This window comes from Micromonospora sp. NPDC050397 (assembly GCF_044901685.1).
Classification (GTDB): Bacteria; Actinomycetota; Actinomycetes; order Mycobacteriales; family Micromonosporaceae; genus Micromonospora_G.
In genome coordinates, this window is sequence record NZ_JBJDPS010000001.1 from 1 (window position 1) to 57671 (window position 57671).

Genomic DNA, 57671 nt, shown 5'->3' on the forward strand with positions numbered 1-57671 from the left:
CGGCGACGATCGGTGGCCAGTAGAAGTCGAGCGAGGGCACGACCATGCCGATGGTGAAGCGGACGGGGACCCGTCGGGGCTGGTGGAGGGTGTTGCTGTGGGTGTTGTTGTGCGACGGCAGTGTCGCGCCGCCGTGGACCCTGGACACGAGGCCACGCTCGGCCAGGGCGACGATGTCACGGCGGATCGTCAACTCACTGACCCCGAGGTCACGGGCGAGGTCACGGACCCGTACCGCGCCGTGTCCGCGAAGTTCCGCGAGCAGCCGCTCCTGCCGCTGCGCGCTGAACAACCGATCTGTCCGCACGGAACGCACACTCCTAACGAGCGAGCCAGCCCCCGTCCACGGCCAGGACCGCACCGTGCACGTACCGGGCGGCGTCAGAACCGAGAAAGACCACCACACCCATCAGGTCCCCGGGCGTGCCCCAACGACCGGCCGGAATCCGCTCCCGGATCACCTGTTCCCGCTCTGGATCAGCACGCAGCGCCGCGGTGTTGTCGGTAGCGATGTACCCAGGAGCGATCGCGTTGACGTTGACCCCCTCACCCGCCCACTCGTTGGCCAGGGCACGGGTAAGGCCGACGACGGCGTGTTTGGCGGCGGTGTACGACGGCACGCGGATACCGCCCTGGTAGGAGAGCATCGAAGCGACGTTGATGATCTTCCCGTGACCCTGCCCGAGCATGATCCGCCCAGCCGCCTGGCACAGGTGGAACACCGCGTCGAGGTCCACCCGCAACACCGCGTCCCAGTCTTCGGCCGAGTGTGCGACGGCGGCGGCGCGGCGGATGATGCCGGCGTTGTTCACCAGGATGTCGAGGCGGCCGAGTCCGGCGACGGCCGCCTCGACGGCGTCAGCCAGTTCGTCCGGGCCGGCGGTGGACAGATCGACCGGTATGGCCAGCGCCCGCCGGCCCAGCTTCTCGACCACGGCGATCGTTTCGGCGGGGTCGGTGCGGCTTAGCAGGGCGACGTCCGCGCCGGCCTGGGCCAGGGCGGTCGCGATCGCTTGGCCGATGCCGCGGTTACCGCCGGTGACGAGAGCGACCCGGCCGTCGAGGCGGAAGGTGTCCAGGACCATCGCTAGAGGCCGACGCTGCGCAGGGTCGGGACGGTCTGGCCGACCCAGGCGAGGTCGGCGTCCTCGCGGGCGCCCTGAGTGCGTTGGGTGCCGGCGAGGAACCACAGGAAGTAGGTGGTGTAGCCGGGCGCGCTGACCACGGTGTGGTAGCCCTCGGGCATCATCTGCATCACGTGGTCGCGGATGGTGACGTTTTCTTCGTACCCCTCGTCGGTGTAGACCCGGCTGATGCCGAACCCGTTCGACGGGTTGACGCGGTAGTAGTACATCTCTTCGTGTGCGGCTTCGGCGGGCAGGTTGTCGACCTTGTGCCGGTGGGGTGGGTAGGTGCTCCAGTTACCGGAGGGGGTGTAGGTCTCGCCCACGATCAGCCGGTGGGCGGGCAGGTCCGGTTGGGAGATCTCGGTGAGGATCTGGTGGTACTCGCGGCCGAAGTTGGCCGCTCCCCAGCGGCCGCTGGCCACCCGTGCCGGGGGGATGACGTACGGATCGGTGGCCAGGTCGCTGGGAGCGCTGGGCAGCGCGATCGACACGGCGGTGAGCGCCTCGATGCTGACGGTGGCACCGGCCGGGATGTACACCGAGTGCGGCTTGCCGGAGAACACGTCCGCGCGTCCACCGACCTCGGCGAAGCGGTGCCCCGCGACGGTGAAGCTCGCCGTACCGCCCAGGACGACCGCGAGGATCTCCCGGTCACCGGACTCCCCGGTCCAGGTCTGGCCCGCCGGAAGGTTCAGAAGTGTGAAGTCCAGCAGGTGGCACGGGTTGAAGGGCAGCTTGTTCTGGCCGTCGCCGGCCGGGATGCGGCAGTGGTACCGGTAGTCCATGATCGCCTCTCGCGTGGTGGTGTGGAACGGGCTTGGTCGGGCTTACCAGGGGTTGGTCCAGCCGGGAGTGGTGGCGCGGGTGAGGGCTTCCAGGTAGAAGTAGTCGCCCCACAGGTTGCCCTCGTCGACGCCGACGCCCTTGGGCTTGTCGTAGACGCCGTGCAGGATCAGAGAGTTCGAGACCAGGTGGCCGGCCGTGGAGTAGTTGTCGATGAGCGAGCGCAGGATCAGGGTGGCGGCCTCGCGGTAGCGGTCGGCACGCGCCGGGTCGGTGAGGTTGTCGGCCAGCTCGACCAGGCCGCAGGCGGCGATGGCCGCGGCCGAGCTGTCCCGCTCCTGATCTTTGCGGTCGGCGAATGCCAGGTCCCAGTACGCGACGTGGTCGTCGGGCAGGTGGGCCAGGAAGTAGTCGGCGCAGGTCTGCGCCGCCACGAGCAGAGACGCGTCGCCGGTGTACCGGTAGTTGATGCCGAACCCGTAGATGCCCCAGGCCTGCCCGCGGGCCCAGCAGGAGTCGTCCGCGTGGCCCTGTTCGGTCTCGCCGCGAAGCGGGGCACCGGTGGCCGGGTCCCAGTAGAAGGTGTGGAAGGTGGTGCCGTCCGGGCGCAGGATGTGCTGGCGCAGTTGGGCGGTGTGCCGGCGGGCCGCGGCGGCGTAGCGGTCGTCGCCGGTGGTCGCGCTGGCCCAGAAGAGCAACGGGGTGTTCATGAGACTGTCGATGATGGTGCGGCCACGTTGGCGGGGATCGTTGAGGTCGCCCCAGGCCTGGATGATGCCGGCCGGTTCGAGCACACGGGTCATCAGGTGGTCCGCGGCGGCCAGGGCCGCCTCCTCTGCCCGCCGGTCGCCGAAGCGGCGCGCCGGGGTGACGCAGGACAGGGTGTAGAGGAAGCCGAGGTCGTGGGTGTCCAGGTCGATGCCGTACGCCACCCGGTCGGCGAAGCTGTTGACATGCGACAGCGCCGCCCGCAGGTGGCGTTCGCCGCCGGTGAGGTCGTGGGCGAGCCAGAGCATCCCGGGCCAGAAGCTGGTGGTCCAGCCGACATTGGCACCCTCTGGCTGACCGGCGGCCGGTGGTCGCAGCGGGTAGTGGTTGGCGGCGGTGGTATCCGCGGGGTACCGGTCGCCGAAGGTGTCGATGTTCGCATCGACGGTACGTAACGCGGCGGCCACCGCGGCCGCCATCGCTTCGGCGTCAGGGCTGGGACGGACGTCGGTCGCCGTCATGGATGCTGTTCTCCCTCGTGTGTCCCGGGGTTCGCCCGGCGATCTGTCATCGGCGTCCCGGCTCAGCCGCCGGGACGTCGTGGTGGATCCGTTCAGGTGGTTTGCGGCGCGGTCGTCGGCGGGTCGAGCGCGGCGCGCAGGCTGAACCGGCTGTTGGCCCAGACCACGTACAGCAGTGGCGCGGCCGCCAAGCCGAGCGCGATCGCGGGGCGGGCCAGGAACAGTTGAGCGAGCAGCGCGAGCACCAGCAGCGACGCGGCGGTGAGGTACCAGCGGCGCACCGCCAGGTACGCGCAGGCGCGGGCCACGTCGCGTAGCGGCGCGGTGGGTCGCTCGGCGATGGTCACCAGTCCGAGCAGGGCGGTGGCGACGGTGAGGAGGGTCAGCGTGGCCAGCACCGGCAGGGTGAGCGCTCCGGCCCGGTGGCCCCAGGCGGCGCGGGCGTCGACGGCGAGCACGACCAGGGCGGCCATGGCTGCCGCCGTCCAGAGCATCGCGGGCCGGGCGCTGGCCCGCCAGGCGTGGCCGAATGTGCGCAGTATGCCGCCGGGGTCGCCGGCGGAGTAGGCGGACATGACCGCGAAGACTCCGCAGAGCGCGGGCGCGCAGAGCGGCGCGGCCAGCGCGTACAGCGGCCAGGACCGCGTGGCGTCGGTGGTGAACGCGAGCAGCATCAGCGGCAGGCAGCCGACGACCAGCAGGATGTTGCTGATGAGCGCGAGGTATACCCCGTCGAACATGGTGTTGATGGTGGTGTGGCGCAGGCGCGCGGTGTTCATCGTCAACCCTTCAGTCCGGAGGTGGCGATGCCTTCGACGAAGTGGCGTTGGCCGAGCAGGAAGATGACCGCGACCGGGAGCACGGAGAGCACGGAGCCGGTCATGATCAGCGCGTACTCGGCGTTGTACTCGGAGATGAAGGTGTTCAGCCCCAGCTGGATCGTGCGTAGTTCGGGGCTTCGTAGGTAGATCAGCGGGCCGAGGTAGTCGTTCCAGGTGGTGACGAAGGTGAGCAGGGTCAGGCTGGCCAGCGCGGGACGGGACAGAGGCAGCATGATCCGGCGGTAGATGCCGAACTCCGTCAACCCGTCGACCCGCGCCGACTCGCTCAGCTCCTCCGGGATGGTCTCGTAGAACTGCTTCATCAGGAACACACCGAAAGCGCCGAATGCCTGAAGTGCGACGATCGACCACAGCGTGTTCGAGAGCTGGAGCTTCGACATGAGGATGAACTGCGGGATCATGTACGACTGCCAGGGCACCGCGATCGTCGCGACGTAGGCCAGGAAGAGCGCGTTGCGGCCGGGAAAGCGGACCCGGGCGAAACCGTAGGCGGCGAAGCTGCCGGTGAACACCTGCAGGAAGGTGACGGCCACCGACAGCAGCAGCGTGTTCCACAGCCACGTCGCCATCTCGGAGCGCTGCCAGATGTCGAGGTAGTTGCGCCACACCACCGGGTCGGGGAGCCACGTGATCGGGATGGTGAAGACGTCGTTGTTGGTCTTCAACGACGCCACGACCATCCAGTAGAACGGCAGCAGCAGCCCGGCCGCCGCGAGTACGAGGGCGACGTACCCGACGATCCGCCAACCCCGGGACGCGACACGTCGGGCGGACGGCCCGCTCTTGCCGGGCACGGTGATGGCCGGGGCGGGCGCGGAGAGGTCGGTCGCGGTCATCAGCTGTTCCTCCGCTTGTTGACCATGAACTGGATGACCGTGATGCCGAAGCAGATGGCGAACAGGACGATGGAGACCGCCGAGGCGTAGCCGAACTGGTTCTCCTCGAAGCCCTTCTGGTAGATGTACTGCGAGAGCACCAGTGTGGACTGACCGGGGCCGCCGTCGGTCATCACGAGAATGAGGTCGAAGACCTTGAAGCTTTCGATGGTGAGCATCACCGTGACGAAGAAGGTGGTGTGCCGCAGTCCGGGAAGGGTCACGTTCACGAACCGCTGCCAGGGTGTGGCGCCGTCGATCTGGGCGGCCTCGTGGAGCTGGGCGGGAATGGTCTGCAGGCCGGCCAGGAAAAGCAGCATGTAGTAGCCCATGTACCGCCAGGTGCCGACGATGATGACCGCCGGCATGGACCAGTTCGCCGATGTTGTCCAACCCGGCGGGTCGTCCACCCCCACGGCGCTCAGGAACGCGTTGACCGGCCCGTACTCCGGGCTGAACAATTGGTTCCAGACCACGGCGATCGCCACGATCGAGGTGATGTAGGGGAAGAAGGCGACGGTGCGGAAAAAGCGCACGCCGCGCAGCTTGCGGTTGAGCAGCAGCGCCAGCCCGAGGGACGCCGCCAGGGTCAGCGGGATGTGGAAGACGGTGTAGTAGAGGGTGTTGCGCAGCGCGGTCCAGAAGCTCGTGTCGTCCCACATCCGGCGGAAGTTGGCCGTGCCGGTCCACTCGGCCACACCGAAGACGTTCCAGTCGGTGAAGGCCAGGTAGAACAGCACGACGACGGGTACGAGGGTGAGCGCGGCGAAGCCGACGAAGTTGGGCAGGATGAACGACCACCCGGCGATGGTGTTGTGCCACACCAGCCGCTGGTACCTGGGCCGCGTACGCGGCGATGTTGCCATAGGGATTCTCCGGGGGCGATCGGCTCGGAGGCGGGTCCGGCGTGCGGCAGGAGACGCGCCGGACCCGCCACGGGCTCACTGGTTGAGGACCTCGTTCTTGGCGCGGGTCTGCGCCTCGCTCAGCGCTGCCTCGACGCCCTTGCTGTCGGACAGGATCGCGGAGTGTGTTTCGTCGAGCAGGTTCTGCAGGCCCGCGGTGTGCTTCGACACCGGGTTCTCCGGCTTGACGACGTGAGTGGCGTACGTGAACTTCGACAGGTCGTCCTGTGGCACGCCGTCCAACGCGAACAGCGCAGCGGTGGCCGCGTCGGTGATCTGGGCCGGGGTGGTGCCGATCCCGGCCAGCGCCTTTCCGGCATCCTCGCCGGCCACGTATCCGAGGAACGCCTTGGCCGCGGCGACCTTCGACTTGTCGATCTTCGGGTTGATCCCCATCCCGGTCGGGTCGCCGAACGTGACCGGCGTGGCGGAGGTGCCGGTGGTGGACTTGTCGAACTGTGGCGCAGGCGCGATTCCCCACTGGAAGGTGTCGGCGTCACCGCTCTTGCGCTGGTTGAGTAGCGCGGCCATGTACCAGGTGCCCATGAGCAGCATCGCGGACTGCTGTTTGCCGAACTGCGCCTGGTAGGTGAGTTTGTTGGTCTTCGCGGTGCCGAAGGTCGGCTGCGCGCCGGCCGCCTGCAGGTCCAGCGACCGCTCGTAGTACGGCTTCAGGTAGCCGAAGTCACCGGAGAGCAGGTCCGCGTTCGGGGTCTGGGCGAGCGCGAAGCCCTGCACGGTCGACTGGAAGATGTGCTGGTAGCTGCCGGTCGCGTTCGAGCCGGCCGCCTTCAGCCCGGTGGTGACCCGCTTCGCCGCGTCGGCGTAGTCGTCCCAGGTCCAGTTGCCGTCCGGCGCCGGCACGTTCGCCTTCGCGAACAGCTCCTTGTTGTAGAACAGCACCCACGAGTCCTGCCGGTACGGCACGGCGTACGCCTTACCGTCCACCTGGTACGACGCGAGCGCGGGGACCGATCCGAGGTCGGCGGCGACGTCGGAGACGTCGAGCAGCTGACGACCGCTTTGGTACGTGTGGAAGTTCTTGAGGTTCTTCATCACGTAGACGTCCGGGGCGGTGCCGGCGGCCAGGTCTGCGGTCATCTGCGTGTCGTAGTTGGTCGTGTCGTACTCCTTGAGTTCCACCGTCACGTTCGGGTGGGTCGCCTTGAAGCCGTCGGTGAGCGTTTTGAACTCCGGCGTGGAGGACAGACTCCAGGCAGCCAGGGTGATCGTCACAGGGGCGTTGGGGTCGGCTGGCTCGCTGTCGCCGCAACCGGCGAGAACAAGTGTCAGTGCCGTCGCGGCACCGATGACGGCTGGTATCGCACGCTTCATCCCTTTCTCCTTATGTCAGGGGCCCGGGCGGGCCCGCACTGCTACCAGGCCCCTTGGTGGCGGACCTGGCATGCTTCGTGTCCAGGCGGGTCGCGGTGCTGACCCCGTCGGGCCAGTCGACCGCCACGTGGAGGCCACCGGCGTCCTCGTCGGTCACGGCCTGGCACGCCTGCCCGGCCGTGGCCGCGGGTTGCTTGGACAGTTCGGTGAGCGCGGCGATCCATGTGCCCGGCCGGACGGCATAGTCCAGCCAGGGCACCACCAGCTCGCCGGCCAGGGGCCCGCCCTGGACAACGGCGGTGGCGCCGGCCGTTCCGCCGCCCTGGATGCTCTCGATCCAGCTGGTCAGGCCGCCGCCGGTAACGGCCGCCACACTGCCGCCGAAGCCAGCCGTCGCGTCCCCGGCAAGAGCCCAGCCGCCGATCCGCAGCCGCAGCGCGGCCGCCTCGACGCCGTCGGCGAGGCCGTCGACGCGGGTCAGGCGTAGCTCCCAGGGGCCGCGGACCAGCGAGTAGACGGTGAGATGTCCGGCCGGTCGGGCCTGCCCCACCCGCCCGCCGCCGTGATCGCGCTGGCTCGGATCCGGGTGGACCCAGTGGGCGAGGGTGTGTGATCCGGCCACCCCCACGCCGTCGGGGTCGACGCGAGCGGTCAGTAGGCGCATGCCGGCGCGGTGGGTGGCCCGGCCCGCGTCGTCGACCAGAGCGACGGACTGGTCGAGCGGATTGAGCCAGCCGCTCTCGTTGAGAACCGGGCTGGTGGCGGTGGAGTAACCAAGCCGGGCGTAGAGCGGGGAGTCCCCAACGGTCGCGCCTTCGACGGCGTGGTCGGTGCCGTGGTTGACGACGCGTACGATGCCGTCGGCACGGGTGCCGGAGACCAGCCAGCCCGGCGCGCGGATGGCCCGCACCGCGTCCCGCTCTTCGACGGGCAACGGCTCCTCCGGCGTCGCCCACACCGGATGGTCGTCGGGTAGCGCGATGCCGAGCAGGCCCTTACTGGCCCAGTACGGCGAGCCCGGCCCGGAGTACGACTGCGCCAGCCGTCGCCACGGCCCGTGCCAGCCGAGGCTGAGCAGCCCTCGGTCGTCCAGGGCGCCGCGCGTGACGAAGTGGCCCACGACGCGGGTGGCCGCGCGACGCAACTGGCCGAGGCTCACCGAGGGCACACCGGCGATGGCGCCGACCCAGAACGGCGCCGCCGCGGCGAAGCGGTAGACCAGGCTCCGCCCCTGGATCAGCGGTGATCCGTCGGCGCCCACGAGCGCGACCGCGTCGCGCAGGAACCGGTCGAGGCCGGCAACGTCCCGCTCGCGGCGCTCCGCGGCCAGGTCCGCGGCGCCGTCCATCCGGCTCCACAGTGTCGGGTACATGTGCAGGGCCCAGCCCACGTAGTGGTCGTAGGCGCGCTCCGGTCCGTCGGACATCCAGCCGTCCGCGCGGGCGAAGCCGTCGTGCGTGGCCAGATCCTCAGCCATCTCGTCGAGCGAGTGTGGTCCGCCCACCGAGCGCAGGAACGTCTGCACGACCAGCCGGAACCAGACCCAGTTGATGCGCGGGTACGTGTCGTCGCCGACCGCCGGGCGCAGGTAGTCCACCACCCGCTCCCGCACCGGGGACGGCAGCCGGTCCCAGATCCAGGGGCGGGTCATGTCCAGGATCAGCGCGATGGAGGCGGCCTCCACCTTCGCCTGGGGGTGTTCGTCCAGGCGCACCCAACGGTCCGGGGAGCGCGGGTCGGTGCCGGCGGCGATGCCGGCCGTGTACCGGTCGACGAGTTCGTCCACGCCCACTCCGTGCGCACCGGTGATCCGGAAACCGGCCAGCAGAAACGTGCGGGCGAATCCCTCCAAGCCGTCGACGGCGCGGCCGTAACCGCCCTCCGGGCCGGGAAGGGTGACGAGGGCGTGTCCGGGCGAGGCGAACGGCCGGGTGGCGGCGAGTATCCGGTCCGCGAGAGCCAACCAGTCATCTCGGCTCCAGGTGGCGGCGGTGGCGGCGTCCGAGCCCGTCCCCGACGCCATCCGGCCGGTCGCGCCGAGCATCATCCGTGTTCTTGTCGCCTGTCGCATCGATCCATCTCCCTGGGAAGGGGCGAGCGGGGCGTTGCCCATCTATGTGACGTACAGGCAACGGCGAGGTTTCCGAAGTAAAACGCTCACAACCGAGCAAGTCAATGCTGTTCTCAAACCAAGATGAGCACATACGATCAAAAGAGCGCACGTTGCTACCCCGGGTGGCAAAGCTTGTGCCGCTGGCGTCGGTCGTAGGCTCGATCTTGTGGGGCTAACAAGCCAATTCGGGCGGCTGGTCACGCCGGTGGTGGGGTCTGCCTCGGCTACGTCGTGTCTCACCCGTACGGTTTACCGCCATAACCGCTCTGATACGATCACAAGCGTTCACAGTTGCTCTACCGTCCGAGGGGTCATGGCCGTCGCAGACAACTTCGCGGGCCCTCTGGCCGCGGCGTGGCCGGGTGCCAGAAGGCAACTGCTGGCGCGGGTGCTCGCGCCGCCGGACGCCTCGCTGCCGGTGCCGCCGGCGCGGGAGCGTGACGTGTGGGCACGCCCGCACGCCGCCACGATGCGGCAGCTGCGCTCCCGGGCCGAGGGTGATCTCACCGCTCCTTGGCCGCTCCCGTTGGCCCATCAGTACGCCCGGTACTTCCGGGACGGGGACCGCGACGCGTACGAGAAGTTGGTCTTCGCCCGGCAGCGGCGCCTGACCCGGGCTGCCGTGCTCGCCGCCGTCACCCTCGACCCGGCCTGGCTCGACGAGGTGGTCGACGGCGTGACGCTGCTGTGCGAACAGAGCAGCTGGTGCTGGCCCGCCCACGACGACACCCACACCGCGCACGGCGCGGTACTGCCGACCGTGCCCGACCCGTATCTCGACCTCGGCGCGGGGGAGGTCGCCGCGCAACTGACCTGGGTCGACCACCTGCTCGGCGACCCACTCGACGCGTACGTCCCCGGCCTGCGCACCCGGATCCGGTACGAGGTCGACCGGCGCGTGCTCACCCCGTTCGCCCGGCGCCGCGACTGGCACTGGCTCGGCCTCGACGGTGACGTGCACAACTGGAGCGCGTGGATCCACGGCAACGTGCTCGTCGCCGCGCTCTGCCTGGTCGACGACCCGCACCGGCGCGCTGCCCTGGTCGACCTGGTGGTCGAAGGGCTCGACCGATACGTGGCATCGTTGCCCGCCGACGGCGCCATCGACGAGGGCTACGGCTACTGGTGGAACGGCGCGTGTCGGGCGCACGAGGCACTCGACCTGCTCGCCCACGCCACCGGCGGCACGCTCGACGGCATACCGGGCGACGCCCTGCGCCGTACCGTCGCCTTCCCGCACGGGATGCACCTGGGCGGCGACTGGTACCTCAACCACGCCGACGGGTCGGCACGGCCCTCCGGGGGTCAGGCGTGGCACGCCCTGCACCGGGCCGCCCGCCGGGTGGGGAACCGGGACGCGTTGGCGCACGCCGCCGCGCACCGCCGCCCCGACGCACCCGTCGCGGACGAGGAGCAGGGCCTGGGTCGGCTGCTACTGGCGTTGACCGACCCGGCGTGGACCGCCGCCACCCCGGTGTCGCCGCCGCTGCCACGCGACGTGTGGCTGCCCTCCACCCAGGTGCTGCTGGCCCGCCGAGCGGCCGGCAGCTCTGCCGGGCTGACCCTGGCGGCCAAGGGGGGCCACAACGGCGAGCACCACAATCACAACGACGTCGGTGGCGTCGTGGTGGCCCTCAACGGGGTGCCGGTAATCGTCGACGCCGGACGTCCCACCTACACGGCGCAAACCTTCGGACCTGGTCGGTACGACATCTGGACCATGCGCAGTGACTGGCACAGTGTCCCGCACATCCGAAACACCGCACAGGCACCTGGTCGTACCCACGCCGCCCGGCACGCGACCGCGACCGTCACCGCCGACGAAGCCGAGTTGCGTCTGGACATCGCCGGCGCCTATCCGCGCGCGGACGTACGGCACTGGTGGCGCAGCGCCCGGCTCGAGCGCCAGGGTGGACGGGTCGTGATCGTCGACGACTGGGAGTTCGACCCGGACCCCACGTCCCCGCCGACCTACATCCACCTGCTCGTCGCCGGCCAGGTACGGCTCAGCGACGGTCGCGCCGAGGTCACCGCGCTGAACGGCGCCGGCCGGGTCGGGCTCAGCTGGCAACCGGCCTCGGCCCCGTGCGTCGCGACGGTCAGGCGGATCACGGATCCTATGCTCTTCGACGTGTGGGGAGAGCAGCTGATCCGGCTCGCGATCGACGTCACCGCGTTCGGTCCGGTCGGCGAGCTCGTCCTTACCGTGGAGGAGCTTCCGCCGCACGAAGCGTTCCCCGGAGGTGCTCCATGAGCAAGGACAGTCGTGCAGTCGGAACGGCGGAGGCCCGCGGACCGCTTCAGGTCGCCCGCCGCCAGCAACTGCTGGAGGCGCTGCAACGCGACGGGGCGATGCGCATCTCCGACCTGTCCCACGCCCTCGGCGCGGCGCCGGTCACGATCCGACGTGACATCGCCGAACTCGCCGCCGAAGGGCTGGTCCGCCGGGTCCACGGTGGAGTCGCCCTGATCATGCCGGAGGATGTTCCGGCGGTCGACGAGGCGTCCGCCGTGGGCGTGGACCCGCTGGGCGGTCGCACCCTCGGCATGCTCGTACCCTCGCTGGACTACTACTGGCCGGAGGTGGCCCGCGGTGCCGAGGAGGCCGCCCGCGAGCTCGACATGCGGGTGGTGCTGCGAGGCTCGTCCTACGACACCGAGGACGACCAGCCGCAACTGGCCCGGATGGTGGAGCGGATGGGCGTCGACGGGCTGGTCATCGCGCCGCGTATGGACGCGGCGACCGCCGAGCGCACCATCGAGTGGCTCGACCAGGTCGGAGTCCCGGTCGTACTGCTGGAACGCACGGCCACGGTGGGCAGTCATCACGCCGTCATGGAGTCGGTGGTCACCGACCACGCGCTCGGCGCGGCCATGGCGGTGCGCCACCTCGCCTCGCTCGGACACCGCAAGGTCGGACTGGTGCTCGACGCCAACAGCCCCACCAGTCGACACGTGCGGCGCGGCTGGCTCGACGCGATGACCGAGTGCGGGCTGGATCCCGAGGCCACGGCGGTGGCCGTGGTACCCGACGTACGCTCACCGGAGCGAGACGCCGTGCTCGACGGCGTCCTCGACCGGTGCCAGGCCACCGGGACGACCGCGCTGCTGGTACACGCCGACGCGGAAGCGGTCGCCCTGGTGCAGCACTGCGAGGAGCGGCACCTGTCCGTTCCGGGCGATCTCTCTGTGGTGGCGTACGACGACGAGGTCGCCGGGCTCTTCAGCCCGCCGTTGACCGCGGTTCGGCCGCCGCGACGCTCGATCGGCCGGGCCGCCGTGCGCCTCGTCGCCGACCGGCTCGCCGACCCCGACCGCCCCACCCACCGGATCGTCATCAGCCCCTCACTGCGAATCCGGGAGTCGACCGCGCCGCCACCCGCATGACGGGCCGCGGCACCCGTGCCCGCCGTCACGATCCGAACGTTTCCACAACGTCACCGAGGTGGAGGGTGGGACGGGCAGATCAAGTGGGGCTGACCCGGTCCCGTGCGTCGCGGGCGAGCAAGAACCCGGTCCCCGCGGGCGGAGCCCGCCGTAACCCGGACACCGCGAGCTTGTCGTACCGTCCGGCTAGTCTCCCGGGACTATGGATGAGCTTGACTACTACCGGAGGCACAGCAGGTTGACCGACCCAGGATCCCAGCGGCACCTGTTCGGCGCTCTGCCGGCCGACGTCGCCGCGATGGCAACCGTGGTCGGCGGGCTGCTGATCCACCGCGACTGGACCTGGCGGTTCGGGTTCGACCTTCCCGAGCAACGCCGCGACGAGGCGAACACCCGACACGTCGAGGCGATCCTCACCCACCTCGGTGCACTCGACGCGCGCCGTCCGGAGGACCGCTTCGCCGGCACCTGCCGCGACTTCGCCGTACTGCTCTGTGCGATGTTGCGCGAGGCCGGCATCCCGGCCCGAGCCCGCGCCGGCTTCGCCGGCTACTTCACCGACGGCTTTTTCGACGATCACTGGGTGGTCGAGGTCTGGAACGACAAGCACGGCTGGCACCTGATCGACGCCCAGGTCGCCAGCGCGCCCAAGGGCACCTACACCGACGCCGACATCGACCCGCTGGACGTGCCCCGCGACGCGTTCCTGGTCGGCGGCCAGGCCTGGCAGGAGTGCCGAACCGGCGGCCGTGACCTCGACCGCATCGGCACCAGCGCGGCAGGCTTGAGTGGAATGTGGGAGGTCCAAGGCAACGTCGTTCGCGACCTCGCCGCCCTCAACCGCGTCGAGACGCTTCCGTGGGACAACTGGGGCCTCATCCCCGTCCACTACGACCAACTGGGCCCCGCCGACGTCGAACTGCTCGACGATGTCGCGGCGGCCAGCGCGGCGGGCGGCCCTCTGCGGCAGGTCGCCGACGCCTACCGCGGCGACCCGCGCCTGCCCGTCCCGGCCCCGCTCATCGACGGCGCCCGGTCCTGGCAATAGCCTCCAAGTCCAGCGCCTTCCGCGGAGAACGCCTGCTGGACCGACCCGGCCGGAACCCGAACAGCAATCACAGAGAGGGCAGAACGAGCGCCTGTCGGGATCAGGGCAGGCGGGGCAGGATCTTCGCTGGTGCGCGTCGCGACGCCCTCCGCATGGGTCTGCCGGACTGCGGCCTGGCGGTGCCGCGCATGCTGCCGTCGTCCACAAAACCGCACCTGCGCCGGCCCTGGGAGAAACCCGCGCCACCCGAGCGTCTCCCGCCCGCCCGCGTCCGCCGAGGGTTTCGGCACCTCCGCGCGAATGCCACCTGTCCGGCCGGAGCGCCCAAACCTTCCCGGCCAGGACCGGGGCGACCACCCGGCCGCCGCAACAACCACCCCACCCCGCGCTACGACGTCCACACCGCGACCACCACGAACGCCAAGAAACCGGCCGCAAAGAAGCCGAAATCCGTCAATCCCCCTCCACGCCGCACAGGTTAAAGATCAAGCTAACGGGGAACTGGCTCCCGGCGCCATCCGGTGCCCGACGGCCCGAATTGCCACCCACTGACCGGCCTGCAGTCAGTCCGCAGCGGAGTGGGTCTGTTGGCACCGGGCCCGGGCGTGGGCGCCGAGCCCGGCTTCCTGGCGTTGGTCGGACCGGTCGTGTAGGTCCTCCATGAGGTCGCTGTCACGGCAGCCAGATATCCAAAGCGAAACACCGGTGATGCCGGATCGGCATGAACCTCGTGGATTAGGTCTTCGACAGCATGCTCGATTCCTGTGAGGGTCGATTCATGCCCGGCTGGCGCTGTTGGCGGTCGGGCCTCCGGATGACAAGGAGTGACGATGGTTTTTTCGACACGACGTCTGGTGGTCACCGTGACGGCGGTCTCGGTGTTGGTTCCCCTGGCCGCACGGGGCACTGCCGACGCCGCTGAGCAGTTGGCCCGCGCCGGGGAGGTGACCGTCACCGTGTCCGCGGCCGGGGATCGGGACTGGGAGTTCCGGCGGCTGGAGGAGAGGTTCGACGCGCGGTTGGGGATTTACGCGATCGACACCGGTACGGGTCGGAGTGTTGGGTACCGGGCGGAGGTGAGGTTCGCGTACGCCTCGACGTACAAGGCGTTGGCTGCTGCCGAGGTCCTTGACGAGACCACGAACGTCGGGCTGGATCGTGTGGTGCGGTATTCGGCCGATGATCTGGTGACGTATTCGCCGATTACCGAGCAGCACGTCGCTGAGGGGATGACGCTGCGTGCTCTCGCCGATGCCGCCGTGCGGTACAGCGACAACACGGCCGGTAATTTGCTGTTGCGGCATCTCGGTGGTCCGGAGCGGTTCGAGAGGGAGTTGCGGAAGATTGGTGACAAGGTCACCGACGCGGCGCGCTACGAGACTGAGCTCAACGAGGCGACGCCGGGTGACAGGCGGGACACCAGCAGCCCGCGGGCGTTGGCCGGTGATCTGTGGGCGTATGCCGTGGGGGATGCCCTTCAGGCTGGGGACCGTGATGTTCTCAACGGTTGGTTGCGGGGCAACACCACCGGTGGCGCGTTGATCCGCGCTGGTGTCCCGGGCGGGTGGGTCGTCGGTGACAAGACCGGGGCAGCTGGGTACGGCACCCGCAACGACATCGCGGTGATCTGGCCGCCGGATCGCGCGCCGATTGTCCTCGCCGTGCTGTCCAGCCGCGATGAGAAGGACGCCAGCTACGACGACGCCCTGATCGCCCAAGCCACGGAGGCGGTCATCGCCCAGCTGTGACCGGGCAGGTGGCCTGGAGCCCGGCGATGCCGCCCGCAGGCCGGTGGTGCCAACCAGTTTCGTTCTGCGGCCGGATGAGAACTGACTGCGACAGATTTCGGGTGTTGTGTAACTGACCGGCGTCGCCGACGCGAGCCCCGACTTCCATTGGGAGACCAGAGGTGTCCGGTGTTGACCCCTCGGTCGACGTCCGGCAGCCGCCGGGAACGCCCAGACATCGCGGGATGTCCGCATGCAGGACCGGGCTCTGTTTGAGGTCCTCGATGCGCTCGACCTGGCTATTGGACGTAGCGGGCCGCTCGGGCTGGCCGGCGGCAGAGTCGCACGTCGTCATGCTGCGGCGTCGCGGCCACCCGTCAGTGACGCCACGTCACACGGGGCCCGTGACGTGGCGTCACTGACGGGTGGCCGCGAGGGCTGCTGTCATTGAGGTATGTCCGCTACGCCTACCGATCCGAGCCCGAAAGGAACTTTCCCGGTGAACGCGCCAAGGTCCGACGGGCCCCGAGACACACGACGAGTCGCCCAAGCCCTCCTGCCTCGAACAGCCCGACCCCCCTGACGCAGGCGCATTTTCGGCCAGCCGTCGACAGGTCCCGGCCGTTCGGTGCCCACCTGCGCATGAGTTGGTGGAAACCGCTCGTGGTCATCAGTGTGCCGCCGGTGGCGATGGTGGTCCTGCAGATTCTGCTCTACCAGTTCGCACTTGGACACTGCCATCCGCGCCATCGCGGCCTGCTATCCGACCACCAACATGTCGATCGCAGCGAGAACACCAATCCACTCAAGGCTTTACCAGCTGTACCCTTTTGTCGATGAGGTGATTGGCCCCCGGCAACGGTGCGCGAGGCCGTAAGGGGCGTCCCGTGACTCGGTCATGCCGCAGCATCAGTGGCCGGGTCTGCGATTGGGCCAGGGCCCTCGACGCTCTGATCCTCGCCTCCGGCGACGGGATCGCTTTCTAATACTCGCGCGAGTACCGGCTTGTGTGCTGTTGATGATGGCGGGTGGACGGGGCCGGGACCGCGTATCTGTGGTTCGGGTGAACAAGCGACCACGCAATCCGTTGTGAGGCGAGCAACTCTCCTCGGCGCCTCACCCGGGCGACGCTGAACGGTAAACCGCGATCGTCGAGACCTGAGCGTCAGCTCAGTCCACTTGCCACGCTTTTCGAGAAAGGCTTGATGTCATGACCGGAGTATCCGCGTCCGCCTTTGGCGGGCCACATAGCCCTGTCGACCCCTGGTCCGACGATGTCCTGAGAAGCCCGTTCAGGACCTACGCGGAGTTACGGGATGCCGGCCCCGCGGTCTGGCTCGATCGCTACGATTTGGTTGCCATCCCCCGATTCGCGGAGGTGAAGTCCGCTCTGGCAAATTGGCACGCCTTCTCCTCGGCTTCTGGCGCGGCGGTCGAGCCAGAGGTCAACGCCGTGGTGTCCCGTGGCGTGCTGGGTACCGATCCGCCGGAGCTTGCGCCCATGCGGGAGCGGATCTCGCGCGACCTGACTCCCCGGCGCGTCGCTGCACGGTCAGAACTGATCCGGAGCACTGCCGAGGCGGCCGTCACACAAGCCCTCGCCCGCAGCGAGATCGACGCTGTCGGCGAGCTTGCCGGCCCCTACGTCGCTTCCCTCGTCGGCAGCTTGCTCGAACTGCCCGGGTCGGCTGTCGCTGACCTGCCCAGCCTCTCCGCGACCGCCAACAACCTTTTCGGACCGGCGTCTGACCGGCAACGCGAGGGTCTCGAGGCGTTCGCCACCATCGGCTCCCGCGCCGCACAATTCGCTGTGCAGCGAGTACCAGCGGGAGCGACCGAACAAACGATCGGCGAAAAGATCGAGGACCTGGGCATTTACATGTTCCCAGGTGTCGAGACCATCATCCAGGCGTTGACGAGCGCCCTGTATCTCTTCGCTCGTCATCCCGAGCAGTGGGACCTGCTGCGTGAGGACCCGTCACGCATTCCAGATGCGATCTCTGAGGCGCTACGTCTGCACTCACCCATCCGGCACTTCACCCGAATGACGACGCGACCTACCGACGTGGGGACGGTGACCGTCCCCGAAGGAACCCGTGTCCTCATCATGTACGGCTCAGCGAATCGGGACGAACGGAATTTCCCGGACCCCGATATTTTCAACATCACCCGTGAACCTTCGCAGAACATGGCTTTCGGTCACGGCGCGCACCATTGCGTCGGAAAGAACCTGGCCCATCGCGAGATTCACACCATACTCGAACTGCTTCTCCCACAGGTGCGCCGAATCACGTTGAGAGAAGAGCCGAGGTGGGGAACAAATCTCACGGTCCATGGACTGGAGCGGCTCGACATCGCCTTCGAGCGTGACTGAAGGCCGACATCAGCGCCGCGTCCTTGAAGGTTGACAAAGTTCACCGGTCTCGAAGGAACTTGAGGAGGTCGTCGTTGGCATTCTGTGATACGCCCGGGTGGGCCAGTCGATTTGAGGAACTGATGGCGGCCCTGGTTTTCAGACGTACTGGATCAGCTGCCGTTCCGGCGATCGATTCGTCGGGCGCGACCAAGGACTGCTCATTGATCAATGCGGCGGACGTGGAACCCGGCCGATGCTTTCAGGCGTCTGGCCGGGTTCCGGGCCTAGTTAGCGGCGCGGCCATGGACATGCTCGAACCCCACGACGACTGCGTTGCTGGTGGGCCGACATAACTGTTCCGTGTCGAACCGGGCGCCGCTCCGTTGGAGGGGCTACCGTATCCGTCCCGTGCGTAGCGGGCTCTGCCTCGGCGTTCGTGGCGACAAGACGGTCAGTGGTGTCGAGATCGTGCAGGAGCCATGTACCGGCGAGAGCGACCCTGCGTTGGCATTCCGCGTTGATATCATCGGCCCGCTTCTTCAACTCGGCGAAATCCCACCGCTTCCCGAGAGCAGCGCTCCGAGGGCGGCGACCTTCTACACCTTGACGAGCACGGCGCGAACGTCGGGAAGCACGTGAAGGTGACCGGTGCCGCCGTCCTGCATGCCTTCGTCATGCCTCTCTGCCGCGACGAGCCGGTATCCGTACGGCGGCCGGCCGCCGAGGTGACGGCCTTGCTCGATCACCTGGGCGCACATGGCCGCCTTTGCCCGAAACCGCGAACGCTGGACCGCCCGCCTGGAGTGCACGCCGAGCAGGGCCAGTAGTGACAGGGAAGCTCGTTGCCGGCGTCGACCGGGCCGTTGAGCTCGGGCAGCCACAGCTGCACGCCGTACAGCTTGAACAGCGGCGCGAGGTCGCGGAGCTGGTTGCCGTAGAAGGCCCGCTCGAACTCTCCCACGACCACCGCGTCGAACCCGCGGCCAGGGTCGGCCAGGGCTGACAGCAACCGCGCGGCTTGCGGGCGACGTGGCCAGGGCACCTGCCGCGAGACACCGACGTCGAAGAACTCGGCCACGATCACGCCCCGCCCATCGATCACCTCCTCGGCGAAGTCGCGCTGCCACCGCGCCGACGACAGCCGATCCTGGAACTCCCGGGTCGACATCCGCCCGTAGAAGGCGAACCGTATGCCCATGTGACTTAGTGCCGGCGGGCGCCGTGTCCGTAAGCGGCCTCGCTGGTCCGGCTGCCGGAGCCACCAGCCGAGCAGGTCAGGACCGTCCAACTCCGGCGCGTACCGCATCAGGAGACTCCCCATGTCGAGGCTTCGTTAACAGCCACCTCCGTTGATATGGATAGACAACGATTCAGCCCTCTGCGGGACTCGGCCACTCGCACGATTGTCGGCCTGACCTCCCCCGATCAGAGGGGGTTGCTGTGGATTGAGGGTGATGAAGGAAAGGCGCGAGGTATCTCCGGCGCGGCACCGGCTCGCCCACTACGCCGTCAGGACCCCTGCGTGGGCCGCAGACGGTGTCGAAGGCCGGGTTGACGTCCCGGCGGTGCCCTGCCACAGGTCGTGCCACTCGGAGTCCGCGGCCACGATATCCGGTCGGGGGTCCGCGCAGCCAGTGCCGTCAGGTCGTCGGGCAGATCGAACCGGTCACCCCCGTAAGCAGGCTCTGACCTGCTAATCAGCCCTCCTCGCCGTCAGGGGGAAGCTCAGCCCGACAGCACGCTACATCTTCTAGAGACTTCGCCTGGAGACCAGCAAGTTGGCGGTCAGCGTTGTGTGAGAGGTTCAGGCAGTGGCTTGCTGTGCACCACGACAAGTTCCCGGTTCGCCCGGGTCAGGCTCGTGTACAGGGTCCCGGCGAATTCCTCCTGTCGCACGAAGTAGCGCGGCTCCACGACCACGACCCCGTCGAACTCGACACCCCTTGCCGAGTCGGGCGTGCGGACGGCCAGCCGACGTCCCTCCCTGGCCCAGTCGCCCGCACCCGCTGCCATGTCTGTTCGTCGCCACCCGTCGCTGAGAAGCAGTTTGTCGATAGCGTCCGGATCGGTGGTGATGATCGCTGCCGTTCCTCCGGGGTACGAGTCCAGCAGTCTGCTCGCCTCACCGACGGCCCGAAGGTCGCGCTTGCCAGGTGTGCTGGCTCGGATGATGGACGGTTCCGGCCCGTCGGTCTGAAGTGAACAGGGTTGGTTCTCGTTGGGCGGCAGTAGGCGGTTGGCGAAGTCGAGAATCGGCTGGGTGGAGCGGTATCCCCGTTCCACGACCTCGGGCTGGAACAGCTGGGCATCGGGAAGTACGTGCAGTCGCTCCGCCAGTTCGTGCCAGTCGAGGTGGCTGATGTCCAACCGGCGGCGTTGGTTCAGATCGCCGACGATTGTCCATCGTCCGCCGGCGTTGTGAGCCTGGATGATCTTCCATTCGAGTTCCGAGACATCCTGGGCCTCGTCGACGACGATGTGTTCGTACCTGGACCGTTTGTCGCTGAGCAGCGTGCCCAGTTGCGCGAAGAGAGGAAGGTAGCGACGTTTCCCCCATGCCTTCGTGAACGGTGGGAGCGCCTCGATCCACCGCTGTTCCGCCTGGCTGGTCGGCGGTCGTCTGTGTGGGTCGTTGCTGCTACGGATGGCCTCGTAGGTCATCTTGATCAGGTCGGTCAGACGGCTCGCCTTCCATTCCGGTCGGTCCTGGCTCTCCACCACCGCGTGTTTTGCCAAGGCCACGATGAAGCCGCCGACGTCATCGGCCGTCCCCTCACCCGGCTGTACCGTGGTGCCCAGACCGGCGAGTTCGGCGAGCCATTCGGGAAGTGACTTGACCGTTATGGCTCCGGTCGGGTCGAGTTCCCTGACTGTCCGTGACACGTGGCGAACGTACTGTTCGGTGGGTCCAAGCAGGAGCACCCGTGGGATCTGGCCCTTCTTTGTCGTCTCCTCGTTGACCAGATATCCCGCACGGTGCACCGCGATGATCGTCTTTCCTGTACCCGGATGTCCCTGGATGATCAAGGGCATCGTCGGCGGTTGGGTCACCAGGCGGTACTGGTCGGGTTGGAGAGTGGCGAGCACGGAGGTCATCGCCTCCGTCCGGGGCGCGTGCAGGGCGTAGCGGACCGCGTCGACGGCACGCATGCCGTTTTCGAGGTCGACGGCCGCCGAGGGGGACTGCTGTCGGTGCTCGGTCGGTTGTGGTCGGCCGTCGGGTGCCCGGTCGTTAACTCCGGGCGGCGTGGCGGGAGCGGCTTTCGGTATTGGCAGGGCGACGGTGTGTCTGATCAGTCTGGCGCGGTGGACGGCGATCACGTCGACTTCTCCGCGGTTGTCCGTGACGCCGAGGCGTTCAACCATGCCGACCAAGCGGCGACCGTCGATGGTCGGTGATCCGGCGCTGGCCAGTTCGGTGAGGACCGTCCACTGGGCGGTGGGGTTGTTCGCTCGCAGTACGGCGCGGGACAGACTGGAGAAATCGTGTGCGCCGTGGACGATGACGTGGCCAAAGGGCCTTTGGCTGTCGGCGCCTTTGACCGAGGTGACCAGTTGGGCGAACAGTGCGAGATAGCGCAGTTGCCCCCAGGCGGCTCCGAACGGCGGTAAGGTCGCGATCCATTCTGCAGAATACCTACCGAGCTTCAATGGTTCCGTGGGCACTCCGCCCATTCGGATCACCTCGTAGACGACCTTGAGCTTCGCCGACAGGCGTACGTCGCGTTGCGCCCACCCCAGGCGTCGGTGACAGATCGGTACGGCCTGCTCCACGATGTCCTTGACGTACCGGCCAACGTCAAGGGTGTCCGGCTCTCGGGTGTTCGTGAAGCGGGGGTATCCGGCGATTCCGACCAGCCACTCGGTCTCCTGCACGATGCTCAGGATCTTGGGTATGTCCGCGGCGGGCAGTCCGACGAGTGCCGCCGCGCTGTGGACTCTGCGGACGATCTTCGGGAGTGGGGTGGTCCATGCTGACACGATCAGCACGCGCCGTCGTTCGCGGGCCAGGTGCCGCACCATGTCGACCGCGCGCACGGCCGCGATGCCTTCGGGATCCGCCCGGGAGTCCTCCGAGAAAGCGACGACGAGCGGTGCGTCCGGTTGCCATGTCGCCAGGTCTGCCGGTTTGTCCGGCAGTGGCAGCCGGCCCGCGGTGCCCTTTCTCGCCACGGCGGCCCGACGCGCTGTAGGGGCAACCGGTAACGGTGGTTCCTTCCTCGGTGTGCTCGGACCGGGTGGTGTGGTCTGCCGGGCTTTCGGGACCTGCTCCGCGGGATGGTCTTGCGGCGCGGCGGTGCGGGCAGATGACGACGTCGAGCCGGCGGGGCGCCCCGCCTGCCGGCGTGGCGGTGCCAGGGGGACGCGCAGCTTCCCTGCCTTGAAAGGCGACTGGTCGGCCGGCACCGCGACAGCCCAGTCGTCGGAGCCGTGTACCACCTCTACATCACGCGCAGTGAGTGTTCGGCGCACCACCACATCTGTGTCTAGTTCATGGGCGGCGTTCGGGTCGAAGAACACCCTCGCTGTCCGTGCGGCCCAGTTGATGACCGGATAATCCCAGTCCGCGCTGCTGAGGTACCGCGTACCGACGTAGAAGGCGATCCCGAGATCCCGGTCCGGACCGGCAAGGCCGACTCGGCCGTAGAGGGGGCCGACGCTTGCCCGTTCACCCCGAGGGACGTTGTCGACGTAGCGCTCGTTCGCGGTGACGGAGATTTCAGGATTCTTCCGGGCGAGCCGTCGCTCCAACGCCCGCAGGTAGCTGCGGTTGGTGGCGATTTCGTAGGCGAGTTCCTCGTCGCTGATCTTGGCCACCTACCGCACCTCCACTACGCAGACGGCCAGGTCCTCGGTACTGAGCATGGCCGTCGATCGTGCCGTTATGTCCTGGAGGAGGCCCGCGTGGCGGTTGTCCTCTCGACGCTGTTGGGCCTGGAAGAGCGGCACCATGCGCTCCCTGCCACGGGTCCGCAGGGTGGCGATGCGCGACTCCAGCGACTGTGTCCGCCGTTGATGGACCTGCTCAACGCTCAGTCGTCGTGAGGCGAGGAACGCCTCGTTCTCGGCGGCCAACGTGTTCTGGCTCCGGAGCTGCCTTTGGACCAGCAGGTCACTGCTTACGCCGAGCGCGGGCCGTAGGTCGATCGACCCGTCGAACCACGCGGGTTGCAGGTTTCCGGCTGCCACAGCCGCCATCAACCGGTCACCCAGGTCTGGGGCGACCTGTAGGGTCCGGGCGTCAACGGTGACGGTCCATACCTCATGCAGTGGCCTGACACCGTTCCAGTTGGCGATGCACAGATGGACGAGATAGGTGCCGGGAGCCACCCCGGCGCCCCGCGCCGGCATCGTAATCGCGGAGAACCTGGTCTGCCGGTGCCCTGGTACGTCCAACGCCGCCCGTACCAACGGGTGGTTGGCCGTCAGGAGCGGCACCCCGGTGGTTCGGGACGCCTCCTGGTCCAGGGACAGTTGAACCGGCAGTTGGTGAGTCAGGTCGCTGAGGATCTGGTCCACCTCGGACCTCGTCTTCTCACCGCGCCGTGCGAGGTCACGGACGTGACCGGCGAGCTCGCTGTTGCCGATCACAGTCACGTGGTCGCCACGGATCTGGCAGTGTCCACCGTAGCTACCCACCCAGTCGCTCACCAGCAGGGCCAGTTCCTGCTGTCCGACATACCGGCCCGATGCGAGTAGATCGGGCTCGAGGCCCTCGATGTCGACGCCGTCACTCGATAGGAGGTGGGGCGCCGCCGACTCGATCTCGTCCGCGGCCCGCTTCTGTTCCGCGACCGCTGCCAGGAACTCCCGAGTGCGCTGCTCTCGTTGAGCTGGGGTCAGGGCGAAGTTGAGCAGGGCCGACTCGACGTCGGGCCAGATGCTCTCGATGATCGGTTCCAGCGCCCCGATGGCGTGTTCGAAGATGCCGATCCGGGTGAGCAGCCGCTCGATGATGTCCGATTCGATCGTCCCGGGCGTCGTGAAGTTGATGATCACGACTTTTTGCTCGGTCTGGCCTATCCGGTCGATCCGACCGATGCGCTGCTCGACCTCCATCGGATTCCATGGCAGGTCGTAGTTGATCAGAACGGAGCAGAACTCGAAGTCCAGGCCTTCGCTCGCGACCTTGGTCGCCACGACGATGTCGTAGCCACCTGCCCGGAAATCGGCCATGACCCTGGCCCGGTCGTCCTTGCCGACACCACCGTGCAGTACCGCGGTCCTGTACCGGCTCTGCAGATGCCGCTCGAGGTAGGACAACGTCCTTCGGGAAAAGGTGAAGACGAGTCCCTGCCTGCCCTGGCTGATCAGATCGTCGACAACGCGGAGCAGCCGATCGAGCTTCGTGTCCACGTCGATGCCGGCTGCCAGATCCCGCAACCGTGGCGACGGCGGCACATCCGGGCCGAGCACAGCCGCCGACTGCTTCGCCGTGGCGTCCACCTCATCCCGCACGCTCGGTGTCTGCCACGAGGTCAGAACGAGTGCCGCCGCCTCGGGGAGACAACTGCCCGCGAGGCGGAGCGGCATCTGCATGCCGAAGTGCAGTGGAGTGTTCTTGACCCTGGCCCGCTCGATGCACCACTGCAGGTATGCCTGATAAAAGTCGTGCTCCCGCTGAGTCCAGCGCACCTGGACGGGGCGCGGCTCTCGCACCGCCTTGTCCTCCTGGACCTCGATCTTGCGGGTGCGCGTGACCTGGGCCGAAAGCCCGCCCAACTCGCTACAGATCCGTTTGACCTGGACCACGTCGGTCGGGGACAGGTGAGGTCGCTCCAGGATCTCGCACAACAGTAAGAAATCGGGCCGCATGGCGATGACGCGGCCGAACGTGCTGTCGGACAGGTTCGACAGCCACCGCGTACGTGTGGCGTTGCTGACCGAGGCGTCGAGCAGCGAACCCATGATCCGATTGAGGACTGCATTGGGTTCGATCCGCTCCTGCAGGTCCGCCAGGTCCTGAAACTCGCCGGGCACCAACAGCTCAAGGAGGTTGTACAGATCGTTGTTGCGCAGGTTCACCGGGGTGGCGGAGAGGAAAACGTACGCATCCGCCCAGCGGGACAACAGCTCACCCAACGCGTGGCTTTTGGTGTTCGAGTTGCGGAAGACGTGGGCCTCGTCCACGATCACCAGGTCCAACTGGAGACCCAGTTGCTCGATGTCGGCCAACCCCTTCCACGCCCGTAGCCGCTCGACCGAGCAGATCCAGGCGATCCTTCTGGGCAGGCGATCCGATTCGAGACGGTCCTTGAGGTCGGCCAGCCCCGTACCGGTGAGCTCGGTCAACTCGAAGCCGAACCTTTCACGCATCTCGTGCTGCCATTTGGTCAGCAGTACGGAGGGACACACGACGAGCACCCGGTCCGCGTGCCTGCGGGCATCGAGTTCAGTCCACAACAGCCCGGCTTCGATGGTTTTGCCGAGACCGACCTCGTCCGCGATGAGCAACCGCAGGGACCCTGTGCTCAGCAACTTCATTACCGGCTTGAACTGGTACGGCCGGAAGATGGTGCGCGTCGCCCGGAACGAGAAGATCGTGTCGGTGAACTGCTTCTCCAGCTTCGCCCTGGTCAGGGTGGCGGCAAGGCGCTCGGCGGGGGCGGGCTCGGTGCATACCCATGCGTCGGGGGAGTCGACCGTCGGCCTCGGCAGCAGGACGCCCTCTTCGACACGCTGGATGCGGCTGCCGGCAAAAACCTGGTAGATCCATCGACCGTGCACGAATTGACGGGACTTAATCATGCCGTCCTGCCCGGCTCGGGTGATTACCTCGTCGGTGACGTCGAATCGGGGCAACGGCACCTCGTGGGCGCTGTCCCAGAGGTGGTCGAACCAGCCCAGTGCAGAGGCCACGGGTGAGTCCTCGGCTACCTCGGCGGCCGGCTCGTGAATCCCCGCACCGGGCATCGCGCCTGAGGTGACCACGAGCAGCGGAGCGGGGTCTAGGCCCCCGAACCAGTAGACCCCTTCAGGCAGGCTGACCGTCGGGACGACGATCTGTTTCACCCGCTCAACCGATCCCGCAGGATCGGGCAGATCGGCGCCGAGAGCCAGTACGTCAGTGAAGAGCCCGGTAGCGAGCATGGCGGTCGCATCCGTCACCAGCGGGTGGTATCCATGTGTGACCGCGAGGACACCTGGATCGGGAAAGATCCTCCGGCCTGCTCCGCCAAGCGCGCGCACTGTCATCCTCCATGGTCGACTCGGACTGTTCCGTAGCCCTGCCCGTCCTGCGGCAACGCCGTCAGGTGTTCTCCTCCGAGCGTGGGGACCGGCGGAGGCGGAGCCACCGTATGGGGCCCCGGTCTCCGTCAGTGGTGGCTGTCGTGGGGCCGGATCGACGGCCCCGGCGGACGTGGCGGAGGGTCGAGGGGCGGCTTGGCGTGCAGGCCCCCGTCCGGCCGGGGCCACCGTCCGGCCTGCCCTGATGGCTCGGACGCTGCTGATGTCCGGACGGGCTCGTCGTCACCGCGCGGTCCAGCCGTTCGACGGCGGATGCGTGCCTGTGGCCGAGAGATTGAGGCATTGGCCGACACCGCACCAATCTAGGTGCGCTTCCGGCAGTAGGAAAGGGCTTGATCGACGAGGGTTGGAGGACGTTCAGGTGTGTGTGACTGACCGATCTGGTGGGCCGAAGGTGAGGTTCCCCCGGTAGCTCGGAGATTTTGATGATCCCCAGCTTTCATGGAGTCGTCGTGGTTGGTTTCATGCCACGGACAGGGATATCGGTCGGTCTCTCTCATACTCGATCGGGGTGAGCATGCCCGGTGAGGTGTGGCGGCGTTGCCGGTTGTGGAAGATCTCGAGGTACTCGAAGATCGCGTTGGCGGGTTCGATGCGGGTGCGCCACCGCTGCCTGTCGAGGAGTTCGGTCTGGATGCGGCCCCAGAACGATTCCATCATGCCGTTGTCGTAGCAGTCGCCGATCGAGCCTATCGACGGTGCGAGGCCGGCGTCGTGGACCCGGCGGGTGAAGACCCAAGAGGTGTACTGGACCCCGTGATCCGAGTGGATGATCGTGCCCGGCTGCGGTTGGCGGTTGCTGATCGCCACGCCCAACGCGTTGGTGACCAGTGTGGCGGTCTGGCTGGCGTCGATCGACCAGCCGACGACCTTCCGCGAGTACGTGTCCAGCACGACCGCGCGTAGACCTTGCCCTCCCTGGTCTGGTGTTCGGTGATGTCGGTTACCCACAGCCGGTTGGGCTCGACACGGGTGAAGTCACGGTTGACCAGGTCCGCCGCGGTCGGAGTTTGATGCTTCGGCCGGGGACGCCGCCGGTGGGGAAGGCCTTTGATCCCGGCCCGCCGCATCATCTCCACCGTGTTCTGGCCGACAATGATGCCCTTCCCGAGTCGCAGCTCCGCGTGGACTCGTCCCGCGCCGTACATGCCTCGAGACGCGGCGTGGACCGCCCGGATCCGTTCGGTCAGCCACGCGTGTCGCAGCGCCCGCGCCGACGGCGGCCGGTCGAGCCAGGCGAAATAACCCGACACGGACACCCGCAAGACGCGGCAGCCCACGGCGACCGGCAGTCCCTCAGCGGCCATCCGTTCGATGGCCGTGTACCGGCCTTTTGGGGGCACCGCCTCCTTGAGCAACTCAGCGGCACGGCGGTGCACCGCGAGTTCGGTCTCCAACTCGGCGATACGCCGCCGCGCGGCGACCAGCTCGGCCTGGTCCTTCGAGCTGATTCCGGGTAGCTGCCCGGTGTCGATCAACTCCTGGCGGCGCCAGGTATAGATGGTCTGGTCGCTGATCTGCAGGTCCCGGACCAGGTCGGCCGCCAATCGGCCAGCCTTAGTAGATGAAGGACCTTGCGGCGGAACTCGGGTGGATAACTCCTCGGCACGTCTCTCCTCAACGAGCGAAACGCACGAAAGTCAACCAAACCGACTCCATCGAACCCGGGGAACATCAAACCCCTCCGAACTATCGGGGGAACCTCACTCCGAGCGCCAAGGCGAAGGCTGTCTCTGATTGACCGTGGTGCGTCGGGACTCTACTGTTCAACGCTTGAACACCTGTTTCGGCAGGCGTGCTGGATGCGTGTGGCCGATCAGATGCAGCTACGTTTGCCTCCCTGTGGCGTGGCGAGCCATGGACGAATCGAAGGACAAAGATGAGCGCGAGCGGGACCCGTACTTGCTCCTGATGCGGCGCAGAAGGGCACGACAAGCGGTCGTGCCAAGTTTCTCCCAACGCTGGGCAGTGCAGCGTCTGTTTCTACCGGGGGCACGACAAGCGCAACTGCCCGCGCAAGTGAACCAGGTACGCAGGGTCATTGCGTAGTGGACAAGAAATGCCCTGCCGCGTCCGGGACACGCGATCCCTGCCCTGACGGCTGCGCCATAGACTTCGCCGGTGCTCGTAGCGCACGGCGAGTTTGTCGAAGCGGGTCGCGACGGCCCGGTTGCGCTTCAGGCGGTTGATCCCGCACTCCACGGCATGGCGCTGCTGTACCGCTCGGGGTCGAAGGCCGGTGGCCGGCCACCCTTGGAGCCGGGTTGGCGTCCTGGTCAGCCTTGGACGGGATGGTTGCGGCGATCCCGCGTCGGCGCACGTAGCGGCGGTTGGATCGGGACGTGTATGCCTTGTCCGCCAGGACGCGGTCCGGGCGAGTCCGAGGCCGGCCCGTGGCCAGCCGGGGCACCCGGATGCCGTCGAGCACCGGGATGAACTGCGGGCTGTCCCCGCGCTGCCCGGCGGTCAACACGATTGACAGCGGCTTCTGCCCTTGCTCGCAGGCCAGATGCAGCTTGGTCGTCAGCCCACCGCGTGACCGCCCCAAGGCGTGATCGTCCGGCTCGGTGGTGACGCCACCCGGCGGTTCGGCCTGTAGATCCCCCTTTTACGCGCACCGGCGGCATGCTGGTGTGCCCGGGCGGACCACGAGTCGACCGACACATCCCACGTGATGCGCCCAGCCGCGTGGGCCATCGCCTGCAACTTGGTCAGGATCTTCGCCCAGGTTCCGTCGCGCTGCCAGCGGCGAAACACCGCGTACGCCGCCGCCCAGGACCCGTAGCACTCCGGCACGTCCCGCCACGGGGCACCGACTCGGATCCGCCACCGGATACCGTCAATGAGCTGCCGCTTCGTCCATGTCGGCGGCCGTCCCGGCCTACGCCCCACGGGCAACACCGGCTCAAGCGCCGCCCACTGCGCGTCGGTCAGGTCGTGCCGCCTCGTCACCGCTACAGTGGCCACGAGGTCTCCGTGCTGATGGTCTTCTTCGTCGATGAACCATCTACCGGAGACCTCGCTACGTATCGGTCACCGACGCGCCGGGTCCTCATCACCCCGCTACCGCCGAATTCGACCCAAGGCCCGAGTTGTACAGGCGGGCGAGGGCCGCACCCGGTCGAAATGAGGTGCTTGATGATCCCGAAGCCTGCCAGGCTGCGCGGCATGGACGTTCGTCTTGAGCCTTGGTCGGAATCCGCGCTCGACCTCCTGCGCCGGATCAACACTCCGCAGATGCGTCGACACGTCGGCGGTCCCGAGCCGGAGGAAAAACTGCTTGCCCGGCACCGCCGATACCTTGCCATGCCTGCGACCAGCTGCGGTTGCATGTTCGCCGTACTGCTTGGCGACGAGATGGTCGGCAGCATCGCCTACCACCAGCGTGACTGGCAGGGCGAGCAGATCTACGAGACCGGCTGGAACGTTCTACCGCCCTACCAGGGCCGAGGCATTGCCTCCGCAGCCGGCACCGCCCTGGTCACCATCGTCCGCGAGGCTGCCCGCCACCCCGACGCGCCCCACAGCCTGCACGCGTTCCCCTCAATCAAGAACGCCCCCTCCAACGCACTCTGCCACCGCCTTGGCTTCACTCTCCTCGGCCCCTGCAATTTTGAGTACCCGCCGGGCAGCGGCTCCCTCATACGCAGCAACGACTGGCGCATCGACCTCGCCAACTCCGGCCACCCACCCGCCCACCGCGTACCCAACCTCACCGGACAGAACAGCTGTCAGGCCCTACCACGTTAGGGGCGTGATCAGGCGGACATCCACAGCCAGCCCGGTTACCCACAGGCTGGAAAGTCACGGATGGCGCCGCCCGATCGTGTCCAGCAAGCTGATCGGTGTCGGCGAGATCGCCGCCGGGCTGCTGGCCACGGCGACGTGCAGGTGGAGCAACCCGGCCACGGTCAGTGGTCAGGTGTGGATCAGCTCGATCTCGATGGCGAGCACGCCGAGGGCTTCCTTCTCCGGGGCGTAGATGCGGCGGATGTTGGCGAGTTGGTGGTGGCGGGGGCTGTTGGGATTGACTTGGCTGGGCCTTCGGTGTCGAGCATCTGCTCGAAGGATTCGTACCGTGACACCCGTTTGACCTTGGTGAGGGCTTCGTCGCGGCCGCACGCAAACCGGATGTGTTGTCCCGGGGCGAGGTTGCGCAGGTTCGGGTACTGAACGCGGACCTCGATGGTCTTGCGGCCGGCGGCGAGCAGGTCGAAGTAGCGGCGGTAGAGGTTCATCTCCCGTGCCCTCGGCGGGGCTTCGGTGACTGGGTGGGCGATCATGATCCGATTCAGCTGCTGAGTGGTGTAGCTGCGGTAGAAGTGCTTTGGGTCGGACAGGAATTTTGATACCAGCCACACGAGGGTGTCCACGTAGTCGTCGATGCCGCCGGTCCATGCGGTGCTGTCGAGCATCCACGGCTGCGTACCGGGCGGGAGCGCGACGCGGCCCTCGTGGATGAGGCTTTTGGAGAGTTTCGCGACGGTGTCGGTGAGCACCATCGGGGTGAAGATCCGCGGTGGGGCGAGCAGGCCGCCGAGTTGCTGGTGGGCCTCGTCGACGAGTTGGCAGCCGTATGCCCAGTCGCCGCCCTTGACCATCACCGACAGGGTAACCGGGTCGCGGGCCAGGACGCGTTCCTTGACGAGGTTGCGATACAGGGTGGCCGGGTCCAGGTAGCCGCCGTCGGCGGCGACGTTCACCTTGTAGGTGCCGTGGTCGGTGCAGACGGCGGCGAAGGTGGCGTCCATCCGTCGGTGCATGGCCACCAGGCCGGCAGCGGCTAGGGCACGGCGTGGCGGTGGTCGACAACTGGTGAGGTCTCCGGTATCTGGTTCTGTGACCAAGCAAGAAACTTCATAGAGGAGACCTTGTGCCCACCGTAGCGGTGACGAGGTGGCATGACCTGACCGACAGGGGGCGTTCTGGCCCCGCTGCCGCCTGCCGCGCCGAGGACGGGTCGTCTGCCGAAGTGGGAGAAACGGCAGTCCTGGACGGACGGTCCCCTGGGCTGGCCCGGAGGCGGCCGACCCGACCGCCCGTCGGTCTCACCGGCGCCGGAACTGCCGGTGACCAGGCCGGGAAGCGCGGCGGCAACGCCGTGATGATCGTCACCGCCGCACCCGCCCCGCCACCCGGGCGAAGACGACTCACAGATTGTCCGCCAGAAGCAGTTTGCGCGTGTCGTCGGCGGTGACGGAAACGTCCCTGGGAATCGGTCGCCTGCTCTTGCTGCCACGGTTTATCAATGCTTCTTTCCGGACCAACCTGGGTCAGTCGATATTGTCTCGACGGCCAGCGCCGGTCGCTGGTCGCCGCGCCTCGGAAATGTCAGGACGCAGCCTCGACCGTGGGCTTTCGTCACGCATTCAGACGCGGTTTCCCGGGTTCGTGACTGACCTCGGCTGTCCCCAGTGGACCCAGCGAGGTGGTCGGCCGGGTCGGCGGTTTCGCGAGTAGCTGACGCATTCCAATCAGGGTGGAGTGGGTGATAGGCGGTTGACACATGTAGATCTTTCGGTGTACTAGTAGATCTCGGGGAGGCTTCATGCAAGGGACGAGTCTGAGGCGACATCAGGACCGCAGCCGGAAAACGACACGTTGGAAGAAGCGCCGGGGTGTTCGGAGATCGCCCCGACGTGCGCCCTGGTCGGTAGCGGCGTGGGCAGGCGAAACAGGGTTCCGCGACGCCGGGTGGGCGTGGTGTGCCGGTGACCTGTCGTACGACACGATCGGCATCTCCGCCGTGCGGTCGCCGTCGCCGTGCGGGAGGGCTCGCTGGGTGTGCGACGCTGCGGTGTGCGCCGGATCCATTCGGCCGGCTGGGGACGCTTACCGCCCGGTCGATCGGCCCGGACCGGGAAGCGGCCGGCCGGCGGCCGGGCCGGCGGTTCGAGTGCCCGGGCTGATGTCCAGACCCCATTTGCTCGGTCGAAGCCGGTCCGCGTAAAACGCTGACGCGTATGTTCTTCCTGCCGTCCTCCCGGTGAGCTGAAGGAGTTGGCAAGCCGGTTTCGTTTGGTCGTTGACGCCGCGTGAGAGAGCGGGCGGCGTGCTTGCGCCCACTGCTCAAACGGCGACGATGAACGCTGCCTATCGTAATCCAACGAGCGCCGATTTGTCACGGGGTAAATCATGCCATTGCCGGTTCGTGTGCTCAGGTGGATTCCTCGATGGTCGCCCAATGTGACACCGCCCTTCCTGTGACCGCAACCGTGCCCGCCGTCCTCATTGGATATCCAGCGTCGAAGTCGCCGGAGGTGTTGGGTTGCGAACCCAGACGACAAGAAGTCCACGCCCGAATTCGTCGAATAAGCCTGCCGACCAGAGGGAACCTGGCCAGCGACTGCCGGTATCCTCTCTATTGCCCGGCGACTCACCACGGCTGGACGGGGAGAACGCCGAGTACACCCGGGTGCTTGCCGATTCGGAGGACCCGCTGCCGCCAATCCTCGTCCACCGCGCCACCATGCGGGTGATCGACGGCATGCATCGGCTGTATGCGGCCAGACTGCGCGGCGAGTCGATGATCGACGTGCAGTTCTTCGACGGCACCGAGGACGAGGCGTTCATTACCGCGGTACAGGCCAACGCCTCACATGGTCTGCCGTTGACGCGTACGGACCGGGAAGCGGCCACGGCGCGGATCATCGCGGCGCGTCCCGGGTTGTCGGACCGGTCAATCGCCTCGATCACCGGGCTCGCCGGGCCGACGGTCGGCCGGATCCGCCGCCGAATGGGTGTGGACGGACGTGACGCGGGGACGCGTACCGGGCAGGATGGGAGGGTCAGGCCGCTCAATAGTGCCGACGCCCGGCGAGTGGCAAGCAAGGTGATTGCTGAACGCCCGGGTGCCTCGCTACGGGAGGTCGCGGAGATAGCGGGAATTTCGCCCGCGACGGTGCGCGACGTTCGCGAGCGGGTGCGGCGTGGGGACGATCCTGTCCCGACCGGTCAGCGCACGGGGCGGGGGAAGCTGTCGAAGTCCCGCCAACGTGCTGGTTCCCTGGCTGCCTCGTCCGGACCGGGTGAACTGGATCTCAACGGACGGGACCTGACCACGCTGCTGCAGAACCTGAGCAAGGATCCGTCGCTGCGCTACACCGAGTCCGGGCGGGCTTTGCTCAGGACGCTCTTCTCCGGGGCGAGCGGTCCGAAAGGCTGCCACGACCTGATGGACGGTATCCCCACACACTCCGCCTACCTGGTGGCAACCGTGGCCCGTGCCTGCGCCCAGGAGTGGCTCGAGTTCGCGGCCCGACTGGAGAACCAGATACAGGAATCAGCATAGTCCTGTTCAACTGATCATTCGTTTCAGTTGAACGGGGATGCCGGATCTTGACAGCTGGAATTCCGGCGGCTTCAGTAAATGTTAGTCTCAGTCCGTTACCCATTCGGAGGGTACGATGCATCAACGTTCGGCGCGAAAAATCTTTTCCCGGGCCGCCGCAGTGGTTATCGTCTCGGAGCGCTCCTGAATCCCGGCGGTCCGCGACTGCGGAGCAGAAGACATTGAAGGGCTGCGGCTACCGGCCCTCGGACGCGCACGGGGACGCTCTGACGCAGATGCAAAACGTACGGCGCGACCGGTCAGGAGATCGGCACTGCTCACTCTCCGGCCGGATCGTCGCACTACTGAAAGCTCCCTGACGACCGAATGTTAACGAGATCGAGGTTCTTGATGAAGATTGCGGTTCTCGCTCCGCTGAGCAACCCTGTGCCCCCCGAGTTCTACGGTGGAACGGAGCGGGTCGTCAGCACCCTGACCGAAGAACTGGTGCGCCGGGGGCACGATGTCACCCTGTTCGCCAGTGGTGACAGCCAGACGACGGCCCGGCTGGTGCCGGTCTGCGAAAAGGGGCTGTGGAAGGTCGCCGACCAGGGTGCGGACCGTCTGGGTCGGGTCGAGGTCCTAGCCATGTTGAGCGACGTGTACAGCCGAGCCGACGAGTTCGACGTGATTCATGCGCACACGGATGAGGAATACACCCTGCCGATCGCCAAGCTCACGCGTACGCCCACCGTACTTACCCTGCATGGCAGGTTGGACGTCAACCCGCACCTGTGGGAGTGTGCGCGGTTGCAGGTCACGCCCCTGGTGAGCGTCAGCCTGGCCCAGCGCGCCCCGCTGAGTCACCTCGACCTACCGTGGGCCGGCGTGGTCCATAACGGTATATCGATCGAGCGGTACCAATTCAGCCAGGACACGGGGAAGTATCTCGTGTTTGTCGGTCGGATCACCCCGGACAAGCGTCCGGATCTGGCGGTCCAGGTTGCCCGCGAGGCCGGGCTCCCGCTGAAGGTGGCTGCGGCCGTTCATTCGGTGGACCGGGAGTACTGGCAGAACAAGATTCGCCCACTCTTCCTGGCCAACGACGTCGAATTCCTCGGCGAGATCGGTGACGAGGAGAAGCCGGAACTGTTCGGGGGCGCCCTGGCGACCCTGTTCCCGAGCGACTGGCCGGAGCCTTTCGGACTGGTCATGCCGGAGAGCATGGCTTGCGGAACACCGGTCATCGCGCTTGACCGTGGTGCGGTGCGCGAGATCATCGAGCCCGGTGCGGGCGGATACATCTGCCGGGATGGCGCGGAGATGGTCCAGGCCGTGAGCGCCGCCAGTCGGCTCGACCGCGCCGTCTGCCGTGAGCAGGCGTTCCGCTTCAGCGCGGAGCGCCTAGCGGTCAACTACGAGAGCGTCTATTCAACGGTGATCGAGGAAGCCCGTACCGGTGTGGTCGCGGCGTAGCTGCCGCCGCCCTGCCACATCCGGCTGATGCCGTCGCGCAGATCCGTGCTGGGCCGCCAGCCCAGCACGGACGCGGCGAGGTCCACATCCAGGACCGCCTCGAACTGGTCGACGCCGCGACCCGGCACCGCCTCGACGGTGACCTCCCGCCGCACGGTCGACACCACGTGGCCGAGCAGGCGGGACAGTGAGGTCGGCCGCCCCGAGCCAATGTTGATCACCTCGGGCCAACTGGTCCCGTTCCTGCCGTAGGACGTGATGCGCCAGAGCGCCTCGGTGACATCGGTGACGTAGACGTAGTCGCGGACGGCGTCGGGATCACCGAACAGCCTCAGCGGCGCACCAGCGGCCGCCGCCGCCAACCAGTGCGCGACCACGCCGTGTCCGGGCCCGGCGCGTTGGCCGGCGCCGTAGACCGTGGCGAGCCGCAGAATCAGGCTGGGCACCGCGGCACGTCGCGCGGCCAGCTCCCGCTCGAGTCGAAGCTTGGCCCTGCCGTACGCCGTCCTGGGGTCGGTCGGCGAGTCCTCCCGGAAGGGCACCGGTGAACGTTGATCGTAGAGATAGACGCCGGTGCTGGCGAAGACGACCAACGGCGGGCGCTGCAGTGTCGTGAGGGCGTCGAGCACCCTGGTGAACTGGTCGCGGTCGGCGTCGACGCGGGCGGGATAACGCTCGGCGCTGGCCGCGTGGACGCTGGCAGCCAGATAGAAGATCACCTCGACGCCGGCCAGTTCGGGCCGGAGGTGACCGCCGGGGGATAGCAGCGGACTGCTCCTGGTGAATTTGGCGACGGCCGCGCCGTTGGATGCGAGTTTCGCACTGAGATGTGATCCGATGAACCCCTCGGCACCGACGACTGCGATGCGGGAGCGCTTCGGCGAAATCCTCATGGGTGCCTCCCCGGGGTGGCAAGAAATCGCGAGATCTGTATAGCAGATTGTCGAAGGGGGGTGGAAATGTTGACATGAACATCGACCGCCGGAACGCTGACAGCATGAGGATCGCCCATCTGGCACCGTTGTTCCTGCCGATCCCGCCAAGGCTTTATGGCGGGGCTGAAAGGGTTATCAGTCTGCTCGTCGAAGAGCAGGTCCGCCGCGGACATGACGTGACGTTGTTCGCCAGCGGCGACAGCGTCACCGGCGGCCGTCTCGTTCCCGTGGGCCGGCACGCACTGTGGCACGGTGGCGAGGAGTCCAATACGGCGTTGACCAGTTTTTTGCACACCGCGATGTTCAGCGAGGCGTACCAGCGGGCCGACGAGTTCGACATCATCCACTCGCACTACGACTACTACGCCCTGCCTTTTGCACGGTCCACCGCTAGACCGACGGTCTCGACGCTCTACGGCCGGCTGGACGAGGAGCATTTGACGGACATCTACCGACGACTGTCCGGGCCGGCGTTTGTCAGCATCAGTCGCGCCCAGTGGGCGCCACTGAAGGACCTCGGTCTGCACTGGGCGGGTTGTGTCCCGTGTGCGGTGCCGGTGACCAGCTACCAATACCACCCGGAGCCGGGCAAGTACCTGTTGTTCGTTGGGCGGATTGCGCCGGAGAAGCGACCAGACCTGGCGGTCCAGGTCGCCCGCGCCGCCGGCCTTCCGTTGAAGGTCAGCGGAGTTGTCCACCGGCCGTATCGCGACTATTGGGACAACGAGATCCGGCCGTTGTTCGAGAGCAACGATGTCGAATATGTCGGCGAGATATCGGACAGCGAAAAATCGGAACTCTACGGCGGGGCGTTGGCGACGCTCTTTCCCAGCGACTGGCCGGAGGCGTTCGGCCTAGTCATGGTGGAGAGCCTGGCCTGCGGGACGCCGGTCATCGCGCTCGACCGGGGCGCCGTGCGGGAGGTGATCCAGGACGGCGTGCATGGTTTCATCCGCGCTGACGGCCGGGGGATGGCCGCCGCGGTACCGCGCCTCCGAGAGATCGACCGGAGCGTCTGCCGCCAGCGCTCGTTGGACTTCACTCCGGAACGCATGGCGCTGGCGTACGAGTCCATCTACAGCCGCCTACCGGATCCGCGGTGATGCTGACCTTCCTGCGAAGCAACCCGGCGTACGGACGGCTCTGGTGCGGGCAGACACTGTCGACGTTCGGTGACACGCTCTACAACGTCGCGGTGGTGTGGTTCCTGGTGAGTTCCACCGGGTCGGCGACGGCGGGCAGCGGGACAGCGATCGGCGCCATGGTGGGCGCCCTGGCGGGCGGGTTCGTCGCTGGCGCGGCGCTCGACGCCTGGCATCCGCGGCGCGTCATGATCGTCACCGACGCGGCCCGGTTTCTCGGCACCCTCGTCGTCGGGGTGGTCTGGCTCAGTGGCACCGCCCCGTCCCATCTCGTGTTGTACGCGCTGGCGGCCGGGGTGTCCTTCTGTGGTGGATTTTTCCAGCCGGCTCGGTCCTCGGCGATCCCCGAGGTCCTGTCCCGCGAGAAGCTAATCCAGGCCGGCGCGACGGAGGGCTTCGGTTCCGGCCTGGTTTCGGTGCTGTCGTGGGCGGCGAGCGGCGCCATCGTCGCGTTCGTCGGACTGCCCGGCATCCTGCTGATCGACGCCGGGACGTTCCTACTCTCGTTGATCATGGTCGCGATGACCACCTGGTCGCGCCCACCCGGCAGCGAGGCCTCCGCCGGCCCTCGTTTCACCGCAGGCGTGCGTTGGCTCCGACGCGACCCGCTGATAGCCCGACTCATCATTGTCGAGTCCGCCCACGCCCTGTTCACCGGGCTGCTCTACGCGGCCATTCCGCTTTACATCCTCGGCCTCGGCGGAGACGCGGTGATGTTCGGTCTCCAGGGCGGCCTGTCCGCGTTGTCCATCCTCGTCGCATCATTCGTGCTCGTGCAGATCGCATCGAGCAGCACCGGAAAGGTCTACTTCCTGGGCATCGCGGTGAACGCCGTCGGAACGGCGGTGATGGCCCTCGCGCCCTCGGTGGTTCCCTTCCTGCTGGGCGTGCTCGTGGCTGGTCTCGGTGTGCCGGCATGGACGTCGGCGCGGTTGGTGATGATCCAGACGAGGGCGCCGGAGGCAGTACGCGGCCGGGTGTTCGCCGTGCTCGACGGCGCCATCCACGTCGCCCTGCTGCCGGCCTGGGCCGGTGGGGCCTGGCTGGCCGACACCTTTGGGGCGCGCGCGGTCATGCTCGCCGCACCAGTCGGATATCTCGCCATCCTCATGGCGATCAGGCGCGGCGGACTGAGCGGATATCGGATCGATCCCGTGATGACGGGTGCGGCCCCTTGACCCGGCGCCGCCCGATCTCTGCTACGGGCGCCTCACGCACCGCGCCGTCGTCGGCACCTCGGGAGGACGAGCGATGTCCCCGTTGCGCTATCCGCTCCTCCGGGCCACGATGCGCGGCTGCAGCAGGACGCGTCGGGCACCCGGGCGGTCGCCGTCGGCAGGTTCCGTGACCATGTCGATGCAACTCGCCGCCGCGTGCCCGACCCGCCGGTCGACGGAGGTCAGACCGACGGCCGCGGCCACCGGGGTGTCGCCGTAACCGGTCACGGCCGTTGACGGTGCCGTGCTGGAACTCGCCCACATGGCGCCGAGAGCCAACAGGTCGCTGCCGCACACGAGAGCGGTCGGGGGATGTGCGGTGCCGAGAAGATCGGCTGCGGCGCGCTCGCCATGATCACGGTCATTGCTGACCCGGCGCTCCAGGCCCGCGAGATCGGCGCCGGCATCCGCCATGGACTTCATCCAACCGGCCCGTCGAGGGCTGTCCGGCTGCACGTCGCGGGGCCAGTCGATGAAACCGATTCGACGGTGTCCGGCGGTGAGTAGCCGGCGGGTCATCTCGGCCGTGCCGAAGGTGTCGTCGATACTCACCTGGTCGTACTGATCTTGTACGAGGCCGCCGAACACGACGAACGGCATGTTGTGGTCGGCCAACCAGGTTGTCCGGCGGTCCCGCGCGCCGATGTTCAACAGGACGAACCCGGCCGGCTGATAGGAGACCTGAAGGTCCTCGTAGGCGCGGATTTCGGCCTCCGCGTCGACCGCGTCGTAGAGAATCAGATGGAATCGTGACCGGGCGGCGGCTTCGGTCAGGCCTCGTAGGAACGTGTGCGAATCGAAGTGGTCATCACCGTGACGGCTCGCGTCGATCCGGGCCGCGAGCAGACGGGAACGACCGATCCGGAGGGTGCGGGCCGCCTGGTTGGGTCGGTACCCGAGCAGCCGGATCGCGCCGCGTACCCTGCGGCGGGTTTCGGCTCTGACCAGGTGCGGTGCGTTGAGCACGTTCGACACGGTCTGTCGCGAGACGCCCGCCTGGTCGGCAACCATGTTGATGGTGACCCTAGGCGGCACTGGTGGCCTCGGTACCAACCTCCGCGAGGTCACCAGGGGCATCCGTCGGGGCTACATCCGGTGCGGGCCGGATTTCATCCGTCGCCCGCGATGGATCGATCGGCCGCCGCCATGGTCGGGACGCTGGTGGGCGGATCCCCGGGGTGTTCAACTTCCGGGCCTCCTGGGGCGGTCGCTCCCGTCGAGCGTCGACAATGTTCGGCATCCACACAGCCTTGTGGTCTACCGGGCGCCGTCTCTGTCCGCAAGCGACATACCATCGACGCGCCGGAGTGCGGCGCGTGCCGTTGCCGGCGCCACGGCCCGGAAGCCGATGTCCACCGTGCGGTCACCGGCAATGCCGCGCGGCCGGTCGTGCCGCCGCACCGGGGGAGGGACGGCGACCGCGACCGCGACCGCGACCGCCTGATTCTCGTCACCCGCACGGCGCCCGGGTATCTCGAAGGCCACTCCCGCCTCGGCCACGTACGACCAGGCCGGGTGATGGTCGCGCCACGACCGGCGGCCTGCCCACTAGGAGGTGGCACCCGTGTAGCGCCTCACGCCGCGCCGGAACAGGAGCCTCGCGACGCTCACGAAGATGCCGGTGAGACCCACTCCCGCGACCACCAGGTGCGGGGAGGACGTTCCCGCGAGGGTGCTGGCAGGCAGTGTGATCATCCCAGCCACGGGGACGACGTACGTCACGACGGCGCGCAGTGGCTGCCGGTACACGTCGCCGGGATAGCGTCCGACATCCCACAGTGAACCCACCAGGGGACTGAGTTCGAACCGGGCCGCCCAGAAGCCCATACAGGCGATCGCGAGCGACACCGACCAGGTGATCACCAGCGAGCAGACGACGAGGACGAGGGTGACCGCGATGTCGAAGAGCCGTGGCGGGGACGGCAGATTGACGACTCCGGCCGTGGCGATACCTACACCCAGCAGGGACTGCCCGAGAGCCAGCGGTGCGTGCTCCCGGCACGTCGTCGTGAACCAGCTGGGAGCAGGACGCAGCAGATACTCGTCCAGGGTTCCGTCGCGGACGCATCCGACGAAGGTGCTGAGGCTCGGATCGATGAGGGCGACACGTAGGCCACTGACCACGGCGTAGATCCCGGTCAGGACGAGAGTCTCGGCCTGCGACCAACCGGCGAGCAGGTCCGTGTGCCGATAGATGGCGGCCGTGGTGGCGAGGACCGCGCCGATTCCGAGCAGCGACTGTGCGAGGTCGAAGGCCAGGTTGATCCGGTGGGCCATGCTTCGTCGAAGCGAGAGTGCGAACGTGACGGCGAAAAGGCCCAGCAGCTTCATCTCATCCCCCTGCGGACGTGTAGCGCCTGAGCCCGCGCCGCCAGAGCAGGACGGCGAGCCCGCCCATCAGTCCCAGCCAGGCCAATTGCACGAGCGCGCCCCGAAATACCTGCGTCGGCGGGATACCGGCGGACGTGTCGGCAGGTAGTCCAACCATCGAGTAGAACGGCAAATAGCGCAGCACGGATGTCAGATCAGGGGGGAGAAAGCTGATCGGCACGGCGTTCCCGCCGAGTAGGAAGGTGAGTGTCGTCCCGAAACCCGTGATGGCGTGCACCCGTTCACTCCAGAAGGCCGACATGGCAAGGCACCACGTGAAGAGGAATCGCAGCATGCCGGCACCCAGCCACAGTGGGGCCGCCTGGGACAGGCTCCCCAGGTCTGTCGAGACCCGGGTCGCCAGGGCAACGAGCGCCACGACCGGTAGCGCGAACATCGTGATCCATACGCGGATCGCGGTGTTCTCGGCGAGGGGAGCGAGGACGACGGGCTGCGGCTCCACGAGTCGCTCCGACAACGTTCCCCGGTAGATGCTCTGGGAAAAGATGTGGTTTTCGTACGACGCCGTCGTCGCCACGGTGAACAGCAGGGCGAGGTAGTACGTGGAGACACGACTGGAGTCGGGAAACACCGTCATCCACACCGCCATGCCGATCAACGGAGCGAGCAGCTGACCAGCCGCGAGGGCGACGATGAACCACCACGACCCCGACCAGCCCAGGATCTGCCGTTTGACCTGCAGTCCGAAGAGTCCGAGCAGGCGCGTCATGGCGAATCGAGAGAGCTTTGCCGGTAGATCTGGTCGATCACGACATCGAGCGGCGCGTCCCGGACCGTCAGGTCGAGAACCTCCGCGTTCGACAGAATCTGGCCGGCGACGGTCGCCACTTGGTCCCGCGCCACACGGAGCGCGTAATGGCCATTGGTCAGTGTCGCCTCGACCGGCAGCGTGCCGCCCTCGGGAATCCACACGTTGATGATTTTGTCGCCCTGGAACCGGCTCGTCAGGTCGACGAGTGACCCGTCAAAGAGTTTCCTGCCCCGATTGATCAGGACTACACGTGGGCAGAGTTCGGCGACATCGGCCATGTAGTGACTCGTCAACAGCAATGTCGCGTCCGTTTGTGCCACGTACCGTTTGAGAAACGACCTGGTCTGCACGGCCGCCGACACGTCCAGGCCGATCGTCGGCTCATCGAAGAACAACACCGCGGGTCGGTAGAGGAGCGCCATCGCCAGACCGGCACGCATGCGCTCGCCGAGGGACAGCGCTCGTACCTGACGGTTGAGGAGGCCGTCGATGCCCAACAGTTCGATGAGCTCGTCCACGTTCGTACGAAACTCTTGCTCACTCAGGTCATAGACCAGGCGTTGATACTTCAACGAGTCCATCAGGGTGAGTTCCGGTGCGCTCCCGAGCGGCTGACTCCCACGGACCAGGGCGATCCGACGTAGGTAGTCCGGGCGCCGCTCGAACGGATCCTGTCCAAGCACCCGAACCCGGCCGCTCGTGGGCTTCAGAATGCCGGCAAGTATCTTCATCAGGGTGGTCTTGCCGGCGCCGTTCGGTCCGATCAGAGCCACGGACTCGCCAGGACACACGCGTAGGTCCACCGATGCCAACGCCTCGATGTCCCTGGTCTCCCTACGCCATATGGATTGTATCGCGGCGCGCAGGCTCGACTCCCGCACCGGAACTCGATAGGTCATCGAGAGCCCGTCTGCCGCTATGTACCGACCGCTGGAAGACATGCCAGCGGGCCTAGGACCGCACGCAGGGTCGGCGAGCGGGAGGGTCACCACAGCACCGCTTTCCGACGGGCGGGAGGCCCCACGACATCATGGGTGGCCACCCGGCCGCCGCCGGGTCGGGCACCCGCGCGGTCGACGTGCCGACGACCCGTCCCGTGTCCCGGTTCGGCGCGGGTGGGAATCGACCGGCCGGCCGTGGGATGACGTCCGCCTCCTGGTCCCCGTCGGTCGGTGCGGGAGGTGTGGCGTGCCGAGTCACTGCGTCTCTCCGGGCATAAGCCTTACCTTGCATCCTCGCCTGATCGGAGTCCACTCGAGGTACGTAAACATCGCCGGTTCGCATAGACTCGATGTCGATCATCGAGCGTATGCGACCGGGGAGAGTCGAATGCCGCGTCTCGAGCCCGGTTCGAGCCGACCCGTGCACGGCTAGAGCATCTTTGTATCTCCGGCGCCGACAGGCCCTCGGAACTGGCGATTGTGGATTACCCGGCGGAACACCATGACCGTGGCGACCGGTCGCGCGATGACTGACGGGAGTGTCGAGTTGGCGGGCATTGTGGAAATGGTTCTGGAGCGCGATACCGATGATCGACCGGCGATCGTCGAGAACAACCGAACGACGTCGTACCGGGAATTGGCAGACCTCACGATGCGTCTGGCCGGTGGCCTCCGGCGAAGGCTCGGCGAGGAGCCCGACAGCCGTCTCGTCGTGGTGCACCCGGGCATGCCGGAGTCGGTGGCGTTGACGCTCGCCGGGTGGTCGATCGGGACGACCGTCGCCGTGCTGCCGTCCTACCTCCGGGCCAGGGAGTTGGATCGCCTGCTGGGCGCGTCCGGCACCGCCCTGGTCGTCTCCGACGGCGCGGTGGCCGGGCGGCGCTCCCTGCCCATGTCGGGTCTGCTCGATGTTCCGCGGCCGTCAACCTCCGAGGCGGCACCAGGGGCCTGGTTCGCTGCCTTTACCAGCGGGACAAACGGCTATCCGTTGTGGGTCGACCGCCGGGTGGACCGGCTGCACGCCGACGTGCGTCAGGTCTCCCAGGCTATTGGTCTGGCGTCGACCGACCGGGTTGCCGCGATGGCGACCACGCCGTTCACGACCTCCGTGTTACCGGCCCTGCTCGCCGGTGCCACCGTGATGTCGATGCCGATGACATCCGTGGGCCAGTTCTGGCGGGACGTTCGTGACCGGTCCGTCACCGCGATATCGGGCACCCCCTATGTGTACGAGTTGGCTGTCCGCAAGCCGCCCGCGCGTGGCGACATCGCGAGGCTTCGCCTGGCGCTGTCCAGTTCGGCGCGACTGCGACCGGCCACCGCGCGCAGCTTCGCACAACACACCGGGACTTCCATCCACAACCTGCTGAGCAGTACCGAGGCCGGTCATATCGCCTACAACGACGCGTCAGCGCCGGAGGCGTCCTCGCACTCGGTGGGAAGACCGCTGCCACGGGTCGAGGCCGAGATCCGTGACGAGGATGGCGTCGGACTCGCGGCCGGTCATGAGGGACAGCTCTGGGTCAGGAGCCCCTACGCCGCCACACGTTATCGCAACGACGCCGGAGAGACCGGCACCGTCTTTCGGGGTGAATGGGTCGTGAGTGCCGACATCGGCTACCGGGACGAGCGGGGATACTTGTACCTGGTCGGTCGCAACGATTCCCGAATCCACTTCGGGGTGGCGAAGCTGGACCCACGGGAACTCGAGGGCGTACTGCGTGAGCACCCCGGAGTGCGGGACGTGGTGGTCGTCGGGGAACCACACCCGCGTCTCGGTCAGCTACCCGTCGCGCGCGTCGTGGCTGCCCGAGGTGTCTCCGCAGAGGATTTGCTGGCGTTCTGTCGACTTCACCTCAGTCCCACGAAGGTCCCGCAAAGGATCGAGTTCGTACCGCAGATTCCGAAGAGCGCGGAAGGGCAAGCGACGCGGCCCGGTTCCGTGCGGTTCGAGCCCGGTGACATCCGAGGCCAGGATAGATCGACCGAATGATCGCTTGGGCGTACCGCCGGCTATGCCCCGGGAATAGAGAGGAACAGGTCTGATGGCAAGCGCGACCGACGAGGGCGAGATCCGTACGCGCACATTGGAAGTTCTCACGAAGGTTCTCGGTTACCGACCCGATCCTGAGCTCGATGATTTGCGCGGGCTCGACTCACTCCAGGTCCTCGAGCTTCTCGTCTCGCTCGAAGAAGAGTTCGGTATCGACTCGGACCGGATCATCGAGGCCCGTCCGGACTGGTGGGTGTCCTTGAACGATCTCGTACAGATAATCAGCGCACTGAGCGTGGAAGAAGATACGTCCAGCCGAACTTAGGGTTCAGTGATGGCATTTGTGCAGCAAGATTCCCTGGTCGACCTGATTCGCTCCAGTCGTGGCGTCGTCGTTGTCGACCACCGCGGACTCGGCGCGGAGGACATGGAAGACGGAGCGCGCCGCGCGGCGGCCTACCTACGTGCTCGCGGCGTCTGCCGGGGGGACGGCGTCGTGCTCGTCGACGACGGCGGCGGCGCCGAACTCCTGATGACACTGCTGGGGGCGTGGTGGCTCGGAGCGCGGGCCATGATCGTCGCGGCTACGGACGACGCTCGTGAGGTGGACTCCGCCGTTGCCGCGACGGACGCGTCGGTCGTGGTGCGCGGCCAGCCCACCGGACAGGGGAGCGAAGTCGCGTATCGCTCGGTGCTGACCGGCTCGCAACCACTGACCGCTGCCCCCGAATGCGGTCCGAGTGACGTTGCCCTCGACATCGCCACCTCCGGGACCACCGGCACACGAAAGTACGTCAGCTTCACCCACGGTGCGCTGTTGGCCAACGTCACCGGGATTGCCAAACGGCTCTCGCTCACTCGACAGGATCGCCTCTACACACCTTTACCGATGTCGATCGCAGGGGTGATCGGAATGCTGCTGCTCCCGGGAATGTTGGCCGGTTCGTCCATTCACCTGGGGCGACTGGGAGGCGTGCGGATCGCTCAGTCCCACCGGCAACTGGAGGCGACCAGGCCCACCCTTGTCTACGGAGTCCCGTACATGTACGAGCTGCTTTCCGGTCAGAGCCGTAGCGTCGACTTCGACGGACTGCGGTGGCTGATTTGCAGCTCCGCGCCGTTGCCGAGTTCGACTTTTGACCGAGTGTGGCAACGCTTTGGCGTCCCGCCCCGGAGTTCCTACTGTCTGGCCGAGGCGGGAACCGTCACCCTGAACACCTCCGACGACCTGGAAGTCGTACGAAACACGGTCGGCGAGCCGCTGGACGGAACGACCATCCGTACCGAGCCGGCCGACTCCGCCAGCGCCGGCAGAATCGTCGTGTCCGGACCGAGTTGTGGCCTTGGCTACCGCACGGGCGGCCAGGTCGACCTCTTTCCCTCGGGCGAGGTATGGACCCGGGATCTCGGGATGCTCGAACGAGGTCTGCTGACCGTGGCCGGCCGCGTCGACGACGTGATCCAGGTGGCTGGCACGAACGTCGACCTCGCGCACGTGCGCTCCGTCATCGGCCGGTGTCCCGGCCTAGGGGAGTTCGCGCTGGTGGCGGCCGACCACGGGCGCCTCGGCCGGGTGCCTGTGCTGCTCGTGGTGGCCGGCACGATGTCGACCACGGTCCGCGACGTGCTGCACTTCTGTCGGACGGCCCTGCGTGATGTCGAGGTGCCGCGGGAGGTCCGCGTCGTCACGGAGATCCCGAGGACAGCCACCGGCAAGGCTCGGTTGCGCGAGGAGTACGGACGATGAGGTCCGACGCGCCGGTGCTCGTCATCGGAGCCGGCATATGTGGACTCGCGACGGCTCTCGGCCTGGCCCGGAGAGGTTTCCGGGTCCGGATTTCCGAGCGCAGGGCCAGGCCCGACCGTCTCACCATGGAACGCCCGTCGATCAACCTCACCCTTGGCAAGCGGGGGCTGGCCGTACTGGCGGAGCTCGACCTGGCCGACCGGGCTGTCGAAGCGGGTGTGCGAGCACATACCCGCCACATCCACGAGAGGTCGGGAGAATCCCGACTGCATCCCTACGGCCGGCACGGTGAGGCGGTCCTTTCGATCCGGCGGCGTGATCTGGTCCGCCTCCTCCTCGAAGAGGCGCTGTCGGACGACAGAATCACGATCCACTTCGATCAGCGGACACTTTCCCTCGACAGCGACGGGACCGCGGTCGTACGCCACGGTACCGGTGATGACGAGAAAATCGAGGCCTATCTGGTCGTCGGGGCGGACGGCCTTCAGTCAACCGTGCGACGGGCGATCTGCGCACACACCGGGTCCGCGGGCGGTGAACCCCTGGAGACCGGCATTCGATGGCTCGAACTCGCCGTCCCGGAGCTGTGGCCAGGGGCGATCCCACACGCCGTCGACGTGTGGCCACGTGATTCGATCATGCTCATCGCATTCCCCAACCGGGACGGGGTGAAGACCGTCCTCCTGTTCGTGCCGCGGGGCGAGGAGTTTCCCGACCATCAGCAACTTCGTCGACTCGCGCCGGAGCTGCCCGTCACCGAGGCCGGCTATCAGGCGTCGTTGCAGCGACAGGGCGGGGTGCGGGTGGTCGACTGCCCGGTGTGGCACCACGGGCGGCTCGTCATCACCGGCGACGCCGCGCACGCCGTCACACCGTTCCTGGGCCAGGGGGCGAACGCCGCGCTGGTCGACGCGGGACAGCTTGCGAAACTGGTGTCGGAGTGCGCAGACGCGGAGGAGGTCGGTCCCGCCTTCGCCGCCACGCGGCAGCCCGAGATGGCCTGCCTCGCTCGACTCGCCGAGGCGCACTTCGCGGAACTCGCGAGCGCCATGGGCGACCGGCGTCAGTCCCTGCGCAGCGACCTGCGGCTTCTGCTCAGTTCCTATTATCCGGGGCAGTTCCAGCCCATCTACAACCGTGTCGCTTTCTCGGAGAAGGACCTGCGCGTCGCGGAGGCCGAGCACGAGGCCGAAAAGCCGAAAGTCGATGCGGTTCTACTGGCAATGACCGAGCTACTTGGGGAGCCCAGGGGAGACCGGGTATGAACGAGATGACGAAGGACGGTCAGGTTGCCGAGCAGTGGGACCGGACGGTACGGCACGGCGGGCGGCTGCACAGTCCGCTGGCCACTGACGGGTGGGCATGGCGGCTGATCCCACCAGACCACCCCGCCCTTCAGGGGCGGCCGAGCGCACTGCGCATGAATGACCCGGGCGAGGCGCTGGAAATCATCTCCGAACAGTACGGTCAGCCGGAGTACTACTGCGTGCTGGGCGGTAACGTGGCGTCCGTCAGTGGTTGGACCGGGATCTCCTTCGACGAGCAGTACCAGGCACTCGCGCGCGGCACGGGGGCATTTCCGTGCGGTGGCATGTACTACTGCTCGGTCCGTGGGCCGGACGCCGTCCGGGTGCTCGGCGCGCTCACGCCGCGGCGGGTCGACCTGCTCGACGTGGGTCAGGCCGCCTTCGCCGTGTTCACCACGCCCGAGGGGACCGTGGACACCGAGGGGGTCGTACTTCGGGACGGCGAGGATTCGTTCCAGATCTCCCTGGGCGGTGACACGCGCCCTCCTCGCTGGCTCCACGACGCGCTCGACAGCTACCCACGGGCCTGGGCCGAGGAGACCGACCTCAGCTCCTTCAATCTCAAGGGACCCCACCGGGACCAGGCGATGTTACGGCTCCTGGCCGACGACGCCGCAGCACAGGTCCTGCAACTTCCCCCCTTTCACGGCGCACGTGTGGGCATCAGGTGGGGAGGGGAGGCATGGGTGCTTCGAACAGTCATCGGCATCGAGATGTGGGGAGGACCCGATGTCATTCGCGAGGCGTGGAAGCGGATGGTCGCCGACCCTCGTACCTTCACCCCCTGTGGTTGGGAGGTGCTGGCCACCTATCGGCTCGAGTGTCGCGAGTTTCGCTTTTACCTGTGCCCGCTGGACATCCATCGCGGCACCTACCTGCTGGACGCCGGGCTGGGGCATGTCGTGTCCCGAGGCAAACGGGAGCCGTACGTCGGCCGCGGGGCACTGGAGAACCCCGAGTACTTCTCCGGCCAGATGTGGGTGGGCGGGCTGACGGCGTTGTCGCCTGGAGCACCGCGCCGAGCCGTGGGCGAGATGCTGACATCCGAGGCACGGGACATCCCGTCCGGATATGTCACCTCGGCGGCGTACTCACCGCGAGCAGGCCGGGAAATCTGCTTCGCGCACCTGTCGAACCGGGTGGCGCCAGGCAGCACGGTAGGTTTCGGCGACGGCTCGACGTGGCGGGCGGTCTCCCTGCCGCTGCAACTACCCAACGTTGTCCCGGGTCGCGGGTACTGAGCATGCCGACATCCGAAGCGGTGCGGCGGGCAGACATCGTCTACGCCACCGACGAGCGTTACGTCGTCCCACTGACCGTGTCGATTCGCTCATTGCAGCACCACACGGCCGACCCGGGGGTGGTCACCCTGGTCCTGTGCGACGGTGTGTCCGCACGGAGCAAGGCCCGGATCCTGGCGTCGCTGGCCCGGCCGGAAGAGGTCCGGCTTGTCGACATCGACGGTGACGACCTTCCCGACCGAGTGGTTCGGGGGGTGAGCACCGTCATTAACCGAACCGCTCTCGCCCGCCTCCAGATACCCGCCGATCTGGTGAACCAGTTGCGGTTTGTCTATCTCGACGCCGACACGGTCGTACGGACGGACATCCGCCGGTTGCTGGAGACGGATCTGAACCACCACCTGCTCGGTGCGGTCTATGACCACTACTACACTCTCTTCGAGGCCCGCACCCGCCGGCTGGCCCGGGCTGGTACCAAGCCGGGGCGCCGCTTCAACTCGGGCGTGATGCTCATCAACAGCGACCAGTGGTTCCAGCGCCGGTGCGGCGAGCGTGCGATGGCGATCGCCGTCGCCGAGGAGGTGATGGACCAGGGTGCGCTCAACGTCGTCTGCGCCGACTCCTGGCTGGAGCTGGACCCCGGCTGGAACGTGACCACCCAGCAGCTTGGCCGGCGCCGGGAGTTCGGGACAAACCCAGAGCAGGTCCTGATCAGGCATCTGACGGCGATCAAGCCGTGGCAGGACCGGCACACAACGGTCGATGACGCGAAATGGCTGCTGGAGGACTTCCACCGGCACCTGGCGCAGACGGTGTGGCCGACATCCACGGCGGACCCGCCAGCCCGGTTCTGACCATGGGCGGGCGAGGGGGGCGTCGGCCGCCGCCGGGTTACCCGTACGGGGTGACACATTCCTAGCGCGAACCGAACCGCTCGGCAAAACGGGTCAGGTAGGCAGGCGACGGGGACCGGCCGGCGCAACGAATAGGTGGTGCCGTGATCGAAAAGCGATCCAGACCGCGATAGTTCGCCAGCACGTCGGCTGCGGACGCGCCCTGCCCGATCGTCGCGGGCAGGTCCGGCTCGTGTGTCATGAGCAGCGGCGACAAGGTACAACTCGTGATGTCGCTGACCTGTCGGGTGCCGGCGTCCCAGCCGAGCCGGCTGTGGAGCAACCGGGGTGCGAAGGCGTGCGAATCAAATTCCGACGCGAACCTCAACGTCCCCCCGTTGGCGAGGACAAGGTCGGCCGACTCCGCGACGCGGCTGAAAGCGCGTTCGACGTTGAAGCAGTGGGGCACCGAGTCGTCCACCACGATCGCCCCGGGCCGCAGATCCTCCACCTGGAGGACGTACGGGGTGCTGGTGCAGCCGATGATGAAAGTCGCACGGTACAACGGGCTGTCTGGCCGCCGCGTGGCATCCGCGAAGGACACCTCGAGGCCCGGGTGTCGCGCGCGAAGTTCCTCGGCGAACCGCATCGTTTCGTTCTGCTTCGCCACGAGGTCCGCCAGCACGAGGCTTCCGGGGAGTCCGAGCAGGGCGAGTAACGCGGAGGTGCTGGCCTTCCCGATCGAGCCCGCGCCGAGCACCGCGACACTCTCTGCCCTCCAGTTCCGTCCACAGGTCAGCAGCACCGCCTCCACCGTTTTGAGGATGGATGCCGCGGTCGTGGCGTGTCCGGTCGTGAGCACCCCGTCCTGTGTCTTCAGCAGTTCGCCGTACCGCAGTGCCGAGGCCAGGAGACCGGCGAGGGACACGTGCCGGGCACCCATTCCCAGCGAGAGTTCCAGGGCAGCCTGCCCGTACCTTACCGTCAGGTCGGGGTCCTGGATCATCTCGACGAACGTCATCGGCAGTACGACGACCGCCGCGTTGCCGAGTGGTGTCTCCATGAGGGATGAGAGATAGGGTCCGTCGGCAAGATGCTGCTGTAGTTCGGAAGAGGTCGTCCCGAGTTGCTTCGCGACGCTGTGCGCGAAATAAGAAAGTGTCGAAGATCGGGCGGTGAGTTGTTCCGCTGCGACAACCTCAGACGTGAACGTACGCGCATGGCGGGGTAACTCGGGATCGGTGACCGGTACGTGACTCACGTGGAATTCCTTTCACTACGGACTGTATCAAGCACCGCTGATGGCTTCCAGCATAGGTGTTTTGTGGTTACGGTCGCCCATGCGGCAAGTGTGGAAGGGACGAGGGGGTGCAGTGGAGACGTTCGATGTCGTCGTGGTCGGCCTGGGGGTGCACGGCAGTGCCACCGCCCGCGAACTCGCCATGCGCGGCCTGCGGGTACTCGGCGTGGAGCAGTCGCCCGAGACGGAGGTGTGGGGTGCGTCGTGCGGTCCGGCCCGGATGGTTCGCGAGGTGGATGTCCACCGCCCGAAGCTCACGGCGTTGGCGATCGAGTCCGTGGCGCGATGGAATGAGCTTTCCCTGGGCCGCACCACGGCCATTCTGCGACCCGTCACCGGGATATTCGTGGGCATCGACCAGCCGGCACCCGGTCAGGGGTTGACGGAGCACCTCGCCCCGGTCTCCCCGGACAGCCCCTGGCTCATCGGTCTCACCGACGAGCGGCGCGACGTGCTGGCCGACCTCCGTTGTGGACTGCTGGACGCCCCGTTGGGTGTCCGGGCGCTGCGCAGCGAGGCCAGAGGGGCCGGGGCTGACCTGGTCTTCGGCCGGAAGGCGGTGTTGACCGCCCCGTCGAAGGACGGGAGGCCGGTGACGGTGCGCGTGGGGAGCACGGTCGTTCGCGCCGAACAGGTGTTGATCTGCACCGGCGCCTGGGCCGCCGAGGGTCCCGCTTGGGCGCGGCCGGACCTCCGTGTCGTACCCGCCTTTATGCAGGTCGCGACCTGGAGTGGCGGCCTCGGCGGTCTCAGTCCCGATTGTTTCTACGTCTTTTACGAGACGGGACAGATGTTCTGCGTGATTCCACTAGTCGATGGACAGCGCTTGCAGTTCGGACATTTCTCGCTCCCCGTCGACGCCGAGGATATGAGCGCCGCAGCGTTGGCACGTGCCACATGGCTCCGCGACTCGGCGGTTCTCAGGCGCTACGTCCCGAACATCGGGCACCCGGTCCGGATGGAGACCGTCCATGCCGCGTACTCATTTCCCCCGGCGGACGAGTTCGCGCTCCGGTGGTTGGCTCCGGGGATCGCGACCCTGACGGCTTGTTCGGGGGTGGGCTTCAAATACGCTCCCAGCGTGGCCGCGCGGGTGGCCTCGGTACTCGGCCAGCGAGGGGAGCCGCGCGGTGATGTGGTCATCGCACACCACGACGAGTCGACGTTCGGGCGATGACTCACCGGGCAACACTTTCGATGATGTCCACGGCGCCCGCGCTACCGGGGAGCGAACGAAGATCGGCGCGTGCCGCGCTGGCGTTGAGGCCGAAGTTCGGATCTGTGACGATCCGGTGCAGCGACTTCGACAACCTGCCTGGTCGGAGGTCCATCACCGAGGCGTGCACCCCGCAGCCCAGCTCCTGCAGGCGGTTGGCGTTGTACCGGCGCTCGTAGTGCTGGCCGGGACAAGCAACGGACGGCACCCCGTGAAAGAGCGTCCCCAGCGCCGTACCTTGCCCGCCGTGAAAGAGAATTCCATGGCTTTCCGGAAGAAGCGCGTCGAGGGGGAGATAGTCGAATAGGCGAAGCCGATCGCTGACCTGGGTCGTCCTGCCGTTTGCGTTCGTCACGCACCAGATGTTCACGTCCGCCAGCTCGGCGCTGTGTGCCAGCGAGCGCACCATGAGGTCGGAGTTCCATCCGACCGTACTGAGGTAGGCCAGCACGAGGCGCTCCGGCCGAGGCGGCAGCCCGTCAAGACCGTGCGCGCCCACGTCCTCGAGATAACCCACGTAGCCCAGGCCGGGCACGTCCTGAAGGCTCGGCTCGAACCGGGCGAAGCTTGGCGAGACCTTCCGGTCGGCTGTCCAGAACAGCAGCTCGGGAAATGACTCGACCTGGATGTCGGAGTGCTCTCCGGCGATGCGGCGAGCCAGGTCGTCGAGCATGTGTCCGCCGGATCTCTGCCGCCGTGGATCGGTTCCGACGCAGGCCATGGCGACCAGCGGCACGCCGCAGCGGCTGGCCGAGACCGAGGCGGTCGGACGCATGTCCACCACGACGGCATCGGGACCGAACTCCCGGATCAGGGACACCTCGCGATCCATCAGGTAGTCCCAGTAGGAGGTTTCGGCAAGGCCGAGGGTGTCGAAGACATCGTATATGTCGGTGATGGCCGCCGGTGTTGTCGCCGCGACCGCACCCTCGAACTCGCGGACCGAGAATCCGTTCCCGGTCAGTAGCCGAGCGCCCGGTGGACAGGCGTCGAAGAGAACCTCGTGACCACGCCTTCGCGCCTCCTTGGCGATGGCCAACATGTTGACGACGCAGCCCCACGTGCCGGACTTCGAGGCGTAGGGCATGAACAAGATTTTCATGTCAGGGCACCTTCTCGTCGGTGGTGGCGCGCAGCCATCGGGTTGCGAGTGAGCGGACCCTTCGCCGCGCGTGCGCAACTCCCGTAGCGGTGTTCAGGGCGGCGAAGGGTGGCCAGAGGAAGAGAAAAATGGCCAGTTCCTCAGCCAGGAGGGCCCGTCGAAGATTGTCCCGGTCGTATCCCGTGTGGCTGCGGTAGGCGGCGACGAGATCTGGTGGGACGGTGATCCCCGACGGTGTCGCACGCACACTGAGAAAAGCGATGTCGGCGGCGGGCCGACCGACGACCACCGATTGCCAGTCGTACAGAGCAGGCTGCTGGTCGAGAAAGGCGACATTATCCGTATGGCAGTCACCGTGGGTCAGGACAGGCTCAAGGAGATTCAGGTCGGAGAGGAGATCCTCCGTACGGGCGAGTATGCCTGGCAGTTCAGGAATGGTGTCGGCCCAGCAGGCGGCCACGCGCCCGGCGTCCGGCGCGGCGATCGCGGCCAGGAGGGGATCGGGTCGGAACCAGTCCGACCCCGGCGGCGGGGGCGCGCCGTGCAGTAGGGCGAGCTGGTGGCCGAGCGCCGTCCACATCGTCGGCGACCACCGCCTCGGCTCCACCGGGTGACCGGACGAGGTGAGCAACACCGCGACGCCGTCCCCGGAGTCGTGCCAGGCCAGCAGTGAGGGAGTCCGAACCGACACCCGTGCGGCGACCTCGCGGTAGAACGTCAGCTCGCGTCGCGCTGCGGCCACCGCCGCCGGCCCCAGGCCGGCAGGTGTGGTCTTCAGGTACGCGTTGCGTCCGGTCGCGGTACGTACAGGTCGTGCGTCGGAACCGGACAGTGAGTGACCCTGCCGGCCGGGGTCGTCCTGCGCGGTCACGTCGAACTCGAGCAATATGCGACTCAGAAGGGATGTGGGCACCTTGGCGACCTTACTTTCGCTTGTGCCCGCCGAACCAGTCGCGGCGGGCGCCGTGGTCGATGGGTGATTCGACCAGACCGTCCCTCCGGGCCGGCGGGATGCGCATGGCCACCGCAATCGTGGTCGACCGGAAGGCCAGTTGCAAGCGGCCGGCGCCATCGCGCCCGCGCTGCCGAAATGGGGTCGCCCGCGTCGTAGGGCGCGGTCCGTCGTGCGGTTGTTGATCGTGGCACGTCGATGGTAGAACCTCCACTGACCGGTACGCCGATGGAGACTGTCGCGCCCGAAGTGCGGCCAACGGAGGTCGGAATGCATCTCTTCTACTGTGCCAACGAGCCCTACCTGTTCCCCATGGCCGTCTCTCTCTTCTCGGCGATCAGGAAGGCGGGATCGCCGTTGTCGGCCACGTTGGCGGTCGAAGCGATCGAGCCGCGCTCCCGGGAGGCACTGTCCGCTCTGTTTCCTGCTACGGACCTCCGGGTCAGGAAACTGCCTCCGGCGAAGGCGAGTTCCAAGTACCCGGTCGCGATGTTCGCCCGTCTCTTGATCGACAAGATGGTTCCGAAGGGCACGGAGAAGGCCCTCTACCTCGACAGCGACACCCTCGTTCTCGAGGACGTGCACAAGCTCGACGAATCAATTCCGGCCGACAAGATTGTCAGCGCGGTGCAGGACGATTTCGCGAACCGCATGCACGGCTGGGAGGACTACTTCAATTCTGGTGTCATATGTGTGGATGTGTCGGCCTGGCGGAACGCCGGTATAGGATCGGCGGCGATGTCGCTCGTCGTGAACGAGGGAATGAGTGACCAGCACGCACTCAACACTGTGTTGGCGGGTCAGTGGACCCGGCTCGATCCGAGATGGAACGTGATGACGCACCTCTACACGCCCAGCGCGCGCTGGGCGTACGCGACCTCGGCACGTCAGCACACCGCCGTACGTCACTTCACGATGTACAAGCCCTGGCTCTCGTCGAACCAGGGGCTCGGCGCGGCGAGCTTCCATGCCGCGGCAGCCGAGCTTCGCGAGGTCGACCGCGACGCGTGGGAGGTGCTCAAGGCGGCCGCCGTAGGCTAACGCCCGCCACCGCCGGCCTGGGCCGGTCAGCCCCCACGCAGGTCCACCATGGGGGGACCGACCCGGCCTCTCCCGCTTCCCGGCAATCCTCTGACCCGGGTTTATCCCGGACGGTTGGGTCCACCCCCGGCCGGGCTGGCCCGGCGACCTATCGGACGTGGACGAAGACCGGGTTGGAGTAGAACCAGAGGTCGCTCCACGGGCTTTCTGGGCCGTCGGCGAGGGGTTCGGCCTCGTCGGTGCTGGTGCCGCGTACCCGGGCGTAGATGTCGCTCTCGACGTTGCCCAGGGTGTGTCGGATCACGTAGTCGCGGCCCTGCCTGCGCCAGTCGCGCGGGCCGAAGCGGGCGACTACCGTGGTGGTGGGGTTGGTGTCGGCGTCGAGGTTGCTGTTCGGACCGGTGATCCGTCCGATGATGAGGTCCACGCGACGGACCTGGGGGCGGTCGCCGTTGGCGTTCTTGCCCGCCAGGGGCCGGAACGTGATTTCGATCTCGACATCGGTCCGGTTACGCCGGTTCAGTGTGATCGTCTCACCCACGGCCGCAGCGCGGCCCTGACCGGAGGCGGTGAGGTCGAGGCTGGTGACCAGGTCGCCGGTGGTGACGAAGATCCGTCCGTTGCGCAGGCCGTCCATGATGTCGGCGTAGTCCTGGCGGGCGTGGACGTAGGTCTTGCTGTACTCGCCCGGCCAGAAGTCGGAGCCGCCGCGGGTCCAGTGGACGTGGGAATCGGAGCCGGCCGTGATCCACCAGCGGCGGCCCTCGCCGAGCAGGGAGTCCCAGAGGCCACCGACGCGGGCGGTCATCTGGTCGAAGCCGCCGTGGGTGGGGTGGCTGACGTAGCCGCCCCGGACGCCGCCGGTGAGCGGACCGGCCTGGCGGCCGGGGGCGCCCTCGAAGCCGACGTAGATCTCCGGCGCGGCGTTGTTGCCGTTGCGGAACTCGCGCGGGGTGTCCTGGCCGTACACACCGAGGCCGGGCGCCGACCGGGAGGTGTGGTGGGCGATGACCAGCGGACGCTGTTCCAGACCCCGGGCGTATCTGAGGAACTCGACCATCTTGGCCTCGGTGTCGCGGGTCGGGTCCGCCGGCCAGCCCTCGCGGCTCGCGAATCTGCTCTCCAGTTCGAAGAGCAGCCTCGCCTCGTCGTCGTGACGCGGGATCATCAGGGTGTGGTGGTCCAGGGCCGGGGCGTCGAACTCCATGCCCCAGAACTGCAGCACCTCGGGAACCAGTTTGCGGGAGCGCAGCAGGTCGGGGTACGCCTGCTCCAGGTTTACCTTCGAGTGCGTCGGCCCGCCATGGTCGGTGCACATCGCCCAGGTCAGACCGAAGTTCTTGGCCATGATCGCGTTGGTGACGATCGGGTAGACCGCCTCGCCGCCCTTGATGAACCGCGGAGGATTCGTCGAGGTGTCCCAGCCTCCGCTGTACTCGGAGTGGACGTGGTGGTCGCCGGCACGCCACACACGACCGCCGGAATCCCCGCCGCCCTGCCTGCCGAAATGGCCATCGCCATCGCCATCGCCGTTGTCGTCGGCGATCGCCGATCCGGATCCGGCCAGCGGGCTCGCCGTGGCGAGGATGGCCCCGACGCCGACGTACTTGACCAGTCGACGCCGAGAGACCTGCGATCGTGGGATGTCTGCGAAGTCTTCGTCTTTCAAAGGTCACCCTTCCCTCCGTGCGGCGGGGTCGCCTCATCAATCGATGACCTTAGCCGTGATCGGTCCTCTTGGCCGGTGAGCGCCTTGAACCGTCAGCCGTCACCCTGTCCGTGGGCATCAATGCCGGCGTCCTGGCCGCCGTTCGGTCGCTGCCGGGTTGTCGCGGCTCGGCAGCGCCCACCGGTAGGCGTGGAGCACGTCGTGGACGCCAGACCCGTGATGAGACAGAGACTGCGAGTCTGCGGCGGATGCGCGTAGTATCTGCGCATGCCCGCAGCCAAGGTGCGCGTCAATGCGGACGGCGCGGGTTCAGGTCCCCCTTCACACCCCGGGTCAGGGTAGCTGCACTGGATAGGCGCCGGGCGCGTGCGGCATGGCGCTCGCCTGCGTCGGTGGGGTGTCCCGACGCTCGATCTGGCCGAAGCCGGCGCCCCGGTTGCTCTGCTGCGGCCAGCCGCCGGCCTCGTGGAACAGGCGCAGTGCGGTCCGTACGACGCTGTCGAGTGGCTCGTTCGCCTCGATCTCGATGGCGGCCCCGGGCGTGTCGATCCGTACCTTGGTGGCGGTCGGTGGGGTGGTGATGGCCAGCGTGGCCGCCGGTTCGGTCTCGGTCCGCTCGTTTGTCACAGTTCTACATTCTGCGGTTGTGTGGCCGCCGCTCCGCCACCGCCTATCCCGGTGGCCAGGAAGGCCCGGCCGGTGGGCGATCAGACGCTCGCCGTCGCCGGCCGCGCGCGCCAGCCGCGGCCCGCAGGTCGGTACGCCAGACGTTGCGCCCATCGACCAGCCCGGCGACGATCGTCCTTCCGGGGATCGGGCCGTAGCGAGCGAGGTGCGCCAGGTCCGCCGGTCCGGCAACCAGGTCAGGCCCGATCGCCTCGACCGAAGTTGGCTTCGGGCCCGGGCGCCGGCCCCGAGGGTCGCGTCGTCAGCGTGGACATCGACTCGGAGGTCACTGACCGGGCAGCGGGCCTGCTGGAGCAGAACGGCTACGGCGACCGGGTACGGGTCCTCGTCGCCGACGCTGAGCATGGTGTGCCGGATGAGGGTCCGTTCGACGCGATCATCGTCACGGTGGGGGCCTGGGACGTTGCCCCAGCCCTGCTCGACCAGCTTCGGGAGAACGGCGTCCTCGTCTTGCCGCTGATCATGAACGGGGTCACGAGGACT

Annotated in this window: 43 protein-coding genes and 4 pseudogenes (1 of these 47 running past the window's edge); 20 read left to right on the forward strand and 27 right to left on the reverse strand. The window is 67.5% G+C overall.

Features of this window, described 5'->3' with window-relative positions; translation table 11 throughout:
- The 9 genes from ACI2K4_RS00005 to ACI2K4_RS00045 all read right to left on the reverse strand — a co-directional run.
- Nucleotides 1-307, reverse strand: a 307-nt coding sequence (locus ACI2K4_RS00005) for a DeoR family transcriptional regulator (RefSeq protein WP_404507544.1), incomplete at its 3' end; no start/stop codon positions are given.
- Between the two features lie 13 nt (nt 308-320).
- The gene (gene kduD, locus ACI2K4_RS00010) at nt 321-1085 is read right to left on the reverse strand and encodes a 2-dehydro-3-deoxy-D-gluconate 5-dehydrogenase KduD (RefSeq protein ID WP_404507546.1); all 765 of its coding nucleotides are present in this window, start codon (nt 1083-1085) and stop codon (nt 321-323) included.
- A 2-nt stretch (nt 1086-1087) separates the two neighbouring features.
- A complete protein-coding gene (gene iolB / locus ACI2K4_RS00015; RefSeq protein ID WP_404507548.1) occupies nt 1088-1912 on the reverse strand; it encodes a 5-deoxy-glucuronate isomerase in 825 nt (274 codons plus the stop codon).
- A 42-nt stretch (nt 1913-1954) separates the two neighbouring features.
- Entirely contained in the window at nt 1955-3139 is a 1185-nt protein-coding gene (locus ACI2K4_RS00020; RefSeq protein WP_404507550.1) for a glycoside hydrolase family 88 protein, read from the reverse strand.
- A 92-nt stretch (nt 3140-3231) separates the two neighbouring features.
- On the reverse strand, nt 3232-3918 hold the full coding sequence (locus ACI2K4_RS00025; RefSeq protein ID WP_404507552.1) for a hypothetical protein: 687 nt from the start codon (nt 3916-3918) through the stop codon (nt 3232-3234).
- Between the two features lie 2 nt (nt 3919-3920).
- Nucleotides 3921-4817, reverse strand: a complete 897-nt coding sequence (locus ACI2K4_RS00030; protein ID WP_404507553.1) for a carbohydrate ABC transporter permease — start codon at nt 4815-4817, stop codon at nt 3921-3923.
- Nucleotides 4817-5722: a carbohydrate ABC transporter permease gene (locus ACI2K4_RS00035; protein ID WP_404507554.1), complete on the reverse strand. Its 906-nt coding sequence runs from the start codon at nt 5720-5722 to the stop codon at nt 4817-4819. Before ACI2K4_RS00035 ends, ACI2K4_RS00030 begins: the two co-directional genes overlap by 1 nt.
- A gap of 75 nt (nt 5723-5797) precedes the next feature.
- Nucleotides 5798-7096: an ABC transporter substrate-binding protein gene (locus ACI2K4_RS00040; RefSeq protein ID WP_404507555.1), complete on the reverse strand. Its 1299-nt coding sequence runs from the start codon at nt 7094-7096 to the stop codon at nt 5798-5800.
- A gap of 10 nt (nt 7097-7106) precedes the next feature.
- Nucleotides 7107-9167, reverse strand: a complete 2061-nt coding sequence (locus tag ACI2K4_RS00045) for a DUF2264 domain-containing protein (protein WP_404507556.1) — start codon at nt 9165-9167, stop codon at nt 7107-7109.
- A gap of 355 nt (nt 9168-9522) precedes the next feature.
- Between ACI2K4_RS00045 and ACI2K4_RS00050 the strand changes: the two genes are divergently transcribed.
- The 6 genes and pseudogenes from ACI2K4_RS00050 (at nt 9523) to ACI2K4_RS00075 (ending at nt 17745) form a co-directional block, all read left to right on the forward strand.
- A complete protein-coding gene (locus ACI2K4_RS00050; RefSeq protein WP_404507557.1) occupies nt 9523-11463 on the forward strand; it encodes a heparinase II/III family protein in 1941 nt (646 codons plus the stop codon).
- Entirely contained in the window at nt 11460-12596 is a 1137-nt protein-coding gene (locus ACI2K4_RS00055; RefSeq protein WP_404507558.1) for a substrate-binding domain-containing protein, read from the forward strand. The genes ACI2K4_RS00050 and ACI2K4_RS00055 overlap by 4 nt, the downstream gene beginning before the upstream one ends.
- Before the next feature lie 202 nt (nt 12597-12798).
- Nucleotides 12799-13644, forward strand: coding sequence for a transglutaminase-like domain-containing protein (locus ACI2K4_RS00060; protein WP_404507559.1), 846 nt, complete (start codon nt 12799-12801; stop codon nt 13642-13644).
- A 215-nt stretch (nt 13645-13859) separates the two neighbouring features.
- A pseudogene (locus ACI2K4_RS00065) lies at nt 13860-14126 on the forward strand (transposase); the annotation flags it as partial.
- Between the two features lie 348 nt (nt 14127-14474).
- Nucleotides 14475-15392, forward strand: coding sequence for a class A beta-lactamase (gene bla, locus ACI2K4_RS00070; protein WP_404507560.1), 918 nt, complete (start codon nt 14475-14477; stop codon nt 15390-15392).
- A gap of 1189 nt (nt 15393-16581) precedes the next feature.
- Nucleotides 16582-17745, forward strand: coding sequence for a cytochrome P450 (locus ACI2K4_RS00075; RefSeq protein ID WP_404507561.1), 1164 nt, complete (start codon nt 16582-16584; stop codon nt 17743-17745).
- A gap of 578 nt (nt 17746-18323) precedes the next feature.
- Here the strand turns inward: ACI2K4_RS00075 and ACI2K4_RS00080 are convergent.
- The 6 genes and pseudogenes from ACI2K4_RS00080 to ACI2K4_RS00105 all read right to left on the reverse strand — a co-directional run.
- Entirely contained in the window at nt 18324-18473 is a 150-nt protein-coding gene (locus ACI2K4_RS00080) for a hypothetical protein (RefSeq protein ID WP_404507562.1), read from the reverse strand.
- Entirely contained in the window at nt 18470-18925 is a 456-nt protein-coding gene (locus ACI2K4_RS00085) for a recombinase family protein (protein WP_404507563.1), read from the reverse strand. The genes ACI2K4_RS00080 and ACI2K4_RS00085 overlap by 4 nt, the downstream gene beginning before the upstream one ends.
- A gap of 587 nt (nt 18926-19512) precedes the next feature.
- On the reverse strand, nt 19513-22479 hold the full coding sequence (locus ACI2K4_RS00090) for a UvrD-helicase domain-containing protein (protein WP_404507564.1): 2967 nt from the start codon (nt 22477-22479) through the stop codon (nt 19513-19515).
- 66 nt (nt 22480-22545) lie between these two features.
- Complete coding sequence (locus tag ACI2K4_RS00095; protein WP_404507565.1) at nt 22546-25836, reverse strand: DEAD/DEAH box helicase; 3291 nt, start codon at nt 25834-25836, stop codon at nt 22546-22548.
- Nucleotides 25837-26439: 603 nt separating this feature from the next.
- Nucleotides 26440-27586 (reverse strand): annotated as a pseudogene (locus ACI2K4_RS00100) (IS3 family transposase).
- A 527-nt stretch (nt 27587-28113) separates the two neighbouring features.
- Nucleotides 28114-28929 (reverse strand): annotated as a pseudogene (locus tag ACI2K4_RS00105) (IS5 family transposase); the annotation flags it as partial.
- A 186-nt stretch (nt 28930-29115) separates the two neighbouring features.
- Between ACI2K4_RS00105 and ACI2K4_RS00110 the strand changes: the two are divergent.
- A complete protein-coding gene (locus tag ACI2K4_RS00110; protein ID WP_404507566.1) occupies nt 29116-29727 on the forward strand; it encodes a GNAT family N-acetyltransferase in 612 nt (203 codons plus the stop codon).
- A 179-nt stretch (nt 29728-29906) separates the two neighbouring features.
- On the opposite strand, the gene ACI2K4_RS00115 is transcribed toward ACI2K4_RS00110, so the two are convergent.
- Nucleotides 29907-30728, reverse strand: coding sequence for an ASCH domain-containing protein (locus tag ACI2K4_RS00115; RefSeq protein WP_404507567.1), 822 nt, complete (start codon nt 30726-30728; stop codon nt 29907-29909).
- 1664 nt (nt 30729-32392) lie between these two features.
- Between ACI2K4_RS00115 and ACI2K4_RS00120 the strand changes: the two genes are divergently transcribed.
- Together ACI2K4_RS00120 and ACI2K4_RS00125 are read left to right on the forward strand one after the other, a co-directional pair.
- Nucleotides 32393-33268, forward strand: a complete 876-nt coding sequence (locus tag ACI2K4_RS00120; protein WP_404507568.1) for a ParB/RepB/Spo0J family partition protein — start codon at nt 32393-32395, stop codon at nt 33266-33268.
- Between the two features lie 390 nt (nt 33269-33658).
- The gene (locus tag ACI2K4_RS00125) at nt 33659-34723 is read left to right on the forward strand and encodes a glycosyltransferase family 4 protein (protein WP_404507569.1); all 1065 of its coding nucleotides are present in this window, start codon (nt 33659-33661) and stop codon (nt 34721-34723) included.
- Here ACI2K4_RS00125 and ACI2K4_RS00130 read toward each other — a convergent pair.
- Nucleotides 34675-35616 (reverse strand): NAD-dependent epimerase/dehydratase family protein, encoded by a 942-nt coding sequence (locus ACI2K4_RS00130; protein ID WP_404507570.1) that lies wholly within the window; start codon nt 35614-35616, stop codon nt 34675-34677. The two genes, ACI2K4_RS00125 and ACI2K4_RS00130, sit on opposite strands and share 49 nt — an antisense overlap.
- 74 nt (nt 35617-35690) lie before the next feature.
- Here ACI2K4_RS00130 and ACI2K4_RS00135 point away from each other — a divergent pair, with 74 nt between their 5' ends.
- Nucleotides 35691-36761 (forward strand): glycosyltransferase family 4 protein, encoded by a 1071-nt coding sequence (locus tag ACI2K4_RS00135; RefSeq protein WP_404507571.1) that lies wholly within the window; start codon nt 35691-35693, stop codon nt 36759-36761.
- Complete coding sequence (locus tag ACI2K4_RS00140; RefSeq protein ID WP_404509138.1) at nt 36761-37978, forward strand: MFS transporter; 1218 nt, start codon at nt 36761-36763, stop codon at nt 37976-37978. The genes ACI2K4_RS00135 and ACI2K4_RS00140 overlap by 1 nt, the downstream gene beginning before the upstream one ends.
- An 87-nt stretch (nt 37979-38065) precedes the next feature.
- Here the strand turns inward: ACI2K4_RS00140 and ACI2K4_RS00145 are convergent, their stop codons facing one another.
- From ACI2K4_RS00145 to ACI2K4_RS00160, 4 genes are all read right to left on the reverse strand, one after another.
- The gene (locus ACI2K4_RS00145) at nt 38066-39028 is read right to left on the reverse strand and encodes a LacI family DNA-binding transcriptional regulator (RefSeq protein ID WP_404507572.1); all 963 of its coding nucleotides are present in this window, start codon (nt 39026-39028) and stop codon (nt 38066-38068) included.
- Between the two features lie 537 nt (nt 39029-39565).
- Nucleotides 39566-40348, reverse strand: a complete 783-nt coding sequence (locus tag ACI2K4_RS00150; protein ID WP_404507573.1) for an ABC transporter permease — start codon at nt 40346-40348, stop codon at nt 39566-39568.
- 1 nt (nt 40349) lies between these two features.
- Complete coding sequence (locus tag ACI2K4_RS00155; protein WP_404507574.1) at nt 40350-41117, reverse strand: ABC-2 family transporter protein; 768 nt, start codon at nt 41115-41117, stop codon at nt 40350-40352.
- Nucleotides 41114-42100 carry an ATP-binding cassette domain-containing protein gene (locus ACI2K4_RS00160; protein WP_404507575.1) on the reverse strand — a complete coding sequence of 329 codons (987 nt, stop codon included), beginning with the start codon at nt 42098-42100 and terminating at the stop codon, nt 41114-41116. Before ACI2K4_RS00160 ends, ACI2K4_RS00155 begins: the two co-directional genes overlap by 4 nt.
- Before the next feature lie 502 nt (nt 42101-42602).
- On the opposite strand from ACI2K4_RS00160, the gene ACI2K4_RS00165 reads away from it, so the two are divergent.
- The 6 genes from ACI2K4_RS00165 to ACI2K4_RS00190 are packed head-to-tail and all read left to right on the forward strand — an operon-like array spanning nt 42603 to nt 49242.
- A complete protein-coding gene (locus ACI2K4_RS00165) occupies nt 42603-44093 on the forward strand; it encodes a class I adenylate-forming enzyme family protein (protein ID WP_404507576.1) in 1491 nt (496 codons plus the stop codon).
- Nucleotides 44094-44145: 52 nt separating this feature from the next.
- Nucleotides 44146-44418, forward strand: a complete 273-nt coding sequence (locus ACI2K4_RS00170) for a phosphopantetheine-binding protein (RefSeq protein WP_404507577.1) — start codon at nt 44146-44148, stop codon at nt 44416-44418.
- A 9-nt stretch (nt 44419-44427) separates the two neighbouring features.
- Entirely contained in the window at nt 44428-45840 is a 1413-nt protein-coding gene (locus ACI2K4_RS00175; protein WP_404507578.1) for a class I adenylate-forming enzyme family protein, read from the forward strand.
- Entirely contained in the window at nt 45837-47105 is a 1269-nt protein-coding gene (locus ACI2K4_RS00180) for an FAD-dependent oxidoreductase (protein ID WP_404507579.1), read from the forward strand. Before ACI2K4_RS00175 ends, ACI2K4_RS00180 begins: the two co-directional genes overlap by 4 nt.
- Nucleotides 47102-48388: a hypothetical protein gene (locus ACI2K4_RS00185; RefSeq protein WP_404507580.1), complete on the forward strand. Its 1287-nt coding sequence runs from the start codon at nt 47102-47104 to the stop codon at nt 48386-48388. The genes ACI2K4_RS00180 and ACI2K4_RS00185 overlap by 4 nt, the downstream gene beginning before the upstream one ends.
- A gap of 2 nt (nt 48389-48390) precedes the next feature.
- Nucleotides 48391-49242 (forward strand): glycosyltransferase family 8 protein, encoded by an 852-nt coding sequence (locus ACI2K4_RS00190; protein WP_404507581.1) that lies wholly within the window; start codon nt 48391-48393, stop codon nt 49240-49242.
- Nucleotides 49243-49303: 61 nt separating this feature from the next.
- Here ACI2K4_RS00190 and ACI2K4_RS00195 read toward each other — a convergent pair whose 3' ends face one another.
- Nucleotides 49304-50482 carry a hypothetical protein gene (locus tag ACI2K4_RS00195; RefSeq protein WP_404507582.1) on the reverse strand — a complete coding sequence of 393 codons (1179 nt, stop codon included), beginning with the start codon at nt 50480-50482 and terminating at the stop codon, nt 49304-49306.
- A 112-nt stretch (nt 50483-50594) separates the two neighbouring features.
- On the opposite strand from ACI2K4_RS00195, the gene ACI2K4_RS00200 reads away from it, so the two are divergent.
- Entirely contained in the window at nt 50595-51698 is a 1104-nt protein-coding gene (locus ACI2K4_RS00200; protein ID WP_404507583.1) for an NAD(P)/FAD-dependent oxidoreductase, read from the forward strand.
- Nucleotide 51699: 1 nt separating this feature from the next.
- On the opposite strand, the gene ACI2K4_RS00205 is transcribed toward ACI2K4_RS00200, so the two are convergent.
- Together ACI2K4_RS00205 and ACI2K4_RS00210 are read right to left on the reverse strand one after the other, a co-directional pair.
- The gene (locus ACI2K4_RS00205) at nt 51700-52839 is read right to left on the reverse strand and encodes a glycosyltransferase (RefSeq protein WP_404507584.1); all 1140 of its coding nucleotides are present in this window, start codon (nt 52837-52839) and stop codon (nt 51700-51702) included.
- 1 nt (nt 52840) lies between these two features.
- Nucleotides 52841-53710, reverse strand: a complete 870-nt coding sequence (locus ACI2K4_RS00210; protein WP_404507585.1) for a phosphotransferase family protein — start codon at nt 53708-53710, stop codon at nt 52841-52843.
- 351 nt (nt 53711-54061) lie between these two features.
- Between ACI2K4_RS00210 and ACI2K4_RS00215 the strand changes: the two genes are divergently transcribed.
- Complete coding sequence (locus ACI2K4_RS00215) at nt 54062-54832, forward strand: glycosyltransferase family 8 protein (RefSeq protein ID WP_404507586.1); 771 nt, start codon at nt 54062-54064, stop codon at nt 54830-54832.
- A gap of 148 nt (nt 54833-54980) precedes the next feature.
- Here the strand turns inward: ACI2K4_RS00215 and ACI2K4_RS00220 are convergent, their stop codons facing one another.
- The 3 genes and pseudogenes from ACI2K4_RS00220 to ACI2K4_RS00230 all read right to left on the reverse strand — a co-directional run.
- Nucleotides 54981-56501: a phosphoesterase gene (locus tag ACI2K4_RS00220; RefSeq protein WP_404507587.1), complete on the reverse strand. Its 1521-nt coding sequence runs from the start codon at nt 56499-56501 to the stop codon at nt 54981-54983.
- 333 nt (nt 56502-56834) lie between these two features.
- Complete coding sequence (locus ACI2K4_RS00225; protein ID WP_404507588.1) at nt 56835-57128, reverse strand: hypothetical protein; 294 nt, start codon at nt 57126-57128, stop codon at nt 56835-56837.
- A gap of 43 nt (nt 57129-57171) precedes the next feature.
- Nucleotides 57172-57378: pseudogene (locus ACI2K4_RS00230) on the reverse strand (hypothetical protein); the annotation flags it as partial.
- An 11-nt stretch (nt 57379-57389) separates the two neighbouring features.
- Here ACI2K4_RS00230 and ACI2K4_RS00235 point away from each other — a divergent pair.
- Nucleotides 57390-57671 carry the 5' portion of a hypothetical protein gene (locus ACI2K4_RS00235; protein WP_404507589.1) on the forward strand. The gene runs 258 nt beyond the window's last position, so the window shows 282 of its 540 coding nt (coding positions 1-282); its start codon is at nt 57390-57392; the stop codon falls past the right edge of the window.

Bases quoted from the DNA above. Each gene is read 5' to 3' on its own strand.
- ACI2K4_RS00205 (WP_404507584.1), bottom strand. From the start codon at position 52,839: ATGAAAATCTTGTTCATGCCCTACGCCTCGAAGTCCGGCACGTGGGGC.
- ACI2K4_RS00110 (WP_404507566.1), top strand. From the start codon at position 29,116: ATGATCCCGAAGCCTGCCAGGCTGCGCGGCATGGACGTTCGTCTTGAG.
- bla (WP_404507560.1), top strand. From the start codon at position 14,475: ATGGTTTTTTCGACACGACGTCTGGTGGTCACCGTGACGGCGGTCTCG.
- ACI2K4_RS00040 (WP_404507555.1), bottom strand. From the start codon at position 7,096: ATGAAGCGTGCGATACCAGCCGTCATCGGTGCCGCGACGGCACTGACA.
- iolB (WP_404507548.1), bottom strand. From the start codon at position 1,912: ATGGACTACCGGTACCACTGCCGCATCCCGGCCGGCGACGGCCAGAAC.
- ACI2K4_RS00125 (WP_404507569.1), top strand. From the start codon at position 33,659: ATGAAGATTGCGGTTCTCGCTCCGCTGAGCAACCCTGTGCCCCCCGAG.
- ACI2K4_RS00215 (WP_404507586.1), top strand. From the start codon at position 54,062: ATGCATCTCTTCTACTGTGCCAACGAGCCCTACCTGTTCCCCATGGCC.
- ACI2K4_RS00185 (WP_404507580.1), top strand. From the start codon at position 47,102: ATGAACGAGATGACGAAGGACGGTCAGGTTGCCGAGCAGTGGGACCGG.
- ACI2K4_RS00150 (WP_404507573.1), bottom strand. From the start codon at position 40,348: ATGAAGCTGCTGGGCCTTTTCGCCGTCACGTTCGCACTCTCGCTTCGA.
- ACI2K4_RS00175 (WP_404507578.1), top strand. From the start codon at position 44,428: ATGGCATTTGTGCAGCAAGATTCCCTGGTCGACCTGATTCGCTCCAGT.
- ACI2K4_RS00060 (WP_404507559.1), top strand. From the start codon at position 12,799: ATGGATGAGCTTGACTACTACCGGAGGCACAGCAGGTTGACCGACCCA.
- ACI2K4_RS00045 (WP_404507556.1), bottom strand. From the start codon at position 9,167: ATGCGACAGGCGACAAGAACACGGATGATGCTCGGCGCGACCGGCCGG.
- ACI2K4_RS00155 (WP_404507574.1), bottom strand. From the start codon at position 41,117: ATGACGCGCCTGCTCGGACTCTTCGGACTGCAGGTCAAACGGCAGATC.
- ACI2K4_RS00075 (WP_404507561.1), top strand. From the start codon at position 16,582: ATGACCGGAGTATCCGCGTCCGCCTTTGGCGGGCCACATAGCCCTGTC.
- ACI2K4_RS00025 (WP_404507552.1), bottom strand. From the start codon at position 3,918: ATGAACACCGCGCGCCTGCGCCACACCACCATCAACACCATGTTCGAC.
- ACI2K4_RS00085 (WP_404507563.1), bottom strand. From the start codon at position 18,925: ATGGGCATACGGTTCGCCTTCTACGGGCGGATGTCGACCCGGGAGTTC.
- ACI2K4_RS00165 (WP_404507576.1), top strand. From the start codon at position 42,603: ATGACCGTGGCGACCGGTCGCGCGATGACTGACGGGAGTGTCGAGTTG.
- ACI2K4_RS00115 (WP_404507567.1), bottom strand. From the start codon at position 30,728: ATGGACGCCACCTTCGCCGCCGTCTGCACCGACCACGGCACCTACAAG.
- ACI2K4_RS00135 (WP_404507571.1), top strand. From the start codon at position 35,691: ATGAACATCGACCGCCGGAACGCTGACAGCATGAGGATCGCCCATCTG.
- ACI2K4_RS00030 (WP_404507553.1), bottom strand. From the start codon at position 4,817: ATGACCGCGACCGACCTCTCCGCGCCCGCCCCGGCCATCACCGTGCCC.
- ACI2K4_RS00055 (WP_404507558.1), top strand. From the start codon at position 11,460: ATGAGCAAGGACAGTCGTGCAGTCGGAACGGCGGAGGCCCGCGGACCG.
- ACI2K4_RS00020 (WP_404507550.1), bottom strand. From the start codon at position 3,139: ATGACGGCGACCGACGTCCGTCCCAGCCCTGACGCCGAAGCGATGGCG.
- ACI2K4_RS00170 (WP_404507577.1), top strand. From the start codon at position 44,146: ATGGCAAGCGCGACCGACGAGGGCGAGATCCGTACGCGCACATTGGAA.
- ACI2K4_RS00035 (WP_404507554.1), bottom strand. From the start codon at position 5,722: ATGGCAACATCGCCGCGTACGCGGCCCAGGTACCAGCGGCTGGTGTGG.
- ACI2K4_RS00145 (WP_404507572.1), bottom strand. From the start codon at position 39,028: ATGGTTGCCGACCAGGCGGGCGTCTCGCGACAGACCGTGTCGAACGTG.
- ACI2K4_RS00190 (WP_404507581.1), top strand. From the start codon at position 48,391: ATGCCGACATCCGAAGCGGTGCGGCGGGCAGACATCGTCTACGCCACC.
- ACI2K4_RS00180 (WP_404507579.1), top strand. From the start codon at position 45,837: ATGAGGTCCGACGCGCCGGTGCTCGTCATCGGAGCCGGCATATGTGGA.
- ACI2K4_RS00160 (WP_404507575.1), bottom strand. From the start codon at position 42,100: ATGTCTTCCAGCGGTCGGTACATAGCGGCAGACGGGCTCTCGATGACC.
- kduD (WP_404507546.1), bottom strand. From the start codon at position 1,085: ATGGTCCTGGACACCTTCCGCCTCGACGGCCGGGTCGCTCTCGTCACC.
- ACI2K4_RS00140 (WP_404509138.1), top strand. From the start codon at position 36,761: ATGCTGACCTTCCTGCGAAGCAACCCGGCGTACGGACGGCTCTGGTGC.
- ACI2K4_RS00050 (WP_404507557.1), top strand. From the start codon at position 9,523: ATGGCCGTCGCAGACAACTTCGCGGGCCCTCTGGCCGCGGCGTGGCCG.
- ACI2K4_RS00130 (WP_404507570.1), bottom strand. From the start codon at position 35,616: ATGAGGATTTCGCCGAAGCGCTCCCGCATCGCAGTCGTCGGTGCCGAG.